At 60.3% G+C, this 56,665-nt stretch carries 56 protein-coding genes, 1 tRNA gene and 2 pseudogenes (1 of these 59 cut by a window edge); 24 read left to right on the top strand and 35 right to left on the bottom strand.

What is annotated here, in order from left to right; translation table 11 throughout:
- From F8N85_RS00295 to F8N85_RS00275, 5 genes are all read left to right on the top strand, one after another.
- Positions 1–366, top strand: partial view of an ABC transporter ATP-binding protein gene (locus tag F8N85_RS00295; RefSeq protein ID WP_150801706.1) — the 3' portion only. Its footprint begins 330 nt before the window's first position; 366 of the gene's 696 nt are visible here — the last part of the coding sequence; the start codon falls outside the window, past its left edge; its stop codon occupies positions 364–366.
- Between the two features lie 16 nt (positions 367–382).
- Positions 383–1,663, top strand: coding sequence for a Zn-dependent hydrolase (locus F8N85_RS00290; protein ID WP_150801705.1), 1,281 nt, complete (start codon positions 383–385; stop codon positions 1,661–1,663).
- The gene (locus tag F8N85_RS00285; RefSeq protein WP_150801704.1) at positions 1,660–3,075 is read left to right on the top strand and encodes an amidase; all 1,416 of its coding nucleotides are present in this window, start codon (positions 1,660–1,662) and stop codon (positions 3,073–3,075) included. The genes F8N85_RS00290 and F8N85_RS00285 overlap by 4 nt, the downstream gene beginning before the upstream one ends.
- A 331-nt stretch (positions 3,076–3,406) precedes the next feature.
- Complete coding sequence (locus tag F8N85_RS00280; RefSeq protein WP_150801703.1) at positions 3,407–4,561, top strand: SRPBCC family protein; 1,155 nt, start codon at positions 3,407–3,409, stop codon at positions 4,559–4,561.
- Complete coding sequence (locus tag F8N85_RS00275; protein WP_150801702.1) at positions 4,561–5,682, top strand: SMP-30/gluconolactonase/LRE family protein; 1,122 nt, start codon at positions 4,561–4,563, stop codon at positions 5,680–5,682. The genes F8N85_RS00280 and F8N85_RS00275 overlap by 1 nt, the downstream gene beginning before the upstream one ends.
- 218 nt (positions 5,683–5,900) lie before the next feature.
- On the opposite strand, the gene F8N85_RS00270 is transcribed toward F8N85_RS00275, so the two are convergent.
- The 5 genes from F8N85_RS00270 to F8N85_RS00250 form a co-directional block, all read right to left on the bottom strand.
- Positions 5,901–6,143: a hypothetical protein gene (locus F8N85_RS00270; protein ID WP_150801701.1), complete on the bottom strand. Its 243-nt coding sequence runs from the start codon at positions 6,141–6,143 to the stop codon at positions 5,901–5,903.
- A gap of 216 nt (positions 6,144–6,359) precedes the next feature.
- Positions 6,360–6,590 carry a hypothetical protein gene (locus F8N85_RS00265; RefSeq protein WP_150801700.1) on the bottom strand — a complete coding sequence of 77 codons (231 nt, stop codon included), beginning with the start codon at positions 6,588–6,590 and terminating at the stop codon, positions 6,360–6,362.
- Positions 6,591–6,803: 213 nt separating this feature from the next.
- Positions 6,804–9,449 (bottom strand): excinuclease ABC subunit UvrA, encoded by a 2,646-nt coding sequence (uvrA, locus tag F8N85_RS00260; RefSeq protein ID WP_150801699.1) that lies wholly within the window; start codon positions 9,447–9,449, stop codon positions 6,804–6,806.
- A 58-nt stretch (positions 9,450–9,507) separates the two neighbouring features.
- Positions 9,508–11,619 (bottom strand): PAS domain-containing hybrid sensor histidine kinase/response regulator, encoded by a 2,112-nt coding sequence (locus tag F8N85_RS00255; protein WP_150801698.1) that lies wholly within the window; start codon positions 11,617–11,619, stop codon positions 9,508–9,510.
- 133 nt (positions 11,620–11,752) lie between these two features.
- Entirely contained in the window at positions 11,753–12,442 is a 690-nt protein-coding gene (locus tag F8N85_RS00250; RefSeq protein WP_150801697.1) for a GntR family transcriptional regulator, read from the bottom strand.
- A 142-nt stretch (positions 12,443–12,584) separates the two neighbouring features.
- Here F8N85_RS00250 and F8N85_RS00245 point away from each other — a divergent pair, with 142 nt between their 5' ends.
- From F8N85_RS00245 to F8N85_RS00215, 7 genes are all read left to right on the top strand, one after another.
- Positions 12,585–13,673 carry an ABC transporter ATP-binding protein gene (locus F8N85_RS00245; protein WP_150801696.1) on the top strand — a complete coding sequence of 363 codons (1,089 nt, stop codon included), beginning with the start codon at positions 12,585–12,587 and terminating at the stop codon, positions 13,671–13,673.
- A 1-nt stretch (position 13,674) separates the two neighbouring features.
- Entirely contained in the window at positions 13,675–14,592 is a 918-nt protein-coding gene (locus F8N85_RS00240; protein ID WP_150801695.1) for an ABC transporter permease, read from the top strand.
- The gene (locus tag F8N85_RS00235) at positions 14,589–15,383 is read left to right on the top strand and encodes an ABC transporter permease (protein ID WP_150801694.1); all 795 of its coding nucleotides are present in this window, start codon (positions 14,589–14,591) and stop codon (positions 15,381–15,383) included. Before F8N85_RS00240 ends, F8N85_RS00235 begins: the two co-directional genes overlap by 4 nt.
- A gap of 56 nt (positions 15,384–15,439) precedes the next feature.
- Entirely contained in the window at positions 15,440–16,492 is a 1,053-nt protein-coding gene (locus F8N85_RS00230; RefSeq protein ID WP_150801693.1) for an extracellular solute-binding protein, read from the top strand.
- A 163-nt stretch (positions 16,493–16,655) separates the two neighbouring features.
- Entirely contained in the window at positions 16,656–17,852 is a 1,197-nt protein-coding gene (locus F8N85_RS00225) for an amidohydrolase family protein (RefSeq protein WP_150801692.1), read from the top strand.
- The gene (locus F8N85_RS00220) at positions 17,849–19,345 is read left to right on the top strand and encodes an amidohydrolase family protein (RefSeq protein WP_150801691.1); all 1,497 of its coding nucleotides are present in this window, start codon (positions 17,849–17,851) and stop codon (positions 19,343–19,345) included. The genes F8N85_RS00225 and F8N85_RS00220 overlap by 4 nt, the downstream gene beginning before the upstream one ends.
- Positions 19,346–19,356: 11 nt before the next feature.
- Entirely contained in the window at positions 19,357–20,019 is a 663-nt protein-coding gene (locus F8N85_RS00215) for a flavin reductase family protein (protein WP_150801690.1), read from the top strand.
- Positions 20,020–20,227: 208 nt separating this feature from the next.
- Here F8N85_RS00215 and F8N85_RS00210 read toward each other — a convergent pair whose 3' ends face one another.
- The 6 genes from F8N85_RS00210 to F8N85_RS00185 all read right to left on the bottom strand — a co-directional run bounded on the left by F8N85_RS00210 (position 20,228) and on the right by F8N85_RS00185 (position 28,071).
- Positions 20,228–23,326 carry an error-prone DNA polymerase gene (locus tag F8N85_RS00210; RefSeq protein WP_224795602.1) on the bottom strand — a complete coding sequence of 1,033 codons (3,099 nt, stop codon included), beginning with the start codon at positions 23,324–23,326 and terminating at the stop codon, positions 20,228–20,230.
- Positions 23,302–24,717: a Y-family DNA polymerase gene (locus F8N85_RS00205; RefSeq protein WP_150801688.1), complete on the bottom strand. Its 1,416-nt coding sequence runs from the start codon at positions 24,715–24,717 to the stop codon at positions 23,302–23,304. The genes F8N85_RS00210 and F8N85_RS00205 overlap by 25 nt, the downstream gene beginning before the upstream one ends.
- A gap of 7 nt (positions 24,718–24,724) precedes the next feature.
- Complete coding sequence (gene imuA, locus F8N85_RS00200) at positions 24,725–25,342, bottom strand: translesion DNA synthesis-associated protein ImuA (protein ID WP_150801917.1); 618 nt, start codon at positions 25,340–25,342, stop codon at positions 24,725–24,727.
- Complete coding sequence (gene lexA, locus F8N85_RS00195; protein WP_150801687.1) at positions 25,342–25,959, bottom strand: transcriptional repressor LexA; 618 nt, start codon at positions 25,957–25,959, stop codon at positions 25,342–25,344. The genes imuA and lexA overlap by 1 nt, the downstream gene beginning before the upstream one ends.
- 217 nt (positions 25,960–26,176) lie before the next feature.
- A complete protein-coding gene (locus F8N85_RS00190; RefSeq protein WP_150801686.1) occupies positions 26,177–27,145 on the bottom strand; it encodes a Gfo/Idh/MocA family protein in 969 nt (322 codons plus the stop codon).
- A gap of 38 nt (positions 27,146–27,183) precedes the next feature.
- Positions 27,184–28,071 (bottom strand): Dyp-type peroxidase, encoded by an 888-nt coding sequence (locus F8N85_RS00185; protein WP_150801685.1) that lies wholly within the window; start codon positions 28,069–28,071, stop codon positions 27,184–27,186.
- Positions 28,072–28,385: 314 nt separating this feature from the next.
- Here F8N85_RS00185 and F8N85_RS00180 point away from each other — a divergent pair, with 314 nt between their 5' ends.
- Both F8N85_RS00180 and F8N85_RS00175 read left to right on the top strand, forming a co-directional pair.
- On the top strand, positions 28,386–30,011 hold the full coding sequence (locus F8N85_RS00180) for an NADP-dependent glyceraldehyde-3-phosphate dehydrogenase (RefSeq protein ID WP_150801684.1): 1,626 nt from the start codon (positions 28,386–28,388) through the stop codon (positions 30,009–30,011).
- Between the two features lie 67 nt (positions 30,012–30,078).
- Positions 30,079–31,122 carry an FUSC family protein gene (locus F8N85_RS00175; protein WP_191636082.1) on the top strand — a complete coding sequence of 348 codons (1,044 nt, stop codon included), beginning with the start codon at positions 30,079–30,081 and terminating at the stop codon, positions 31,120–31,122.
- A gap of 7 nt (positions 31,123–31,129) precedes the next feature.
- Here F8N85_RS00175 and F8N85_RS00170 read toward each other — a convergent pair whose 3' ends face one another.
- Entirely contained in the window at positions 31,130–32,023 is an 894-nt protein-coding gene (locus F8N85_RS00170; RefSeq protein ID WP_150801682.1) for a DMT family transporter, read from the bottom strand.
- Positions 32,024–32,155: 132 nt separating this feature from the next.
- Here F8N85_RS00170 and F8N85_RS00165 point away from each other — a divergent pair, with 132 nt between their 5' ends.
- Positions 32,156–32,593: an Lrp/AsnC family transcriptional regulator gene (locus F8N85_RS00165; protein ID WP_150801681.1), complete on the top strand. Its 438-nt coding sequence runs from the start codon at positions 32,156–32,158 to the stop codon at positions 32,591–32,593.
- A gap of 57 nt (positions 32,594–32,650) precedes the next feature.
- A complete protein-coding gene (locus F8N85_RS00160) occupies positions 32,651–32,980 on the top strand; it encodes a YceK/YidQ family lipoprotein (protein ID WP_150801680.1) in 330 nt (109 codons plus the stop codon).
- Between the two features lie 93 nt (positions 32,981–33,073).
- Here F8N85_RS00160 and F8N85_RS00155 read toward each other — a convergent pair whose 3' ends face one another.
- A complete protein-coding gene (locus F8N85_RS00155) occupies positions 33,074–33,745 on the bottom strand; it encodes a Bax inhibitor-1/YccA family protein (RefSeq protein ID WP_150801679.1) in 672 nt (223 codons plus the stop codon).
- Positions 33,746–33,869: 124 nt separating this feature from the next.
- Here F8N85_RS00155 and F8N85_RS00150 point away from each other — a divergent pair.
- The 3 genes from F8N85_RS00150 (at position 33,870) to F8N85_RS00140 (ending at position 35,261) form a co-directional block, all read left to right on the top strand.
- Positions 33,870–33,957, top strand: a tRNA-Ser gene (locus F8N85_RS00150).
- 244 nt (positions 33,958–34,201) lie between these two features.
- Entirely contained in the window at positions 34,202–34,552 is a 351-nt protein-coding gene (locus F8N85_RS00145) for a hypothetical protein (RefSeq protein ID WP_150801678.1), read from the top strand.
- Positions 34,553–34,580: 28 nt separating this feature from the next.
- The gene (locus F8N85_RS00140; RefSeq protein WP_150801677.1) at positions 34,581–35,261 is read left to right on the top strand and encodes an SOS response-associated peptidase family protein; all 681 of its coding nucleotides are present in this window, start codon (positions 34,581–34,583) and stop codon (positions 35,259–35,261) included.
- On the opposite strand, the gene F8N85_RS00135 is transcribed toward F8N85_RS00140, so the two are convergent.
- Positions 35,255–35,458, bottom strand: a complete 204-nt coding sequence (locus F8N85_RS00135; RefSeq protein ID WP_150801676.1) for a hypothetical protein — start codon at positions 35,456–35,458, stop codon at positions 35,255–35,257. The two genes, F8N85_RS00140 and F8N85_RS00135, sit on opposite strands and share 7 nt — an antisense overlap.
- Positions 35,459–35,889: 431 nt before the next feature.
- Here F8N85_RS00135 and F8N85_RS00130 point away from each other — a divergent pair, with 431 nt between their 5' ends.
- The 4 genes from F8N85_RS00130 (at position 35,890) to F8N85_RS00115 (ending at position 37,449) form a co-directional block, all read left to right on the top strand.
- Positions 35,890–36,156, top strand: a complete 267-nt coding sequence (locus F8N85_RS00130; RefSeq protein WP_150801675.1) for a hypothetical protein — start codon at positions 35,890–35,892, stop codon at positions 36,154–36,156.
- A 347-nt stretch (positions 36,157–36,503) separates the two neighbouring features.
- Positions 36,504–36,866, top strand: a complete 363-nt coding sequence (locus F8N85_RS00125) for a hypothetical protein (protein WP_150801674.1) — start codon at positions 36,504–36,506, stop codon at positions 36,864–36,866.
- On the top strand, positions 36,863–37,054 hold the full coding sequence (locus F8N85_RS00120; RefSeq protein ID WP_150801673.1) for a hypothetical protein: 192 nt from the start codon (positions 36,863–36,865) through the stop codon (positions 37,052–37,054). The genes F8N85_RS00125 and F8N85_RS00120 overlap by 4 nt, the downstream gene beginning before the upstream one ends.
- 176 nt (positions 37,055–37,230) lie before the next feature.
- Positions 37,231–37,449, top strand: coding sequence for a hypothetical protein (locus tag F8N85_RS00115; RefSeq protein WP_150801672.1), 219 nt, complete (start codon positions 37,231–37,233; stop codon positions 37,447–37,449).
- Between the two features lie 154 nt (positions 37,450–37,603).
- On the opposite strand, the gene F8N85_RS00110 is transcribed toward F8N85_RS00115, so the two are convergent.
- From F8N85_RS00110 to F8N85_RS00090, 4 genes and pseudogenes are all read right to left on the bottom strand, one after another.
- Positions 37,604–37,765 (bottom strand): hypothetical protein, encoded by a 162-nt coding sequence (locus F8N85_RS00110; protein ID WP_318183200.1) that lies wholly within the window; start codon positions 37,763–37,765, stop codon positions 37,604–37,606.
- A 165-nt stretch (positions 37,766–37,930) separates the two neighbouring features.
- On the bottom strand, positions 37,931–38,794 hold the full coding sequence (locus F8N85_RS00105; protein ID WP_150801670.1) for a sensor domain-containing diguanylate cyclase: 864 nt from the start codon (positions 38,792–38,794) through the stop codon (positions 37,931–37,933).
- 549 nt (positions 38,795–39,343) lie between these two features.
- Positions 39,344–39,547, bottom strand: a complete 204-nt coding sequence (locus tag F8N85_RS00095; RefSeq protein WP_150801668.1) for a hypothetical protein — start codon at positions 39,545–39,547, stop codon at positions 39,344–39,346.
- A gap of 16 nt (positions 39,548–39,563) precedes the next feature.
- Positions 39,564–39,707, bottom strand: a pseudogene (locus F8N85_RS00090) (DUF2514 family protein); the annotation flags it as partial.
- A gap of 46 nt (positions 39,708–39,753) precedes the next feature.
- Here F8N85_RS00090 and F8N85_RS00085 point away from each other — a divergent pair.
- Complete coding sequence (locus F8N85_RS00085) at positions 39,754–39,987, top strand: hypothetical protein (protein WP_150801667.1); 234 nt, start codon at positions 39,754–39,756, stop codon at positions 39,985–39,987.
- On the opposite strand, the pseudogene F8N85_RS34760 reads toward F8N85_RS00085, so the two are convergent.
- From F8N85_RS34760 to F8N85_RS00005, 17 genes and pseudogenes are all read right to left on the bottom strand, one after another.
- Positions 39,973–40,065, bottom strand: a pseudogene (locus F8N85_RS34760) (hypothetical protein); the annotation flags it as partial. The gene F8N85_RS00085 and the pseudogene F8N85_RS34760 sit on opposite strands and share 15 nt — an antisense overlap.
- A gap of 166 nt (positions 40,066–40,231) precedes the next feature.
- Positions 40,232–40,435, bottom strand: a complete 204-nt coding sequence (locus F8N85_RS00080) for a hypothetical protein (RefSeq protein ID WP_150801666.1) — start codon at positions 40,433–40,435, stop codon at positions 40,232–40,234.
- A 197-nt stretch (positions 40,436–40,632) separates the two neighbouring features.
- Positions 40,633–42,207, bottom strand: coding sequence for a methyl-accepting chemotaxis protein (locus F8N85_RS00075; RefSeq protein ID WP_150801665.1), 1,575 nt, complete (start codon positions 42,205–42,207; stop codon positions 40,633–40,635).
- Between the two features lie 172 nt (positions 42,208–42,379).
- On the bottom strand, positions 42,380–42,895 hold the full coding sequence (locus F8N85_RS00070; protein WP_150801664.1) for a lysis system i-spanin subunit Rz: 516 nt from the start codon (positions 42,893–42,895) through the stop codon (positions 42,380–42,382).
- The gene (locus F8N85_RS00065) at positions 42,892–43,317 is read right to left on the bottom strand and encodes a cell wall hydrolase (RefSeq protein ID WP_150801663.1); all 426 of its coding nucleotides are present in this window, start codon (positions 43,315–43,317) and stop codon (positions 42,892–42,894) included. Before F8N85_RS00065 ends, F8N85_RS00070 begins: the two co-directional genes overlap by 4 nt.
- Positions 43,318–43,603: 286 nt before the next feature.
- Complete coding sequence (locus F8N85_RS00060) at positions 43,604–44,008, bottom strand: DUF1353 domain-containing protein (protein ID WP_150801662.1); 405 nt, start codon at positions 44,006–44,008, stop codon at positions 43,604–43,606.
- Between the two features lie 77 nt (positions 44,009–44,085).
- On the bottom strand, positions 44,086–44,544 hold the full coding sequence (locus F8N85_RS00055; protein ID WP_150801661.1) for a hypothetical protein: 459 nt from the start codon (positions 44,542–44,544) through the stop codon (positions 44,086–44,088).
- Between the two features lie 90 nt (positions 44,545–44,634).
- Entirely contained in the window at positions 44,635–45,252 is a 618-nt protein-coding gene (locus F8N85_RS00050; RefSeq protein WP_150801660.1) for a DUF4376 domain-containing protein, read from the bottom strand.
- A gap of 835 nt (positions 45,253–46,087) precedes the next feature.
- Positions 46,088–46,519: a hypothetical protein gene (locus tag F8N85_RS00045; protein ID WP_150801659.1), complete on the bottom strand. Its 432-nt coding sequence runs from the start codon at positions 46,517–46,519 to the stop codon at positions 46,088–46,090.
- Positions 46,520–46,530: 11 nt separating this feature from the next.
- Complete coding sequence (locus tag F8N85_RS00040) at positions 46,531–46,854, bottom strand: hypothetical protein (RefSeq protein WP_150801658.1); 324 nt, start codon at positions 46,852–46,854, stop codon at positions 46,531–46,533.
- A complete protein-coding gene (locus tag F8N85_RS00035; RefSeq protein ID WP_150801657.1) occupies positions 46,854–47,774 on the bottom strand; it encodes a hypothetical protein in 921 nt (306 codons plus the stop codon). Before F8N85_RS00035 ends, F8N85_RS00040 begins: the two co-directional genes overlap by 1 nt.
- Positions 47,775–47,776: 2 nt before the next feature.
- Positions 47,777–54,484 (bottom strand): tape measure protein, encoded by a 6,708-nt coding sequence (locus F8N85_RS00030; protein ID WP_150801656.1) that lies wholly within the window; start codon positions 54,482–54,484, stop codon positions 47,777–47,779.
- 78 nt (positions 54,485–54,562) lie between these two features.
- Positions 54,563–55,027 carry a hypothetical protein gene (locus F8N85_RS00025; RefSeq protein ID WP_150801655.1) on the bottom strand — a complete coding sequence of 155 codons (465 nt, stop codon included), beginning with the start codon at positions 55,025–55,027 and terminating at the stop codon, positions 54,563–54,565.
- A 49-nt stretch (positions 55,028–55,076) separates the two neighbouring features.
- A complete protein-coding gene (locus F8N85_RS00020) occupies positions 55,077–55,307 on the bottom strand; it encodes a hypothetical protein (protein ID WP_150801654.1) in 231 nt (76 codons plus the stop codon).
- Between the two features lie 23 nt (positions 55,308–55,330).
- Positions 55,331–55,690, bottom strand: a complete 360-nt coding sequence (locus F8N85_RS00015; protein WP_150801653.1) for a hypothetical protein — start codon at positions 55,688–55,690, stop codon at positions 55,331–55,333.
- A gap of 72 nt (positions 55,691–55,762) precedes the next feature.
- Entirely contained in the window at positions 55,763–56,245 is a 483-nt protein-coding gene (locus F8N85_RS00010; protein ID WP_150801652.1) for a phage tail tube protein, read from the bottom strand.
- 79 nt (positions 56,246–56,324) lie between these two features.
- Positions 56,325–56,665 (bottom strand): DUF3168 domain-containing protein (locus tag F8N85_RS00005; RefSeq protein WP_150801651.1); only part of this gene is annotated, 341 nt, incomplete at its 5' end.

The raw sequence follows: 56,665 nt of genomic DNA, 5'->3' as shown, positions 1-56,665 counted from the left end.
GACGTCTACGGCATGTTCCCCCGGCTCAAGGAGCGGCGCAAAAATGCCGGCCACGCTTTGTCCGGCGGCGAGCAACAGATGCTGGCCATCGCGCGTGCGCTGCTCAATGACCCGAAGCTGCTGATCCTCGATGAGCCCACCGAAGGCCTGGCGCCGGTGATCGTCGACGAACTGGTGAAGATCCTGCGCAAGATCAAGGAGGACGGTCTGCCGGTGTTGTTGGTGGAGCAGAACCTGATGGTCTGCGACAAGCTCGCCGACCGTCATTACGTCCTCGAACAGGGTCGCGTGGTCTACGAAGGCAGTGCCGCTGCCTTCCGTGCCGACCCGATGATCAAAAACCGTTACCTGGCCCTGAGCGCCTGACCGGAGCACTTCTTTTATGAACAGCCGTCTCGATCCATCGCAACACCTCGACAGCAACGCACCGCTGATCAACCGCGACCGGCTCTGGCAATCACTGATGGACCTCGCGCAATTGGGCGCCACCGTCAAGGGTGGGGTCTGTCGCCTGGCCCTGACCGACCTCGATCGCCAGGCCCGCGACCTGTTCGTGCGCTGGTGTGAAGAGGCCGGATGCAGCGTCAGCGTCGACGCCATCGGCAACATCTTTGCCCGCCGTGCCGGGCGCGATCCCAAGCGTGCGCCGGTGATGACCGGCAGCCATATCGACACCCAACCCACCGGCGGCAAGTTCGACGGCTGTTACGGGGTCATGGCCGGACTGGAAGTGATCCGCACCCTGAATGACCTCGGGCTGGAAACCGATGCGCCCATCGAAGTGGTGGTCTGGACCAACGAGGAAGGCTCACGCTTTCCACCGTGCATGATGGGTTCGGGGGTGTTCGCCGGCAAATTCGACCTCGGCGAAACCCTGCTCACGCAGGATGAACAAGGGTTGTCGGTGGGGGCTGAATTGCAGCGCATCGGTTATGCCGGTTCGCGGGCGGTACTCGGGCATCCGGTGGGCGCCTATTTTGAAGCGCATATCGAACAGGGCCCGGTGCTCGAAGACCGCCAGACCACCATCGGCGTAGTCATGGGTTGCCTTGGGCAGAAGTGGTTCGACCTGACCCTGACCGGCGTCGAAGCCCATGCCGGGCCGACGCCCATGCACCTGCGCAAGGATGCCCTGGTCGGCGCCGCGCAAGTGGTCAGCGCGGTCAATCGCATCGCCCATGCCCATCAACCCCATGCCTGCGGCACTGTCGGCTGCCTGAGCCTGCATCCGGGTTCGCGCAACGTCATTCCTGGCCAGGTGCACATGACCATCGACCTGCGCCACCTGCATGCAGATAAGCTGCAAACCATGGTCGACGAAGTCCGCGCGGTCATCGAAACCTCCTGCGAGCAGCATGGGCTGAGTTTTGAGCTGACTCCGACCGCCGACTTCCCGCCGCTGGACTTCGCTGCTGTTTGCGTCGATGCGGTGCGCCAAGGCGCGCAACAACTGGGCCTGAGTCATATGGACATCGTCAGCGGCGCCGGGCATGACGCGATCTTTGTCGCCGAACTCGGTCCGGCCGGGATGATTTTCGTGCCGTGCGAAGGCGGCATCAGCCACAACGAAATCGAGAACGCCGCCCCGGATGATCTGGCAGCCGGTTGTGCGGTATTGCTGCGGGCGATGGTCAATGCCGCCCAGGGAGGGAAATCCGTATGATCGAGCACAGCGCTATCGCCGAGATGAGCGGCGTCGAACTGCTCGCCCGCTACCGCGACAAGAGCCTGTCGCCGGTCGAAGTGACCGAAGACGCACTGGGGCGAATCGAGCGCTTCAATCCGCAGGTCAACGCCTACTGCCACGTCGACCCGCAAGGCGCACTGGCGGCGGCGCGCGCCTCCGAACAACGCTGGCTCAAAGGCCAGCCTTGCGGCGCGCTGGATGGCCTGCCGGCGTCGATCAAGGACCTGACCCTGACCCGGGGCATGCCGACGCGCAAAGGTTCGCGCAGCACTTCAGCGCAAGGGCCGTGGGAGGTGGACGCGCCCTTCACTGCGTTCATGCGCGAGGCCGGCGCGGTGTTGCTGGGCAAGACCACCACCCCGGAATTCGGCTGGAAAGGCGTGACCGATAACCCGCTGTATGGCATCACCCGCAATCCATGGGACACGCGGATGACCGCCGGCGGCTCGTCCGGCGGTGCCGCAGCCGCGGCCGCGCTGAATCTCGGGGTGCTGCACCAGGGCAGCGATGCCGGCGGTTCGATCCGGATTCCCTGTGCCTTCACCGGCACCTTCGGGATCAAGCCGACCTTTGGCTATGTACCGCAATGGCCGGCCAGCGCCATGACCATCCTCTCACATCTCGGCCCCATGACCCGCACCGTGGAAGACGCTGTGCTGATGCTGCAAACCGTCGCCCGCCCCGATGCCCGCGACGGGTTGATCGGCGCACCGCGCAGCACGCCTTGGCTGCGGGAAGGCGCTGACCTCAAAGGCTTGCGCATCGCCTACAGCCCGGACTTCGGCCATGTGCAGGTGGACCCGCAGGTCGCCCTTCTGGTCGCCCAGGCAGTGCAAGGCCTGGCGCAACTGGGCGCGGAGGTCGAGCAGATCGACCCGGGTTTCAGCGACCCGCTGGAGATGTTCAATACCCTGTGGTTCGCCGGGGCCGCGCGCCTGGCCGGGCAACTGAGCAACGCCCAGCGCGAACTGCTCGACCCGGGGCTATTGCGGATCGCCGAGCTCGGCGAACGGATCAGCCTGAGCGACTACACCAGCGCCCTCGAAGCCCGCGCCGCGCTGGTGGCCAGGATGAGCGCCTTCCACCTGCGTTATGACGTTCTGGTCTCGCCGATGCTGCCGATCACCGCGTTCGAGGCGGGCCACAACGTGCCGCCAGGTTCACCCTTTGGCGAATGGATGGAATGGACGCCCTTCAGCTACCCCTTCAACCTGACCCAGCAACCCGCCGCGTCGGTGCCCTGCGGAGTGGCGCCTAACGGCTTGCCGGTGGGTCTGCAGGTGGTCGCCGCGCGTTATGCCGATGATCAGGTGCTGCGGGTGTGCCAGGCCTACGCCCGGCACTTCCCGACCCGGCATTTGCGCGAGCCGGTGAGTTTGGGACGTTGATCGAAACAGCCAACCCAAGGCTTGACGATGAACCCCTATGGTGAGGGGGCTTACTGTGGCGAGGGGGCTTGTCGGAACGCCGCACCGCCCCGTTCGGCTGCGTAGCAGTCGTAAAACCTGCGGGTGCGTTCTACCTGAAAAACCGCGATTGCCGGTTTTAGGGCCGCTTCGCGCCCCAGCGGGGGCAAGCCCCCTCGCCACAGGTACTTCGTTCGACTGATGCAATCGATGTACCCAGCTACAACTCAAACCATCACCGCGAATAACCATTAGCCGGCAAACCCGGCCAGGGCTAATCTTCTGTCAATAACAATGACAACAGGAGACCGCAGTGAAGCAGTCCACCCAGGCGTTTCGCAGCCGCTACCGTGCCGGCATCCATCCGCTGTACAACCCGTGGCTGCATGGCGGCTTCGTGCTGGGCTTCGGGTTGCTGTGCATCGGGTTGTTCTGGCGCACCCTGGACCAGGTGCAACCGCTGGAATGGCTGGCGGTACCGCTGACCTTGCTGTTCTTCAACTTTTGCATCTACACCGTGCACCGCCATCTTGGGCATCATAAAAAGAGTTTTGCGCGGATGTTTTATGCGCGGCATGCCGGTGATCACCACAGTTTTTTCGCGCCGGGTCAGATGACCTACGACAGCGCCCGCGACTGGCGGGTGATTCTGTTCCCGGCCTGGTTGATCGTGTTGCACAGCCTGCTGATCACCCTTCCCGCCTGGTGGCTGCTCAAGCAGCTCAATGCCAATGTCGCCGGGCTGTTTGCCGGCTGCATGATTCTTGGCTATCTGGCCTACGAGGTGTTCCATGCCTGCGAGCATCTGCCGCCAGGCAACCCGATCACCCGGCTGCCGTGGATTCGCCAGATGCGCCGCCTGCATGAACTGCATCACCGTCACGAACTGATGCAGGAACGCAATTTCAATATCGTCCTGCCGCTGATGGACTATTTTTTTGGCACGCTGTATTGGGAGCCCGAAGCCAAACCCTACTCTCTGACCACGAGACCGCCCATGACCCGCATGCAGCATCACGTCGATATCGCCCGTAGCCCGGAAGCCGTTCTCGCCTATGCCAGCAGCTCCAGCCGTTGGCCGGAATGGCATCCGTCGTCGCTCAAGGTCGAAGGCCAGAGCGGCCCGCTGCATGCCGGGGCGCGCTTTGAAGAAGACATTCACGCGGGCGGCCGTTCCGGCCATTTGAGCTGGGAAGTCAACGAATACCTACCGGGTCGCCGCTGGAGCGCGCGGGCCCAGGGTGACCATGGCCTTGAGTTGCTGGTGACCTATGAATGCCAGCCTGCCGCGGGCAATGGCACCCGGTTCAGCCGCACCCTGGAATATCGCTTCAGTGGGCTGCTGATGCGTCTGGGCAACCAGTTGCTGTTCAAGCAACGGATAGAACGCGAATCGGCAGCGTCCCTGCTGGCATTGTCCGAGATGGCGCTGCGAACCCTCCCGGCCCAGACAGGAGTGAGCGCTTGATGAAGAATGCCCCCGCCCCCCGTCGAGTCAAGATTCGCCACCTGGTTCTAGTGCTGGTGATCGCCATCGCGGCTTTTCTGCTGCTGATGCCGACCAAGGTCCAGCCGGTCAGCTGGACCCCGGCTACCGCGCCGTCGCTAAGTGACGGCGCCTACAGCGAAAACCAAAAGCCCAAGGCAGCGGAAAAAGTCGGTGCCGCGGATATTGCCGGGCCCGAAGCGCTGCTGTTGGAGGAGGGTTTTCTCATCAGTGGCCTGCACGACGGTCGGGTGATCCGCACCAGCCTTGATGGCAAGATCCTCGACGTGCTGACCGATACTGGCGGCCGGCCGTTGGGCCTGGCCCGGCATCCGGACGGCCGGTTGATCATTGCTGACGGGATCAAGGGTTTGCTGGCACTGGACGCTCAGGGTCAACTGGCAGTTCTGACCGTCGAAGCCGATGGTCTGCCCTTTGGTTTCACCGATGATGTCGCGGTCGATACAACCGGTCGTTATGCCTATTTCAGCGATGCCTCGAGCCGCTGGGGTTATGGCAAGGATGGTGAGGCCATTATCGAACACGGCGGTGACGGGCGACTGCTGCGCTACGACTTCCAGACCGGCAAGACCGAGCTGCTGCTGGACCGGCTGGAGTTCGCCAATGGCGTGGCACTGGGGCCGAACGAAGCCTTTGTGCTGGTCAATGAAACCGGCGCCTATCGCATCAGCCGTTACTGGCTGACCGGCGCCAGGGCCGGTACCCATGACGTGTTTATCGACAATCTGCCGGGCCTGCCCGACAACCTGAGTTTCAATGGCAGCGACCGTTTCTGGGTCGCGCTCTATGCCCCGCGCAGTCCACTGCTCGACGGCACCGCCGGTTACCCTTATCTGCGCAAAATGCTGGTCCGGGCGCTGATGGTCCTGCCCAAACCCATCGAGAAACGCGCGTTCGCCCTGGGACTGGACACTGAAGGCAAGGTGGTTGCCAACCTGCAGGACAACAGCAGCGGCAATTACTCGCCGATTACCACGGTACGCGAGTACGGTGACTGGCTGTATCTGGGATCGCTCAAGGCGAGCAATATGGCAAGACTGCCGTTGAGTCAGGCAATGCAGGGCGTATCAGCTGTCGAGTAGAACGAGGCGCGTCCGGCTGCGAAGCAGCCGTAAGACCCTGCACTTCAGTGTTTCAGATAAACCGCGAGCACAGCTTTTACGAGGACTCCGTCCTCGGACGCTGCCTCGTTCTACTCGACAGCTGCTACAGGAGTTCTAGCCGTGAGATGTGTAGATACCCATGCCCCTTGGGGAGAAAGTTGGGTATATGAACATAGCAACTGGACAACTCGCAGGGCTCAACGCGGATCCATCGGCTTGTCCTGCACCGCATTATCGGTCTCTTCCTGTATCCGCTCCGGGTCCATACCGGTTTCATCGTCCTCATCCAATGGCCGCACGACTTCGTTGTCCGGCAGCTCATCAATACCCCGCTCTTTCTCCGGCTTGACCGCGGTGCGTCCTGGGCCCAATGGGTCAGGGGACGTCGGCATGGGGTCATAACCGCCCTGTTCTTCGCTGGGAAATCTTGGATCGCTCATAAACACCTCGCTTCAAGCCTGGAAATTCAGACTCTGATATTTCGAGGAGTGGACATTTATCGCCGTTCCATTTATTTGCCCACCGGCCGTCGACGCAAATACCCTGCCCAGAGGATGGCGGAAGAACTGACAGCGTGAGCATTCAAATAATGACAGGGGGACAATCTGGCGGGGTGCACAGACAATCTGCGCAACCCCGCTCAGGATTTCACAGATTCAGGATTGCTTCGTCAAATTTAATATATCTCTTTTGAGAATCGCACGTTTCCCCTTGAGCTTCATCAGCTCATCATCAGCGGCTGCCGCAGCCTCGGCCTTCAGCACTTCGGCATCGATGCTTGAGTATTGATCGAGCAAGGAGTGGAGATGGGGGTCGTTGGCGCGCTTTTGTTGGATGACTTCCTTCGTGCAGCCCAAATCCTGATAAAGATCATGGTTCACCGGCATGGAACACCTCCGTTTGTTGATCGGAGGCAACTGCGTTTTATCGCAATCACCAAGTACCAGCATGGCCTTGCCTATGCCCTTCTGTCGACCGCCAATCAGACCAGCGGTAACCGTTCGTCGCCCAATCTGCAGATGGCGAAAAGACTCCAGCGTGTCCACAAGAGAAGGATGATTGGGTACCCGGACCGCGGCCAACCTCCGCGGTCCTTCCCTTCAAGCGGTTGCTTGAGCCAGGACCCTGGCCAGAAAGGGCGCGGTACGACTTTTCTGGTTTTTCGCGACTGTGTGCGGTGCACCACAGGCAACCACTGTTCCGCCCTGATCCCCGGCGCCGGGACCGATGTCGATCAGCCAGTCACTTTGCGCGACAACACGCATTTCATGCTCGACAACGATCACCGAGTGCCCGGCGTCTACCAGATTGTTCAGTTGCTCAAGCAAGCGGTCGACGTCACGCGGGTGCAGGCCGGTGGTTGGCTCATCCAGCACATAGAGGGTCGCGCCGCGCTGACTGCGTTGCAGTTCAGTGGCCAGTTTGATCCGTTGTGCTTCGCCACCCGAGAGTTCGGTGGCAGGCTGGCCGAGACGCAGATAACCCAGACCGATATCACGCAACACCTCCAGGGAGCGGCGCACCCCGGGTTGCTCGGCGAACACTTCGACCGCCTGCTCCACAGTGAGCTGCAGCACCTCGGCGATGTTCAGACCCTGCCAGGTGATGGCCAGGGTTTGCGGGTTGTAGCGCGCTCCGTGACAGGTCGGGCACGGCGCATAAACGCTGGGCATGAACAGCAATTCAACGCTGACAAAGCCTTCGCCCTCGCAGGTCGCGCAGCGGCCCTTGGCGACGTTGAAGGAAAACTGGCCGGCGTCATACTGTTGCTTGCGCGCCTCGGGTGTTGCGGCGAACAGCTTGCGCACGTGGTCGAACAGACCGGTGTACGTCGCCAGGTTTGAACGAGGCGTACGGCCAATGGGTTTCTGGTCGACCTGCACCAGGCGCTTTATCGATTCGAGACCGGCAGTCACCTGTCCGCCACTGGCTTGCGGCGTCTCATCCTCCAGGCTCAGTTCCTGCGGCTCGGCATTGTTCTGCGCCCGCCCAAGATGGGTGCCGACCAATTCCAGCAAGGCCTGGCTGACCAGGCTCGACTTGCCGGACCCGGAGACGCCGGTCACCGCGGTAAAACAGCCCAGAGGAAACTCGACGCTGAGATTGTTCAGGTTGTTGCGGCTGACGCCTTCGAGGCGCAGCCAATCGCTGGCCTGACGAACGCTGCGTTTCGCGGTCCGTTGCTCAGCGAACAGGTAAGCGCGGGTCTGCGACGCTGCAACCTGCGCCAGACCGGCCGGCGGTCCGCTGTACAGCACGTGGCCACCATGCTCGCCAGCGGCCGGGCCGACATCGATCAGCCAGTCGGCGCGGCGCATGGTTTCCAGGTCGTGCTCGACCACGAACAACGAATTCCCCGCCGCCTTGAGGCGCTGCAAGGCTTCGAACAGCGCTTCACCATCTGCCGGATGCAATCCGGCCGAGGGTTCGTCCAGTACGTAGATCACCCCAAACAATTGCGAGCCCAGTTGAGTGGCCAGGCGCAGGCGCTGCAACTCGCCGGATGACAGGGTCGGCGTGCTGCGCTCCAGTGCCAGGTAGCCCAACCCAAGATCGGTCAGGGTGCTGACCCGCTCCAGCAGGTCCTGGGCGATGCGTTGCGCGGCCAGACGCTTTTCCAGTGACAGATTGGGCGTGTGCCGGACATCCGGTGCAGCCGCATGGGCCATGCCGCCATGGGCTACCCGCGCCTCGCGCGCTTCGCGGGTCTGGCTGTGGCTCAGCACTTCGCCGCCAGCATCGGCGTGTTCAAGGAAGCTCTGGGCGGCGACCGGTTTCAATACCTCGACCACTTGCAGCAAGGGCATTTGCGACAGTTCGCCGATATCCAGACCGGCGAAGGTCACTGACAGCGCTTCGCGCTTGAGACGCTTGCCGTCACACAACGGGCATGGGCTGCCAAGCATGAATTGCGCCACGCGCTTTTTCATCAGGGCGCTTTGCGAGTGGGTGAAGGTGTGCAAGACATAGCGCCGCGCACCCGTGAAAGTGCCCTGATAGCTGGGTTCGAGTTTGCGCTTGAGGGCTTGCCGGGTTTGCGCCGGGGTGAACCCGGCGTACACCGGAACCGTCGGTTGCTCATCAGTGAAGAGGATCCAGTCGCGCTGCTTTTTTGGCAGGTCGCGCCAGGGCACGTCGACGTCATAACCGAGGGTCACCAGAATGTCCCGCAGGTTTTGCCCCTGCCACGCCGTCGGCCAGGACGCCACCGCACGCTCGCGGATGGTCAGCGAAGGATCCGGGACCATCGTCGTCTCGCTGACTTCGTAGACCCGGCCCAGGCCATGACACTCAGGGCAAGCACCTTGGGGCGTATTCGGTGAGAAGTCCTCGGCATAGAGCATCGGCTGCCCCGGCGGATAGCTGCCGGCCCGGGAATAGAGCATGCGAATCAAGCTCGACAAGGTAGTGACGCTGCCTACCGAAGAACGCGTGCTGGGCGTGCCGCGTTGCTGTTGCAGGGCCACCGCAGGCGGCAGGCCTTCGATGGAGTCCACATCCGGCACGCCCACCTGGTCGATCAGGCGCCGCGCATAAGGCGCCACGGATTCGAAGTAGCGTCGTTGCGCTTCGGCATACAAGGTCGAGAACGCCAGCGAGGATTTGCCCGAGCCGGAGACCCCGGTAAAAACCACCAGCGCGTCCCGGGGAATGTCCACATCGACATTCTGCAGGTTGTGCTCTCGGGCACCGCGCACCCTGACGAAACCTGGACGGTCTGGAGGGTTGTTTCGCTGTGATGTCATGGGCCAGCCTTGTGTAGGTGAGTGCCGAGTCGTCGCTCAAGTCATATCGGGGCAAGGTTCACGCGCCGAGCAGGGTCCTGACCATAGTGCTGAGTGCATCCGGCCCGTAGGGCTTGCTCAACAGGTGGGTATCGGGACTGAGTTGGTGGTTGCGCGAGATGATGTCGCGGGTGTGCCCCGAAGTGAACAGCACCGCAATGGGTGGCGATTGCACCTTGGCCCAGGCGGCCAGGTCGGCGCTTTTGATCAGCCCGGGCATCACCACATCGGTGAAAATCAGATCCACCCTGGCATTCTCCAACAAGATCTCCATCGCCCTATCGCCGTTGGCTGCAGTCAGCACGTTGTAGCCGGACTGCTGCAACAGTTCGACGGCCGCGGCGCGCACATCCTCGTTGTCTTCCACCACCAGGATGGTCTCCTGCCCACCTGGCTGTTGAGCGCCATTGATCGGCGACTCCGGGGTTTGCGGCAACGTACTGCGGGGGAAATACATCTGCACCGTGGTGCCCTGCCCGGCATGGCTGGCGATCTCCACATGACCGCCACTTTGCTTGACGAAACCGAACACCATGCTCAAGCCCAGGCCAGTGCCGTGCCCATCGGCCTTGGTGGTGAAGAAGGGTTCGAAAGCCTGTTTGAGCACCTCGGGAGGCATGCCCTCTCCCGTATCGGTCACCGACAAACGCACATAATCACCCTCGGTTATGCCCTTGCCCGCGCAAAACCTGCGGTCCAGTGCGATGTTCTCTGCGCTGATGCAAATAGTCCCCTCGCCCCTCATCGCGTCGCGGGCGTTGATCGCCAGGTTCAGTACGGCATTTTCCAGCTGGTTGCGGTCGACATGAATGCACCAGGGGTCATTCGGTAGCTGCACGTCAATCCGAATGGTTTCACCCAGGGCCCGCTGCAACAGTTCACCCAGGCCTTCGTAGATTCGCCGAGGACTGTAGACCGCCGGTGACAACGGCTGGCGACGGGCGAACGCGAGCAGCTGCGATGACAGCTTGGCACCGCGCTCGACCGCGGCGATCGCCGCACTGACCCGGCGTTGCACGTTCGGGTTGTCTGGCTCATGGCGAGCCAGCAGGTGCAGGTTCCCGGCAATCACCTGCAAGAGGTTGTTGAAGTCATGGGCGACGCCACCGGTCAATCCGCCAATGGCTTCCAGCTTCTGTGACTGACGCAATTGCTCTTCGGCCGCTATGCGTGCCTGCACTTCATCAGCGACCCGCTGCTCGAGGTTGCGGGTAAGTTTGAGTAGCGAAGCCTCGGCGATTTTTCGTTCGTGGATGTCGATCAGTACGCCGGGAAAGCGAAAGGCCTCGCCCTGCTCGTCGTACTCGCAACAACCGCTGGCCAGCACCCAGCGGTAGCTGTCGTCAGGGCACCGAACGCGGTACTCGGCGTTAAAGGCACCGCCATGTTGCACCGAATGCGCAAACAGTTGATTGACCTCCTCCACGTCATCGGGGTGAATCCTGCCCCTGGCGAAATCAGGCGCCAGCTGGTCCAGCGGCTGCTCGAGCGGATAGGAAAAAGTCCGCGCAAAACGCTCGTCCCCGGACAGCAGATTGGCCTTGATGTCCATGACAAAGGAACCGAGCAAGGCACCGGCATTAAGCGCCAGCTGTACCCGTTCGTTGGCGGCGCGCCAGGCCCGCTCGGCGTCCTGTCGACGGCGCTCCGAGATGATATGGGCGGTGGTTTCGACAACGATCGCCATGACCCCCGCCGGAAGCTGGTCGTCACCGGCCACCGGGCTGTAATACAAATCCATCCAGACACTTTCCGGCTGGCCATTACGCAACAACACCAACTCTTTGTTATGAAACGACAAGGTACCGCCGGCCAGGCAGGTGTCCACCACCGTGCGGTTGAACTCGGCAATTTCCGGCCAGCCCAGTTCAACCGGCGAGCCCAGCAGATACGGATGGCGCCCACCGGCGAACAGCGAATAGGCGTCGTTATAAATCATGTAGCCAGGTTTGCCCCAGAGCACCACCAGTGGCACCGGCGAGGCGAGCAGCAACTGCACGGTACTGCGCAGGCTGGTCGACCAGGTTTCGATGGGGCCCAGCTCTGTCAGGGACCAGTCGAACGCACGAATGCGCCCGGCCATTTCACCGCTCCAGCCCTGGCACCCGTGGCTTTCAGATAAAAACTGCATCGGCTGACTCTATCCTGGAAAGGGTCGCACGCCGGTTGAACCCCCTTCGTGCCACTTCGTTGGAGCATGCCCAATGAAGATCGTTTCATTGTCTATAGCGCATCGACGGGGGTAATAACAGCAGAGACGAGTATCACACCTCAATCAGATGCTTGAGCGGGTGGTACTCGGACTTCAGGGTCGCCGCTACATCGAGAATCGCCTTCTCGATGCCGTTCAGGTGCATGCAGGTCAACTCGATGGCCGCGCTCTGGTTGCCGGCTTCGATGTACTCGATCAACCGCAGGTGTTCGTCGTCGCGACAGGCTTCGTGACTGTCATCATCCAGGGCCGCGGCATACAGCGAGGCCCGCGAGATCAGCTTGCGGAACCAGTCGAGCAACACCGGATTGTTCAGGGTTTGCGCGAGCTTGATATGGAACTCGCCGAGCAGATGAATCAGCCGCTCGTGATCACCGCTTTTCGCCGCTTCATCCTCCAGCAGCAGGTGATCGCGCAAGTCCTGCGTGGCGGCCGTGTCCCGGCGCCGGCAGAGTTCGCTGACGATGCCGATCTCGATCAAGCGACGGGTTTCGAACAACGAACGGATCTCCTCATCACTGGGCAATGACACCGAGGCGCCTTTATTCGGCTCGGTCGACACCAGTCCATCGGCCTCGAGCTGCTTGAGCGCGGCCCGAACCGACGTCCGGCTGACATTAAAAAGCTCGGCCAGCGACGCCTCCCCAAGCTTCATGCCTGGACGCAGCGTGCGTTTGCTGATCGCCTCGTAAACCCCTTGGTAGACACGATCCACCGTGGTTTCCAGCTTTTTCTCAGCCATGCAAACACTCCTTTATCAATAAACAACCGGCCCATGGCGGTGAGTAGCCAAACAAAAAATGGGGGTTGCACAGGCAGATTAAACGGGGTATTTCTAGATTGCATCCAATTTTTGCATACAATAATAAGAGGAATGCACCATTATGGAACACAAGGCCTCAATTGAAGTGCTGAGCGTTTCCAAGCACTACACCGACGACCCCGGCGTGGCGCCAGCACTGGATAACGTCTCGGTAAACATCGCTCACAACGAATTCTTCACGCTCCTCGGCCCCTCCGGCTGCGGCAAGACCACCTTGCTGCGCACCATCGCCGGCTTTGAACAGGTCAGCAGCGGCGAGATCCACATCGGCGGGCAGCGGGTCAATGACCTGCCGCCGTTCAAGCGCCGGGTCAATACGGTGTTTCAGAGCTACGCGCTGTTTCCGCACATGAGTGTCGCGCAGAATATCGCCTTCGGCCTCGATATGCTGAATCTTGAACGAAGTGCCATCGCGGCCAGGGTCAAGGAAATGCTCGCGCTGGTGCAAATGGAGCACCTGGCGCAGCGCAAGCCGGCCGAACTGTCCGGCGGTCAACAGCAACGCGTGGCCCTGGCCCGCGCCCTGGCCCCCAAACCCAAGGTGTTGTTGCTGGACGAGCCGTTGTCGGCGCTGGACCTCAAGCTGCGCAAGGAAATGCAGGTCGAGCTCAAGCGCGTGCAAAAGGAAGCCGGCATCACCTTCATCTTCGTCACCCACGATCAGGAAGAAGCCCTGACCCTGTCCGACCGCATCGCCGTGATGTCGGCCGGGAAGATTTTGCAGATCGGTACCCCGAACGATATCTACGAGCGCCCGCAACATCAGTTTGTCGCGCAGTTCATCGGCGACATCAACTTCCTTCCCGGCCGTCTCAAGCGTGGCCAGCAGAACGAAGGGCTGTTCCTGCCGACCGGCATGCCGGTAGAGATCCCCTGCAACTCGGCCAGTCGTTTCGCCAGCGATAACGTGCAACTGGCCTTCCGCCCGGAGCGTTCGCAACTGGTCGACCCATCGCAACCCCATCACTTGCGCGGGATCATCGAGACGGTGCTGTATGTCGGCACCGCGACGCTGTACCAGTGTCGGCTGAACAATGACGTGAAGGTCATGCTGCGCGAAAGCAACGAAGGCCTCAACGACGCTCGCGCCGTGGGTGACGGCGTTGCCGTGCATCTGCCGCCCCACGCCTGCCTGCTGATGGAGGCCTGATATGAGCGTCAGCAGCACTTCTCCCGCCTTGAACCGCCTGCTGTTGCTGAGCCCGGTCGTGCTCACACTGCTGGCATTGATCGCCATTCCACTGGGCATCATGGGTTACATCAGCCTGTTGCCGCGCAACCTCTATGGCGGCGTCGACTGGCAGGCCGACTGGCAATTGCACAGCTACGTGCAGTTGTTCTTCCAGGAGGGTTTCGACGGCGAACTCGAACTCAACTGGGTCTACGCTCAGGCCTTGTTGCGTTCGATCGGACAGGCCGGTGGCACCACCCTGTTGTGTTTTGTGTTCGGCTTTCCGGTGGCGTTGTGGATGACCAGCCTGGCGCCACGGCAGCGCAATCTGATGGTGTTGCTGATCACCATCCCGTTCTGGACCAACCTGCTGATCCGCAATTACGCCTGGCTGATCATCCTCCGTGAACACGGCTGGGTCGCGCAAGGCCTCAACGCGCTGTTCCCGCAAGCGGGCGGCATCACCCTGCTCTACAACGACTTCGCGGTCAGCGTCGGGCTGGTCTACAGCTTCCTGCCCTTCATGATCCTGCCGATCTATTCGACCCTGGAAAAACTCGACTGGCGCCTGGTGGAAGCCGCCTACGACCTCGGCGCCAACCGCTGGCACGCGCTGCGTCGGGTGATCCTGCCGTTGTCGATGCCGGGGGTGATCGCCGGTGCGCTGCTGGTGTTCGTTCCCAGTCTGGGAGCCTTTATCACCCCGGCGATTCTCGGCGGTGGCAAGACCCTGATGATCGGCAACCTGATCCAGCAGCAGTTCGGCACCGCGCGCAACTGGCCGCTGGGCAGTTCGCTGTCGTTCCTGTTGCTGGGAATTTTGCTGGTGTCACTGGTGTTCTACGCCCTCTACAGCCGCAAGACCGCCAACACCCTTCGCCGGGGAGCCCGCGCATGATCGCCTTACACCTGAAGAAACTGCCGCTGACCCGCGAAATCAGCCTGTTGATCCTGGCCTATCTGTACCTGCCGATCCTGGTGCTGATCGCCTACAGCTTCAACGCCAACCGTTCGGCCACGGTCTGGACCGAGTTCTCCTTCGCCTGGTACGGACGGATCCTCGCCAACCCGTCGATCCAGACTGCCGCGCTGAACTCGATCATTGTCGCCAGCATCGCCACGGTCTGCGCCACGCTGATTGCGCTGCTGGCCGCGCTGGCGACCTACCGGCCGTTCTACGGGCAGAAGATGGTCGAAGGCGGGATCAACCTGCCATTGATCCTCCCGGAAATCGTCACAGCCGTGGCCACCCTACTGCTGTTCATGGCACTGGGGATCAAGCTCGGACTGCTGACGGTGATCGTCGCCCACATCGGCTTCTGCATCCCCTTTGCCTACCTGCCGATTCGCGCGCGCCTGAACGATCTGGACAAAAGCCTGCTGGAAGCGGCCAACGATCTGTACGCCAACCCGTGGCAGTGCTTTCGCCGGGTGACGCTGCCGCTTTTGTGGCCGGCAGTGCTGTCCGGCGCAGTGCTGGCGTTCGTGGTCAGCCTCGATGATTTCATCATGACCTTCTTCGTCGCCGGCCCCGGCTCCACCACCCTGCCGGTGTACATCTTCTCGGCGATCAAGTCCGGCGTGACCCCGGAAATCAATGCGATCTCGACCCTGATGCTGGTGATTTCCATCGTGCTGGTGGTACTGGCCTTCTGGCTGGGGCAGCGCGGCAAGACCCACAACCAATGAGCCGTTCCCCACGTGTTCTTCCATTCGCAGGCAGTCCCTGCCAGGAGCGTAAAACGATGATGTTCAAAGCCCTGTGTTACGGCGTCGCCGGTCTGGCCCTGAGTGGCGTCGCTGCCCTGAGTGCCCAGGCCGAGGAACCCAAGCAACTGTTCTTCTACAACTGGACCGACTACTACCCGGTGGACCTGCTGGCCAAGTTCGAGAAGGAGACTGGCATCAAGGTCACCATGGACGGCTACGACAGCAACGAAACCCTGCTGGCCAAATTGCAGGCCGGCGGTGCCGCGTACGACGTGATCGTGCCGTCGCAGTCGATCATGCGCACGTTGATCGGACAGGACCTGCTGCTGGAAATCGACGCCGCGAAGATGTCGAATTTCCAGCACGTCAAATTGGCGTTTCGCGATCCGGTTTTCGACCCCGGTCGCAAATTTTCCGCGCCTTATCTCTGGGGTTCCACCGGGTTCTCCTATGACAGCGCGCGAGTCCCCGGCGGCAAGCTGGATGACTCCTGGAAAGAGTTCTTTGAACCGCGCAAGGAGCTTGAAGGTCAGCTCGCCGCGCTGGACACCTCGAGCAGCGTGATCAATGCCGCCAGCCATTACCTGGGGGTCGACGAGTGCAGCGAAAACCCGCAGGACGCCAAGCGCATCCTCGAATTGCTGAAAAAACAGAAGCCGCACCTGAAGATGTACAGCTCGGACAACACCGTGGACCGCATGGCCTCCGGTGAAGTGATCATGATGCAGAACTGGAACGGCTCCACCGCCCGCGCCACGCTGCAAAAGAGCAGCATCAAGTACGTCTACCCGCGCGAAGGCCTGGCGATGTTCCAGGACAACTTCGCCGTGCCCAAAAGCGCGCCGCATCCGGGCAATGCAAAAATCTTCATCAACTGGATGATGAAGCCGGAAAACGCCGCTGCGGTCTCCAACGCCATCGCCTATGCCAATGGCATCGAGAGCGACAACCTGCTCGAAGCCAAATGGAAGGTCATGGACGCCATCAACATGCCCGAAGAGTTCGCCTCACGCCTGCGCCCGGAAAAAGAATGCAGCAACAAGGCGCGCGAACTGCAGGACCGCATCTGGTCGAAGCTCAAGGGTTGATTTGAGACCGAGTCGCGGCTATCGCGGGCAAGCCCGGCTCCCACAGGGTTCTGGGTTGGCCCCCGGTTTGTGGCCAACACTAAACGAATGTGGGAGCCGGGCTTGCCCGCGAAGAGGCCTGCATCGACACCACAGAATTCAAAGAATCCGACAGAGGTTTGCCATGATTCAATCCCGCTGGCTGCGCAATGTGCGGCCGTACGGTTCAACCGCCGAAGACCTGCTGATCGAAAACGGTCTGTTCACACAGCGCCGTCCTGCATCAAGCGCTGCGCTGTCCGCCACCGATATAGACGGCCAGAACCAACTGCTCACCCCGGCGTTGGTGGAAAGCCATGTCCACCTGGACAAGACCCTCTGGGGCCAACCCTGGCGCCCAAACAGCGCCGGGCCGACCCTCAAGGATTACATCGCCAACGAGCGCCGGGTGCTGCGTGAAGTCCAGGCGCCGATCGCCGAGCGTGCCGGGGCGCTGCTGGAAAACTGCATCGCCCGCGGCTCGCTGAGCATGCGTTGCCACGTCGACATCGACCCGGAGTTCGGCTTGCGTCACGTCGAAGCCATGCAACAGTTGCGTGAGCGTTACCGCGACCTGATCGATCTGCAGCTGGTGGTGTTTCCACAGACCGGCCTGATCAGTCGCCCCGGGACTGCCGAGCTAATGCGCGAAGCCATGGCTCTGGGTGTGGAGAACGTCGGCGGCCTCGACCCTTGCGGCATCGACAACGATCCGATCGCCCAGCTGGATTTCGTCTTCAACCTGGCGCAAGAGTTTGATCGTGGCATCGATATTCACCTGCATGACAAAGGCGAACTCGGCCTCTGGCAGATCGCCCGCATCGCCGATTACACCGAGCGCTTCCAGCGCCAGGGCCGGGTGATGATCAGCCATGCCTACTGCCTGGGCATGTTGCCCTGGGCTCAGGTGCGACCGGTGGCCGAGCGTCTGGCGGCGCTGGGGATTTCGTTGATGAGTTCGGCGCCAGCCGACTGTGCGGTGCCGCCGTTCCTCGCCCTGCGCGAAGTCGGGGTCAATGTCTGCCTGGGCTCCGACGGCATTCGCGATGCCTGGTCGCCGATGGGCAATGGCGACATGCTCGAACGGGCGATGCTGCTGGCGTTGCGTTTTGACCTGAACAAGGATGACCAACTGGCGGCGGCCTTCGCGGCCGCGACCATCAATGGCGCTCAGGCGTTGGGACTTGACGCCTATGGCCTGGAGATCGGCAAACCCGCCGATTTCCTGTTGCTGGCGGTGCAAACCCTCGGCGAAGCAGTGGTCGCCCGGCCACCGAGGCAGGTCTATCGCGGCGGCAAGCTGATCGCCAGCAACGGTCAATTGCTGGAAAGCCGTCTGTGAACAGCGCCGCACGGATTGGCCTCAAGGCCAGCTGCGTGGTCGGCTTCGACGGCCAGCGGCATGTGCTCTGGCGCAACGGCGAAGTGGTATTCGAAGGCTCGCGCATTGTCTTTGTCGGCCGCGATTACCCGGGTGCCGTGGAGCAGTGGATCGATTACGGCAATGCGCTGATCGGTCCCGGCTTCATCGACCTCGACGCGCTTGGCGATCTCGACTCCACGGTGCTCACCCTGGATAACGGCGATGAGCGCCACATGGGCCGGATGTGGTCGGAGCAGTACCTGGCGACCGGCCCGCGGGAGAGCTACCGCTTCGATGAAGAGCTGTTCAAGTACCGCTACGCCTTCACTCAGTTGATCCGCAACGGCATCACTACCGCGATGCCGATCACCTCAATGTATTACCGCGAGTGGGCCGAAACCTACGACGAATTCGCCGCGGTGGCCGGGGTCGCCGCCGAACTGGGGCTGCGAACTTATCTGGGTCCCTGCTACATGAGCGGCATGAGCTACTGGCGCGCCGACGGAGCGTTGGGGCAGCACTGGGATGAAGCACGAGGAATGGCCGGGCTCGACGCGGCCGAGCGCTTTTTCCATGACTTTGATGGGGCCCATCGAGGCCTGATACGCGGCGCGCTGCTGCCGGATCGAATCCAGACCTGCACTCCGGCGCTGTTGCAACGCACCAGCGCCCTCAGCCGCGAACTGAACGCTCCGATGCGCCTGCATTGCTGCCAATCGCCGAGTGAATACGCGATGGTCCGGCAACTGCGCGGCCACTCGCCGCTGGGCTGGCTCCAACAGCTCGAACTGCTCGGTCCACGCAGCCTGTTGCCCCATGGCCTCTACACCAGCGGCGCTGACGATCTGCAACGCGTGGTCGATGGCGGTGCCAGCCTGGTGCATTGCCCGGTGGTATTCGCCCGCGACGGTGAGGCGCTGAATTCCTTCGGCCGCTATCGCGACCTGGGCATCAATCTGGCGCTGGGCACCGACACCTGGCCGGCGGACCTGCTGGAAAACATGCGCCAGGGCCTGAACATCGCGCGGCTGATGGAGCATGGTGGCGAGCAGACCAGCGCGCTGGACCTGTACAACGCCGCCACCCTTGGCGGCGCCAAGGCGCTGGGGCGCGATGACCTCGGACGCCTGGCACCCGGGGCCAAGGCCGACATCACTGTTTTCAGTCTGCGTGGAATGCACCTCGGCCCGCTGTTCGATCCCTTGAAGAACCTGGTGCTGGCCGGACGCGGTGACGACTGCATCGCCAGTTACATCGACGGCCGTTGCGTGATGCATAACGGTCAGGTGCAGGGCGTGGACTATCCCGCCCTGCAGCGTCAGGGCCAACGACAATTCGAAAAACTGATGCGCAGCCACAGCGACCGGGCCTTTGGCCAACCGGACTGGAAAGGCCTGTTCAAACCGGCCATTCCATTCGCCGATGACTACAGCGCACAAGCGCCGCTGAGCGCGATTGATCCACTTCTTTAGAGATTTCTGCCATGCAAAGTTTCGACTTCACAAAGCTCAGCCCGCGGGAAAAATACAAGATTCTGATCGGCAGCGTAGTCCCCCGACCTATTGCGCTGGTCACCACCATTGATGGTGAAGGCCGGATCAATGCGGCGCCCTTCAGCTTCTTCAACGCGCTGTCGGCCGACCCGCCGATCCTTGCCTTGGGCGTGGAAAACTACGGCGACCAAAGCCCGAAGGACACCACGCGCAATATCCAGCTCAACCAGGAGTTCACCGTGAACATCGTGTCCGATGCGCTGGTGGAAGCGATGAACGTCTGCGCCGTGCCCTTCGCTCCCGGCTTCGACGAACTGACCGCCGCCGGCCTGACCGCGATCCCTGGGACCCTGGTCAAATGTCCGCGCATCGGCGAAGCGCCGGTGGCACTGGAGTGCCGGCGGATGATGGCGCTGTCGATTGGCCAATCCCGGGAAATCATCTTCGGCGAAGTGCTGATGGCCCATGTCCGCGACGAGCTGATCGACCCGAAAACCCTGTACATCGACCAGCTTGGCCTGGACGCCATCGGCCGCATGGGTGGCCATGGTTATGCGCGGACCCGCGATTATTTTGATCTGCCGACCAGGTCGCTGCAGGCCTGGAATGATCAGCCGGGGGGTGGGGAACGGTTTTGGCCGGGGGTGAAGTAGGTCGAGTCAGTTAAGAAAAAAGCGCGTCGAACGCAAACCTGTGGCGAGGGGGCTTGCCCCCGTTCGGCCGCGTAGCGGTCGTAAAGCCTGCTTGCTAATTGTACCTGAAGAAACCCGGTGGCTGATTTTAGGGCCGCTTCGCGCCCCAGCGGGGGCAAGCCCCCTCGCCACAATTACTCGTCGGAGCAGGGACTTTCATTAATCGACCTCAACGAAAATCCCGGCTGCGCACACTGATCCCGGTCAGCAGAGAACTCAGATCACTCAAACGCCCGGCAATCAAATGCCGCACTTCACCCTCGGTCTCCAGGGTGCCGTCGACCTTCAGCAACTGCGAACCCACCAGCACCTGCCGTTGACGCTCGGCCAGGTCACGCCAGACCACTACGTTGACGTTGCCAAACTCGTCTTCCAGGGTGACGAAGGTCACGCCGCTGGCGGTCCCGGGTCTTTGTCGGCCGGTGACCAGCCCGGCGACGCTGACGTTGCGCCCATGCTCGACCTCGAGCAACTCCCGCGAACTGCGGCAGCGTCGGGCTTTCAGCTCACCCCGCAGCAAGGCCAGCGGATGCGGGCCCAGGGTGGTGCCGACACTGGCGTAGTCGGCTTGCAGGTCTTCGCTCACGGTGGGCTTGGGCAAGACCACCACCGGCTCGTCCTGGCTCGGTAAACCGGCAAACAACCCCAACTGTTTCTGCACCCCGGCCACCTCCCAGCGCGCCCGATGACGATCCCCGGCCAGCCCGCGCAAAGCTCCGGCGTCGGCCAGTTGCTCCTGGGCCCGGGCGTCTAGCCGCGCCCGCTCGCCGAGGTCGGCGATATCGACAAACGCACCGATCAAACGCGCCGCTTCAATGCGCCGGGCATCGTCCTCGCGAAAACCGCGGATCATCCGCAAGCCCATGCGAATCGCCGGTTGTTCACCCTGGGTCGGCTCCAGGCTGCAATCCCAGTCACTGGCGCGCACGTCCACCGGGCGGATCTGCAGATGATGCCGCCGGGCGTCCTGCAGAATCTGGTCCGGGCTGTAGAAACCCATCGGCCAGCTGTTGATCAGCGCACAGGCAAAGGCCGCCGGTTCGTGGCATTTCAACCAGCAACTGGCGTAGGTCAACAAGGCGAAGCTGGCGGCGTGGGACTCGGGAAAACCATAACTGCCGAAGCCCTTGATCTGCTCGAAGATCTGCGCGGCGAAGGCTTCTGTGTAGCCATTTTTCAGCATGCCTTCCTTGAGCCGTACCTGATGCGGTTCCAGCCCGCCGTGGCGTTTCCAGGCGGCCATGGAACGCCGCAGTTGATCGGCTTCGCCGGGGCTGTAATCGGCGGCAACGATGGCAATCTGCATGACCTGCTCCTGAAACAGCGGCACTCCCAATGTGCGCTCCAGGACGGCTTTCAATTTTTCGGACGGATAGCTTTCAGGCTCCTCCTTGTTACGCCGTCGCAAGTAGGGATGGACCATACCGCCCTGGATCGGACCGGGGCGGACGATCGCCACCTCGATCACCAGGTCATAAAACTTCACCGGCTTGAGTCGCGGCAGCATCGACATCTGCGCCCGGGACTCGATCTGGAACACGCCGATGGTGTCCGCCCGGCCGATCATCTCGTAGGTTTTCGGGTCCTCTTTCGGCACCTTCGCCAGGCTCAGGTCGAGGCCGCGATGACGGCGCAGCAGATCGAAACAACGGCGGATGGCGCTGAGCATGCCGAGGGCAAGGATATCGACCTTGAGCAGCCCGACCATGTCCAGGTCATCCTTGTCCCACTGGATGATGGTGCGCTCGGCCATGGCGGCATTTTCCACCGGCACCAGGCTGTCCAGCGGCTGCTCGGAAATCACGAAACCGCCGGGGTGCTGGGACAGGTGCCGGGGGAAGCCGATCAGTTGTCCGGTCAGGCTCAGCACCCGGCGCAACACCGGGCTGTCCGGGTCGAAACCGCCTTCGCGCAGACGCTCGACCGAGGGCGGTTCGTTGCTCCAGTGGCCGCAACAATCGGCCAGGGCATTGACCTGATCCGGCGGCAAGCCCAGGGCCTTGGCCACATCCCGCACCGCGCCGGCGCCGTGGTAGGTGCTGACCACCGCCGTGAGCGCCGCGCGGGTCCGGCCGTAGCGCTGAAACACGTACTGCAACACCTCTTCACGCCGCTCATGCTCGAAGTCGACATCGATGTCCGGGGGCTCGTTGCGCTCTTTGGAGAGGAAACGCTCGAACAGCATGTTCATCAGGCCGGGATTGATTTCGGTGATGCCCAAGGCATAACACACCGCCGAGTTGGCCGCCGAACCGCGACCCTGGCAGAGAATTTTCTGCTCGCGGGCGAAGCGCACAATGTCGTGGACGGTAAGAAAGTAACTCTCGTAGCCCATCTCGCTGATCAGCTTCAGTTCCTTCTCGATCAGCGCCAGCACCTTGTCTTCCACCCCTTCAGGCCAGCGCCAGCGCATGCCTTGCTCGGTCAGCTCGCGCAGCCAGGAGGCTGCGCTGTGACCTTCAGGCACCAGTTCACGCGGGTACTGGTAACGCAATTGGCCGAGGTCGAAGGTGCAGCGTCGGGCAATGCGCGCTGACTCTTCAAGCAGCTGCGGCGGATAGAATGCCCGCAAGGCCTCGAGGCTGCGCAAGTGCCGTTCGCCGTTGGGGTGCAGGCGTTGCCCGGCCTCGGCGACTCGCACGTGATGACGGATCGCAGTCATGGTGTCCTGCAAGGCGCGGCGCCCACGGGCGTGCATATGCACATCGCCGCTGGCCAGCGGCGCAATATCCAGAGCGGCGGCCAGGGCCAGCAAATCCGCCAGCCGTCGGGCATCGTTCTGCCCACAGTGCAGTTCGACGGCCAGCCACAACCGCTTGCCGAACACCTGCCGCAACCAGCGCCCTTCCCCCTCGACCTCGAGGGTGTCGGGCAGCCACAGCGCCAGCAACCCCGGCAACGGTTCGCTGAAGTCCTCGCGCAATACCTGGTACTGACCCTTTTCCACCCGCCGCCGCGCCCGGGTGATGAGCCGGCAAAGCGCCTGGTAGCCCTCGAGGTTCTCCACCAGCAGCACCAGTTTCGGGCCGTTTTCGATGCGCATTTCGCTGCCGATGATCAGCGGCAACTCAACCTCTCTGGCGGCCTGCCAGGCGCGGACGATGCCGGCCAGGGTGCACTCGTCGGTGATCGCCAGGGCTTGATAGCCCTGACGTTTTGCCCGCTCGAACAGCTCGCGGGCACTGGAGGCACCGCGCTGGAAACTGAAATTCGACAGGCAGTGCAGTTCGGCATACTCGACGCTCATGCGAACCAGCCTTGCAGCCACAAGGGCCCGGCCTCGCCCATCGTGCGCCAGGCCCAGGCCTGCTGGCCGGAACGGGTTTCGATCAGGTAATAATCACGCCGCACATCACCGCCATCCCACCAGCCGGACTCGATGCGCTCCGGCCCCATGAGGATCCGCGCCGCGCCTTCGTGCACCAACAGCGGTTCGCTGAGCAGCCAACCGGGGCGCTGCAGGCCGAAGGTCGGCGGGCAGCCCTGGCTATCGGCGTTCGGCTGCCAACTGTGTTCGGGCCGATGATCGGCCTGGAAGCGCAGGCCATGCACCGCGTCATCCCCCAGCCGCGCCCGCAGGCGTTCGCGCAGTTGTTCCCAGGGCACGGATTGCTGCGGGCGCTCGTCGAACAGTTCCCGGTGCTGCGGGACGAACCTGGGCAAGTCCTGGGCCACCAAACGAAAGCCCCGCACCGGCGCGCCGACCTGCACCTGCTCCAGTCGACCGCGGGCCAGTTCGAAGAGCATCGCCGGATCGCGCTCGGCGCTGAGCAGGCCGACCTTGATCCGGGTGTCAGGCAACCCGGCATGTTCCAGATGCAGATCAAAACGCTGCACGCCGCTGTCGCGGCCACAGAGAAACGCCGACAGGTCCGCGGTGAGCCGGCGCAACGGGAACAGCAGCGCCTGATGGGACAAGACATCGAAGTTCAGCTCGATGCGCACGTCAAAGCGGTCCGGCGGCAGGTAAAACGCCAGGGCCAGCGGGCGGTCTCCTCGTAGCGTGTCGAGGTGCTTGAGCACCTGGGCTTCAAAGCGTCGCGCCAGGCTATGGCGCGGCAGCGCCTGAACCTGACTCAAGGTTCGCAGGCCCATGCGAGACAAGGCCGTGGCCACCTCCGGTTCCAGCCCGACCCGGTCGATGGGCATCTGCCCGAGGATTCGCTGCAAGCTCTCGTTGTCCGCCACTGCCAGGCCGTCGTAAGCATTAGCCAGGATTCGCGCGGCCGCCGGATTGGGCGCGGCGACAATCCGATGACGAAAGCCCAGCTCCGTGAGTTCCGCCCGCAGCCGGGCCTCGAATGGCGGCCAGGGCCCGAACAGCCCCAGACTCGATTCGATTTCAAACAGCAAGGCGCGGGGATAAAAAACGCTGACCTGGGAGCTGAAACGGTAGGCCCAGGCCGCGAGAAATTGCTGCCAGCGCTCGATCTCGGCAAGGTCGTATTCAGCGCTGGCAAAGGCTTTGCTCAAGGCCTGGGCGGCGGTCAACGATTGCCCCGGCCGCAGGCCGAGCGCCCGAGCGGAGGCATTCACCGCCTGCAATACCCGACGCTGCGCAGAGCCCGTCAGCAGCGCCAGCGGTTCTTCGGGATCGGGCCGCTGACGCAGCGCCGCATCCAGCGCCAATTGCGGAAAGAGAATACAGACCCAGCGCATGCCAACCTCAATGCCCTGTGGTAAAGGCGATCGGCGCCGAGCGGGCCAGGCCGCCACGGCACTTGAGCACCCGCAGTTGCGCGGGCCGGGCATCGATGGCGATCCGCAAGGCGGCCGGCGAAGGGTTGATGGCTTCCTTGATCGAGCGATAGGCGAACGCCAGGGTCTGGCCGGTTTCGGCAGCCACCTGCAGCCGGCGCAAGGCCCGGTCATCGGCCTTCTGCGGCCAACACAGCACCGCGCCGCAACTGCCCGAACGCAGGCATTGTTCAGCGGCCCACAGGGCATCGCGATCACTGGCCTGGATCACCGACAGCTGGCGCAGATCCACCCCGGCGTTCTGCCAGGCCTGCGGATACGGCACATGAGGCGGCGCCACCAGAACAATCCGCTCGCCCTTGGCGGACAACCGCGCCAGGGTTGGCCAGACCAGTTGCAACTCGCCGACGCCCTGCCCGGCGATGAGAATTTCGGTCAAGGCCGACTCCGGCCAGCCGCCAGTGGGCAAGGCCGCATCCAGTGCCGCATGGCCAGTCGGTTGAGGACTGGCTGGCGGCGCGGCGGGCCGGCCCTTCCAGACCTGGCCGCCATTGAACAGCGTGTCCAGAGCAACGACGGCGCCCATCATCCTTGCCTCACCAGACCGCAGAACACCCCTTCGATGGCCAGGTCCTGATCGGCGCGCACAACGATGGGGGCATAGGCCGGGTTGCGCGGCAGCAAGCGCACGCTCCCCGCGACCCGTTCAAAACGCTTGATGGTGACTTCACCGTCGAGCCGCGCCACCACGATCTGACCGTTTTGCGCCTCGAGACTGCGCCGTACGCCCACCAGGTCGCCGTCAAGAATGCCGTCCCCGATCATCGAATCGCCCTGTACCCGCAACAGGTAATCGGGGATTCGCGAGAACATCGCCGGGTCCAGCATCAGCCGGCTGTGCACCTCGGCATCGGCACCGATCGGCGCACCGGCGGCCACCCGGCCCAGCACCGGAATGTCCAGCAGCTCGGGCCGGGGCGGCTGGTTCAACAACCGGATACCCCGCGCCTGATGGGCGTTGACCTCAATGAAACCAGCCTCGGTGAGGGCCACCACATGCTTGCGCGCCACGCTGCGCGAGGCAAAACCAAAGGCCTCGGCGATCTCGGCGAGGCTCGGTGGCTGGCCTTGTTGCGCGATCCGGTCGCGGATAAAGGTCAGGATGGCAGTACGGCGGGGGCTTAAAGTCGTCATGGAGTACATTTGTACTCCTGTCGGGTTTTTCTGACAAGAGCCGCCAGTCGTCAATGGCATTGGCGTGGGCGAGATCGCCAGGCGAAGATCAAAAGATCGCAGCCTGCGGCAGCTCCTACAGAGGAATCGCGTGCGCAGAAAACTGGCCGGTGTCAGGCGGCGACTAAATCATCCAGAGCACACCACAGGTTCGGACTGTCGACTTCGAAGAGGAGCGTTCGGCGATTCAACCGCGCCCGAGAATCCGGTCCATCACCCAATCGGTTTTCAACGCCTCGACCGCCAGCGCAGGGTGCTGTGCCTCACCCCGAATATGCGCGTTCATGCCCAGTACGTGATGCCACTGAATATGCGGATGATTGTCGATCTGCAGGCTGAGGGTCTCTTCGGCTTGCAGTTGCACCGGCTGCTCGTCGAATACCGAGAAGATGATCCGGCCTTTGCTGCCGATCACTTCAATCCGGTCCTCCCGACGATCCGCGACGAAGTTCCAGCAGCCCATGCCCAGCGCCCCCGAGGCGAATCGCCAACTGGCGCTCACCGCATCTTCGGCGGCATACAGGCCGGCCTGGCGCGCGGTGAAACCGGCGACCTCGACGATGTCGCCCAGCAGGTACTGGAACAGATCGAAACCATGACTGGCCAGGTCGGCGAAATAACCGCCACCGGCGATCTGCGGGTCGGTGCGCCAATTGGCGCTACCGTTCTGGTCGGCCTCGGAAGGCGGCTTGGTCAGGCTCCAGGTCAAATGACGAACCTCACCAATGCGCCCTTCCAGCAGCCATTGCCGCACCTGTTGAAAGCGCGGCAGAGAGCGCCGGTAGTAGGACACGAACAACTGCACACCGGCTTTTTCGAAAGCCTGCTGCATCTCCAGGCTTTGCCCGGCGTTCAGCGACATGGGCTTTTCGACGCAACAATGCTTGCCCGCCGCCGCGACCATCAGGCTGTAAGCCCGATGACTGTCGGGAGGCGTGGCGATGTACACCGCGTCCACCTGCGGATCGGCAATCAGCGACTCGACGTCGGTGTAGACCCGGGCAATGCCATGGCGCGCCGCATAATCCTGCACCGCCTCCAGACGTCGACCCATCACCGCCACCAGCGCCGAACCCGGCGCCTTATAGAAGGCCGGCCCACTCTTGCGTTCGGTGACGCTGCCGCAGCCAATCATTCCCCATCGCACGGTGTTCATTCAAAGTTCCCTGAGCATGTTCGGTCCTGCTGCGCCAATCAGCCGATACGCAGCGCCCGTAGATCCAGATGACCGTCCTTGAGGGGCGGGCACCAGTAGTAGCCACCGGTAATCGGCCGGCTCATCCGATAGAGGCCATCGACGATGCCGTCTTCCAGGCCGCTCATGCGCCGCAGCTGGACTTCAAAGGCATCGAGGGAAAAACCAAAGGCGAGGAACACCAGCCCTGCGCGATCACCTTCGACCCACGGCATGGAACGGCGCACGACGAAGGCTTCAGGGGCGAAGCTTTCCTGGGCGGTACGTTTGACGTGAGCGGACTGCGGCGCATCCTCGAGCTCTTCGTTGTCGCTCTTGCGCCGACCGATGATGTGATCCTGCTCCTCGGAAGGCAGAGCGGCGAAGCCGTCCAGATCGTGCTGCCATTGCTGAAGCGCGGCAAAGCTGCCGCCGTGCAAACCTTCAACGCCCTCGCCCACCAACGCTGCCGTCACGGCCGCTTCATCGTGGGGGTTTTCGGTGCCGTCTTCGTAACCGGTCAGGTCGTGCCCGGTCTTGTGGCGGAAGGCCTCGGTCATCTGCACCAGGCGCAAGGCCGGGGCCAATGCCGCTGCAACGGCGCGGCTGCGATGCAGCAACTCACCACGGTCTTCGCCGTGCAGCCAGCACCAGAGTGCATGCTGGGTCGAGGGGTTATCCACGCCGACTCCGGTCATTGCCGGAAACGCCCGCAGACCATCGATCCGCCCGCCGAGGGCCTGTACCAGCGACTCGCCGAAACCGACTACCGCGGTTTTCCCGTCCACCAGCTGCAGCAGTTTGTCGATCGCCGCCGGCAATGCTTCGACGGATTCGAGGGCAAAAAACAAATGGCGTGCCTGCGGCGGGACTGGAGTGGCGAGGATGCCCGGCTGGTAGTAACTCATGTGAACTCCTATTGAAAACGCGAAGTTTAACCGGCACGCGGGGGCATGCGCTTGCCGTTTCAAGAGAAATGAACCCTGCGCGACAAAAAACCGCGACGAGGATTACGCGGGCACGCCTTGCACAGCGTTCGAGATCGATAGCGTTTTCGGGCGCCTGCGCCCTCCTCGCTCGACTCGATCAAGGCAGTATTGGGCTAGAGTCAAACAGGCCCGGATAAATGGTGCATGACAACCCTTGGCGCAATCAGGTAAAACGATTCAGCACCGCTATAACAAATAATGTCTGAATCACCCAATCCATACGGGGTAGCACCATGACCACAGATAACCTGCTCAGCCAGCTGTTCCCTTCTGCTGCCGACATCCCGGAAAAGTACCGCCTTGACGGCCGGATCGAACAACGCGAATACCTGGTCGATGGCACCTTGCAGATCTGGCCCGGCCCCCTCGCGCAGGTGCGTAGCCCGGTCTATCTGGCCGGTGACAACGCGGATGAACAGGTTATCCTCGGCAGCACTCCGCTGCTGGACGCCGCCACCGCCTTGACCGCCCTGGATGCCGCCGTCCGGGCCTACGACAGAGGTCAGGGCGAATGGCCGACGATGCGCGTCGCCGAACGCATCCGGCATGTCGAAACCTTCCTCGGGCGCATGCGCGAACAACGCGAAGCGGTGGTCAAACTGCTGATGTGGGAGATCGGCAAAAATCTCAAGGATTCGGAAAAGGAATTCGACCGCACCTGCGACTACATCGTCGACACCATCAACGCCCTCAAGGAACTGGACCGTCGCTCAAGCCGCTTCGAGCTGGAACAGGACACCCTCGGCCAGATTCGCCGCGTACCGATGGGCGTGGCGCTGTGCATGGGGCCTTACAACTACCCGCTGAACGAGACCTTCACCACGCTGATTCCGGCCTTGATCATGGGCAACACCGTGGTGTTCAAACCGGCCAAGCTCGGCGTGCTGTTGATTCGTCCGCTACTGGAAGCCTTTCGCGACAGCTTCCCGGCCGGGGTGATCAACGTGATCTACGGCAGCGGCCGGGAAACCGTCAGCGCGCTGATGGCCAGCGGCAAGGTCGATATCTTTGCCTTCATCGGCACCAACAAAGCCGCCAGCGACCTGAAAAAACTCCACCCAAGACCTCACCGTTTGCGTGCCGCCCTGGGCCTGGATGCGAAAAACCCCGGGATTGTCTTGCCCGAGGTCGACCTCGACAACGCAGTCAACGAAGCGCTGACCGGCTCGCTGTCGTTCAACGGTCAACGTTGCACCGCCTTGAAGATTCTTTTCGTCCATGAAGACGTGGTCGACAGCTTCATCGAGAAATTCAATCAGAAGCTGCAGTCCCTCAAACCGGGCATGCCCTGGGACAGCGGCGTGGCGCTGACACCGCTCCCGGAGTCGAGCAAGGTCGATTACCTGCACTCGCTGGTGGCGGATGCCGTGAGCAAAGGCGCCAAGGTGGTAAACGCCAACGGCGGCGAATCCCGGGCTTCATTCTTCTATCCTGCGGTGCTCTACCCGGTCACCACACAAATGCGCGTGTATCAGGAAGAGCAGTTCGGCCCAGTGGTGCCAATCGTCCCCTACCGTGACCTGGAAACCGTGATCGACTACGTACTGGAATCCGACTTCGGCCAACAACTGAGCATCTTCGGCACCAACTCCACCGAGGTCGGACGCCTGGTCGATACCTTCGCCAATCAGGTCGGCCGCATCAACATCAACGCCCAGTGCCAACGCGGCCCGGATACCTTCCCGTTCAATGGCCGAAAAAACTCGGCCGAAGGCACCCTCTCGGTCCATGATGCACTCCGGACATTCTCGATCCGCACCCTGGTCGCGAGCAAATTCCTGGAGAGCAACAAGGAACTCATCAGCGATATCATCCGTAATCGCGAGTCGAGCTTTTTGACCACCGATTACATATTCTGAGAGCACCTTTGGAGGACAGCACCTGAGCCCGATAAGCTACCTGCGATCGATCCGACTGCCCGCGCTGTTGCGCCGATTCCTGCGTCCGCTGCTGGACCCTTATCGACGCTATCGCCACGCCCGACTGATCCACGCGGTGCGGGTCTCCCTGGGGCTGCTGGCGACGATCCTGCTGACCAGCGGGATCAACCTGCCCCATGGCGAGTGGGCTTCGGTGACCATGCTAGTGGTGATTGGCGGGCTGCAACATCACGGCAATATCGGCAAGAAAGCCAAGGAGCGAGCCTACGGCACCTTGATCGGTGCCGGGGTCGGCCTGTTGCTGGTGGCCCAGCATGCCTGGCTGGGGATGCCATGGCTGACCTATCTGGGCATGTCGGCGGTCTGCGGTTTCTTCTCTTACCACGCGATCGGCAAGGGCGGTTATACCGCGCTACTGTCGGCGATCACCGTGTTCATCGTCGCCGGGCATGGCGACAACCCGGTGACCGATGGCCTCTGGCGCACGGTCGATATCCTCATCGGTATCGCGCTGGCCCTGGCGTTCTCCTTTGCCTTGCCGCTGTATGCGGTCTATTCCTGGCGCTATAACCTGGCCAGTGCACTACGCGACTGCGCTTCGATCTACAGCCGAATCGTCAATGGCCAGTCGGTCACCGACGACGAATATCACAAACTGATGAACCGGTTGAACGGCGTAATGTTGCAACTGCGTTCGTTGATGCCATCGGTGTCCAAGGAAGTGCGGATCTCGATGACCGAACTGGATGCCCTGCAACGCAATCTGCGCATGTGTGTCAGCACCCTGGAAATCCTCGCCAACACCCGACCGGACGCCAGCGACGAACAGGCCATGGCCCAGATGCAGTCGGGGCTGAAAACCGAACATCGGCAAATCCGCGTGCAACTGATCGGCATGGCCCGCGCCCTGAAGTCCGGCGCCACCCAGCGGCTTGAACGTCCGCTCGATGGGGCACAGGACGATCCGTCAATCAATACCCCGGTCTATTCCGCACTGGATGGCTACCGGCTGTTGACCCGCCAACTGGCGGCCAACATCGCCGAGATGCGCCAACGGCTGGCGAAGACCGCGGCGCACTGGAAGATCTGAAAGCCGGTCACTGCACCGCGGTGCGGCGCAAACGAAAGCCCCAACCCTGCTGCATGCCTGCCGCCGCCAGCAGGATCGCGAGCACGCCGACCCACTGCAGCAGTTCAAGGCGATGGCCGAAGGCAAACCAGTCGACAAAGATCGCTGCGATCGGGTAGATAAACGACAGCGCACCGGTCAAGGCAGTCGGCAACTTCTGGATAGCCCCGTAAAGCAGCACGTACATCACCCCGGTATGCACCACACCCAATGTCAGCAGGCTGGCCCAGGCTGATGACTCCTGTGGCAGCGCGGCGATATTTGCCCACGGCGCCAGCAACAGCACGCCGGTGCAGACCTGAATCAGCGCGATCAAATGCGGTGGAGTCCCAGTCAGGCGCTTGATGATCAACGCGGCGAAGGCATAGAGCAGTGCCGCCCCCAGCGCCAGGCCGATACCCAGCAGGTATTCATTGCCACCAGCGCCCTGCTCGCCATGGGCGCTGACGATCGCCAGCATCCCGGCAAACGAAATACTCAGCCAGAACAGCTTTTGCGCAGTGATCTTCTCTCCGAGAAACAACGCGGCCAGCCCCACCAACATAAAGGGCTGGACGTTATAAACCGCCGTACCGATGGCGATAGAGGCTCGGGAATAGGAGGCAAACAGCAGCACCCAGTTACCAACGATCGCCACACCGCTGAGCACCGCCAGCAAAAAGGTGGTGCGACTCAAAATGCCCGGACGCAGGAAACCCAGCACCGCGCAGATCACCAGCAAAGTCAGCGCGCCGAACACGCAACGCCAGAACACCACATCCAGCACCGGCTGCCCGGACACCAGCACAAACCAGCCAATGGTCCCTGAAATCAGCATGGCGGCGGTCATTTCAAATGACCCACGACGTATCGACTTATCCATCATCAACCTCCTCAGCAAGTGGTTGAATTATGCCAATCCTCAGCAGCGCACCTCCAGCGTCAAAAGCAGGCTAAAATCTATTTCTACCTTTCTTATCAAGGCATATCGATCCATTTGCCTAACGAGGTTTGCATGACCGATGACATCGACCAAGTGTTGATCGCCGCGCTGATGACAGACTCGCGACGCTCGCTTAAAGCGTTGGCCCAGATCAGCGGCCTGTCATCACCGAGCGTCGCCGAACGGCTGCGCCGCCTCGAAGAGCGCGGCGTGCTCAAGGGCTACACGGTCGAGGTAGACCCGAAATGTTTCGGCTATCAACTGCAGGCCATCGTCCGCATCCGCCCGCTTCCGGGCCAGTTGCAGGAAGTCGAACGGCAGATCCAGGCCATCCCCGAATTCACCGAATGCGACAAGGTCACCGGCGATGACTGCTTCATCGCGCGCCTGCACGTGCGCTCGATGGAACAACTGGACACCCTGCTCGACCGGCTCAATACCCACGCCGAAACCAATACCGCGATCGTCAAGAAAACCCCGGTCAAGCGTCGGTTGCCACCGATGACTTGAGTGCTCTTTTGTTCCGAACACCGTAGATTGATCTTTTTTCGGCTAAGGATTGGCAGTATGAAAATTCAGGCAATGTTACTGGCGGCGTTGATGCTCGCAGGGTGCGGTACCATCAACACGGTTTTGCGCCCCGACGAAGTGGCTGTACAACATCTCAAGCAGCAGAAGAGTTACTGCGGCGCGATCCCACGAATCTACAGCGGAGTAACCTATGATTTCTGCTCCCTGCATGCGCCCCTGCGTGAGGGAATCGATGAGCAGCAATACGACAACGCCACGCCCATTGTGCTGATCGACGTGGTCATTTCCGGCGCGCTCGATACCTTGTTGTTGCCCTACACTATCTACCGCCAGCAGGCCGATGGCAGCATTGTCATCACCGAATGATGGGCCCCCGCCGAGCCCCTTTGATGAGCGGCGAGCCTATTTACAGACAATAAAAAACCCGCCGAAGCGGGTTTTTTTACTCAAGGCTGACGATCAATCATCGCGGCTCATGATGCCGAACAGCTGCAACAGGCTGACGAACAGGTTGTAGATCGATACATACAGGCTGATGGTCGCCATGATGTAGTTACGCTCGCCGCCATGGATGATGGCGCTGGTCTGGAACAGGATGCAGACCGAGGAGAACAGCACGAAGCCGGCGCTGATCGCCAGTTGCAGGCCGCTGATCTGGAAGAACAAGCTGGCCAGCACCGCGCCCATCAGGACAAAGAAACCAGCAGTGATGAAACCGCCGAGGAAGCTCATGTCCTTGCGGGTGATCAGCACATAGGCCGACAGGCCGCCAAACACCAGCGCAGTCATCGCAAAGGCCGAACTGACGACTTCAGCGCCGCCCTGCATGCCCAGGTAACGGTTGAGGATCGGGCCCAGCAGAAACCCCATGAACCCGGTCAGGGCGAACGCCGAAACCAGGCCCCATGCGGAATCGCGGAGCTTGTTGGTGAGGAAGAACAGCCCGTAGAAGCCGATCAACACCACGAAAATGTTCGGATAGCCTACGCGCATCTGCTGCGCCACGAACGCCATCACACCGCTGAATGCGAGCGTGAGGGCGAGTAAGCCGTAAGTGTTGCGCAGGACGCGGCTAACCTCTAGCTGCTCAGCCTGCACGCTGTTATTAACTGCGTAATCCTGTTCGCGCATGGCGACACTCCTGTTGGTTTGAAACGTTCAGTCGCAAAGATCATAACAGACACCCTGCAACAAGCTACGCAGAGAGTTTGACAGTGTGTTTCATTCAGGTATTATGGCGCCCGCAACGCAATACGGAGGTGTGGCCGAGTGGTTTAAGGCAACGGTCTTGAAAACCGTCGACTGTAACAGGTCCATGAGTTCGAATCCCATCGCCTCCGCCATATTTGTACGTTAGAGCCCTGATTATTCAGGGCTTTTTCGTTTCTGGGGTTTGGGTTTCGGGCGCTGCAAACCGATGTGTTCCATAACTATTATGGAAGTGTTCCATAACTCAGCCGCTTTTCCCCCTCCCCGGCGTCCTGCCGACCGCACACAAGCCCACGACTTTACAGCTCGTCGCTCCACCCTCGCCTGATCGGCTCGCCTCGATTGCTGTATATCCAAACAGTATCAGGAAAGCATGACGTGAACCCTGATGAAGACACCTGCGAGTGGCTCGGCATCCCCACGCCACTCGAAACCTGCATCCAACACACGCACCTGCTCGAAAACGAGATCGACAATCTCAACCAGCAGCTGCGTGCGGCCCGGGAAAACATCTTCAAGCTGGTCGAGATGCAGGCACAGACCACAAAAGACCGAGACCAGGCCAGGGAATTCCTCAAAGAGAAAGCAGCGACGCTTGCGGAGTTACGCGAGCAGCTGCGCAACCTCAAGAGCGCGTCCAATGTCCAGGTGCGGGAAATAGATGAGTTGCGCGATCAAGTGGTCAGACTCCGCGGAGTGGATCCGCGTCCGGGCAAACGGCTCAGCTAAGCTGAGATTTCCACCGGAGGACCTATCCATGTGCGGAAGACTTTCCCAGTACCGAGGCATACACGACTTTGTTGCAGCGCTGAGCATGCCCAATGCTCTGGTCAACACCATCGGCGACCAGCCGCTCGAGCAGTACAACGTCGCACCTACAACAAGGGTCGCCCTCTTTCGCCAGGAAGGCGACACGCTGCGCGCCGACCTGGTCAGGTGGTGTTGGCGACCGCATTGGGCAACCGACCAGCCAGCGAAACCGAACGGCAGAGTCGAAAAGGTAGCGCATAGCCCATTCTACCGGGCGATCTGGCCACACCGTGCTATCACCCCAATCGACAACTGGTTTGAGTGGGTGGATGAAGGCGGGCCGAAGAAGCAGCCCTACCTTATCCGGCGCCGAGATGGTGCCCCTGCCTTCTGCGCCTCAATCGGCCAGTTTACGGCCGGCGACCACACGCCCAGTGAATATGATGGTTTCGTGATCATCACTGCTGATTCGGCCGGCGGCATGGTGGACATCCACGATCGACGCCCGGTAATACTAGCGCCGGAGCTGGCCCGGGAATGGCTTGATCCGGCAACGCCCAAGGAGCGCGCCGAGCATATGATGATTCAACAGGGAGAGCCGTCCGAGGTCTTCGAATGGTTCAAGGTCGATATGGCCGTGGGGAATGTGCGGAATCAGGGGCAGGGCCTGATAGTTCCAACTCAATGAAACGTCCGCTCGGGACCATCCAGCGACCGAGATACATACTCCGACACCGCCGTCATGAGCGCTTCCGCTTCGATGCGCAGACGTTCGATTTCCTCGGCCGGCTTAACGCCTCTTGCGTCGTTATACCGCCGCAATGCCTGCAGAGCCTGCTGCATCAGCGGGTCCCCTGCAGCTATCTTCTCGTCTAGATCTCCCATACCGGCCTCCTTTGCCGATCATTCGATCAGGGCAGTATAGGCAGCATCATCGAGGCCATCCTAATGGCACAAGTTGTTACATATGCCACCGCGCTAACGGCATTCTGCGGCTACGCTCAGAGCTCTAAATTGGTGAGGCTTCGTCATGTCGAACAGTATTTTTCAAGTTGATTTTCGCGCAAGCACCGGTGATTACGGCGACGGGTTTGGTGGTTGTAGAAGACGGCGCGGTAAATGAGGGGCCCCTTCACTATCTGTATCAAGGATGCAGCGCAGGCCTAACTGAAACTGTATGACTTCCTTTTTGGGAATGCTTCAGCTCCCATCAAGCGCGCATCTATTTGTCCGTGCTGACTCCCCTACTAATAGCCAGCCGACCAGGAAGCCCAACCGACGGCACATCATTTTTTGGGTACAAGGATAGAAACCCCATGAACACCCCGCTCCGCATCAACGAAGCACTTTTGATTGCCAGCGATGCATTTGAACCTTTTCAATGCGTCGCCTGGGCTCCGCAAGACGGTAATGGCGAACTGAGCCTGACCGTCATCGACCGGACCAACACTCGTATTGGCCGCAAACAGATTCCAAGCAGTGCCTATTCCGATCCGGCGCAGCTGGAAAGCCTGCTGGAAGAGGCGCGCGCCGAGTTGAGCCAGGAGGGCTACAAGCTGCAATCCTGGACAATGCCAGAGTAAGGCTCGCGGATCGATACCGGGAGAGCGCGTAATCAAGGATCCGATGGATTGAAATTTCGCCTTTATCCTCCATCGAATCTGGCCTCGGAGGCGTTGTAAGCAATTGCGTACAATGGCTTAGGCAATTGCCCGCTGCCTAATGGCTGCCTGGCCAGTTAATATCCCGTTGTGTTGATGGATCGACCAGGCTGACAAGGCCGAGAGCTAGGGACATCGCAGTAGAGCGATGCATCAGGGAGGATGCCCAATGAATACGGAATCAGTAGAAAAAGAAAACGGTGGCGTTCATCCCGCCGTTTTTTTTCGTCTGTGTAAAACCCATTCAAAAACAAAAAAAGATGTAATTCATGTCGAATTCCAATGTTTTGGCTGACAGTAATATGTTGAGTTCTCTCGCCGCGTATGACGCAGTTATGGGGCTGAGCAGTGGGCAGACGATACGGTGGGGGAACCTGCTGTTCAAAATCATCGAAGGCCGCCTCCTGCCCCTGGTGATGGAAGCTGCCGGTCGTGCCGAAGGCTATGCCTTGGGCTTACGCGATGCGGGGGTCATCACTGAAATTCAGTGCGGTCGGATGGCGTGTGTGGCCATGGCCGTGACCGCTGACAAAATTCACAGCTTGCCCCCGATGCGTGAGGGCATCCATGACCTGGCTCCCGATCCAATCGCGTCGTGTTGCGCCCCACGTGTACCGGAGGAACCAAAATGAATTCAGCGGTATCGTTCAGACACAACGACAAATTTTATACCGAGGTGGAGGCCGTCACCCTGTATGAAGCTGACGGCTACCTGATCTTGACGCATGCAAACGACGACAGCAGCAGTATTTCCGAGGGGGGTGAGGCGCTGTTCGAAGCGCTGTCCGGACTTGGAATCCGGGCCAACAAGCATCCCTGAGCCGCTGCGCATAACGGCGTTTTCATTAAATGTCTCCTCAAAAAAAAGCCCGCTTCGGTGGGCTTTTTTTGCGCCGGCTGGAGATCAGCCCCCCGGAGGCTGGTCTACCATTGCCATAGGGCGTGGTTTTACGCGCACTCAGCCCCTGTCGCTCAATGCCAAAGGACTGCTTTTGAATGTCCGTGACCTACCTGCCGCTGGAAGCCTGGAACAAACACTGGAAACTCGACGGCTTACGGGTGCGCTGTCGGTTGTGTGGGAGTGCCCAGTGCTTCACGGACGCCGTTGCTTTTAGTCATGCGCTCGGCTGTAAAGCGCGGAGCCTAAAAGCCCAATACCCCGGTCGGGAACTGACTTCCATCCTGCACCAGAAAATTCAATCGGGATTGTCCTGATGTGCGCCGGGATTCAAGACGGGCGTGATAGGCCGTTGCGCGCGCCTTCTATCTCGAATGCTTTGACGACAACGGCTCTTTTACCTATGACCGCTAAGGTCGAGGTAGCCGTGGGGAGTGTGCGGAACCAGGGGCGGGGTCTGATAGCTCCAACTCAGCGAAGTAATTTCACAGGCCTACCCAGCGCCCAAAGCTGATACTCCGACACTGCGGTCATGAGTGCCTCTACCTTGAGGCGCAGACGTTCGACCTCCTCGGCAGACTTCACGCCTTTCGCTTCGTTGTACCGCCGCAATGCCTGCAGAGCCTGCTGCATTAGCGGATCCCCTACAGCTATCTTCTCGTCAAGGCCTCTCATGCCAGCCTCCAATGCCGATCATTTGATCAGGGCAGTATAGGCAGCCTCGCATGCCAGGCCAGCTATTCGGGATCGAGTCATACAGCGCTAGCGGCTGCTTGCCGAAGGTACCCTGCAGGCTCGTCACCCAGCTGCAGAACGGTGCCTTTTTCTCCGGTACATATCCCCATCCGCATGGCTGAGCAGAGTATCGGCATCCTCCCCGTCCGCGGGATAACAGGCCACGCCGATACTGCAGGACGGCATTTTGATCCCGCCAAATTCAGCGCCCAGCGGCTCGGCCATGACCGCGAGAATCTGCTCCACCTTCCCGGAAACGGCATCCTCCGACTGGATATCCGTCAACAGAACAGTGAATTCATCACCGCCCATCCGGGCCACCGTGTCCGTCTCACGTACGCAGCCTTCCAGACGTCGTGCAATCATACAGAGCACACGATCGCCTGCTGCATGTCCATGGACATCATTGATACCCTTGAAGTCATTGATATCCAGAAACAGCAAAGCCAGAGTGCTCTTGTGGCGGTGTGCCGCTCGCAGGGCCGAGTCCAGTCGATCATTGAAAAGCGACCGGTTGGTCAGTTCTGTCAGCGGATCATGATGGGCGAGGAAACGTAATTCCTCCTCGGCCTGGCTGAGGGCCGTCACGTCCCGCGCGACACCGATCCGCGCACCCACCTCCTCGGACCAGAAGGCAGCCCACAGGATGTGTACGATACCTCCGTCCTTGCGGATATATCGGTTGCGGAAATCGAAGTGAGGTTGACCATTCATGACCCGGATAATGGAGGCTCGTGTGACCGCCAGGTCCTCAGGATGCATATAGTCGGTGATCGGGGTGCCGGTCAGCTCGTCGGCACGGTAACCGAGTAGGGCCTCACAGGCTTCACTCACAAATACAATCTGGTTGTCCCTATCGACCACGAAGACCGTGTCCAGCATCAGATGGATCAGTCTGGGGTAGAGCGCTTGCAGGTCGATGGGCATAGGCCAGGGAGTCCGGTACAAATATCTTGATCATAGCCCGATCGCGAAGGGCGGCGGCGAGGAATCCTGCAGACTTCTAGTAGGTAGTAGGCATGGGCAAAGTCAGGTAACAGTTCGCTTCGCCAATACAGCGCGCACAGATTCTTGCCGGCGTAACTACTTAACTTAAAAGAAAAAAATTACAAGATAATGACCAAATAACCGCTTGGGCAGTCCATTTTGGCATCAAAGTTCGTGCGTTAGGGAAGGGATGCCACGTGTTAAAACAATCGGTGAACCACGATATTGATGCTGCTGGACGTCAGCTATGGGGGTCGATTGCAGTCCTCGCAAGGCAGCACACCCGCCTCTGAGCATCCATTGCCTAATCGTCGACCCTGCCCTCGCCCGCTATTGCTTTGACGTAGGCTTGGCAAGCCGCCAGCGCGATCAGCCCTTCGTCGCCGTCGCCGGTGATTCCGATAATTCGTTGAGCATGCGCTGGGTCAAGTCGGGCGCGCGCCTCGCTCTTCCATGCCGCCCTTGACGCCGGCGGCTGACCCAACCAACTCAGTGAAGTGACCGCGCCGGACCACCCAGCACCCGAAACTGATATTCCTGAACCGCAGACATGAGCGATTCCGCATCGCGGCGCAGGCGTTCGACCTCCTCGTCCGGCTTCACGCCTTTCGCTTCCTCATGCCGGCGCACTGCCTGCAGAGCCTTCTTCTTTAGCGGCTCCCCTGCTGCTATTTTCTCGTAGATATCCACCATGCTGGCCTCCTGCCGATCATTTGGTCAGCGCAGTATAGGCCGCCTCGCAGGTCAAGCCAGCTATCCGGGCCCGGTCATACGCTGCCGCCAGTTCTCCCGCTCTTTTGTCAGCCCGCTGAAACAGGTCGGATAGCACCATGGCGGCGCGGGTGGCAGATTGCGCCGAGAATAGCTACGCTCCAGACACTTATCAGGAGGGATTTCGTATGGAACCTAACAGCTATGGGGATGAACAGCTTGGCTACGCTATTCAGGACCTTGTTGACGAAGGTCTGCTGAAGGAGGGACCGACATCGTATGGGATTGCCTTGCACGATAATGACCACGATTCTCTAAGTGACGCAGAAAAACGTGTCTTCGATCACCATGTGGAACCTTTGCCGTCGAGAAGGGCGAGGCAACTCGAGCGCCAGCGCATAATAGATTCAAACCCTGACTGATCCGCGACAAGCCTCAGCTGCCGTCGATAGTTCTAGCTCGTACCCGAGCCGCTGCCGGCGCTCAGCTAGCAGCGCCCTCCTCCCGGCGTTCTGCCGACTGAACACCATCCCTTCATCGGCACACATTCATCACATACACCTGCAACACCCTCAAGGCGGCTTGGTCTGCAATGATCCCGGCGCGGATATCGAAAACAGTCCGTCCAGCACCTCCAGGACGGCGCCGGCGGCTGACCCAACCAACTCAGTGAAGCGTCCCCGCCGGACCACTCAGCGCCAGAAGTTGATACTCCGACACCGCCTTCATGAGTGCTATCGCTTCGAGGCGCAGGCGCTCGACCTCCTCGGCTGGCTTCACGCCGCTCGCTTCGTCATACCGGCGCACTGCCTGCAGGGCCTGCTGCATTAACGGCTCCTCCGCGGCTATCTTCTCGCCGGGATCTTCCATGCTCGTCTCCATTGTCGATCATTCTGATGTGGGCAGTATAAGCAGATTCGCACGCCTTCCCTGGCGTCCTGCCGACCTTCAGCGTCAGTGCGAAAGGACAGTAAACGACCCTTTGCACTCATAACGAATGACAGGCGCAGCCATAAGCCGGCGCCTGGAAGGAATGGTTAGGTTTCTGGCGCACGATCAGGGGCGCTTTACATTCGAAAGCGGCTGACCATGACTTGAAGCTCGTTGCCCAGGCGAGCCAGTTCTACGCTAGAGGCGGCCGTTTCATCACTGGCGCCGGCCGTTTGCTCAGAAATATCGCGTACGTTTAGCACGCTGCGATTGATTTCTTCGGCAACTGCGCTCTGCTGTTCGGCGGCGGTCGCGATCTGCTGGTTCATCAATTGGATGGTCGACACTGTGCGGGTAATACTTGTCAGTGATGCCCCGGCGCGACGTGTCAACTCAACGCTGCTGTCCGTCAGGATGCGGCTATTTTCCATGGCCTCGGACACTTGTTGAGTACCGTTTTGCAGGCCGACAATCAACTCTTCGATTTCTTCAGTAGATTTCTGAGTACGCAGGGACAAGTTGCGGACTTCATCGGCGACCACGGCGAAACCACGACCTGCCTCGCCGGCGCGAGCAGCTTCGATAGCCGCGTTGAGGGCCAATAGATTAGTCTGTTGCGCGACCGATTTGATCACATCGAGCACGCCCCCGATTTTGTCACTTTCATCTTTCAGGTGGTTCATGGCTTCAGTGGAGTTTCCGATTTCGGCAGCCAAACGATCGATCTGAGCAATCGCCTCACAGACCACCTGGTCTCCTTCGCGGGCTTGCTGATCCGCAGCACCAGCAGCTTCTGAGGCTTCCTCGGAATTGCGCGCGACCTCTTGCACGGTTGCGGCCATCTCGTTCATGGCGGTAGCCACCTGATCGGTCTCGACCTTCTGACTGTGGACGCCCACGCTGGTTTGCTCGGTCACCGCCGACAATTCTTCAGCGGCGCTGGCTATCTGAGTGATACTAGCGCCAAGACCGCCAATCAGCTCACGCAAGCTAATGGTCATTTGCTGCATGCTCGCCTGCAGTTTACCCAGCTCATCGCTGCCCCCCACGTCAACATCCTGACTAAGGTCACCGGCGGCAATACGATCAATATCCTTAAGGGCCTGCTGCAACGGTATTACGATTTGCCGGGTGATGGACCAGGCAGCAATAGTGCCTAACAGCAGAGTCAGCGCCGCAACGATTCCGAGCATGGATTTTGCTCGAGACGAGTCTGCATCGCGCTTGGCGATTTGCGAAGACATCAGCTGATCACTTGCCTCAAGCAGGACATCACCCTGCTTTTGCAAGCGCGCAAGTACCTGAGCCGAAATAGCTCTGTCCTTACTCATGCTCTTTTCACTAGCCATATCGCTAAAAGCTTCGCGATAGTCGCGCACGGCAGATCGCTGTTGTTCGACCAGCGCGATATCACCAAGTTCTACCAGCTGATTTCGAGCGATTTCCAAGACTTTATCGAGTTCGTTGAGAACAACGATTACCGATTTCCCACCTGCCCCATCTGGGTGTAGCTCAATAGTCAGCCGATTAATTCGTAGGTCTCTTGTCAGATCACCGACACTAGAAATACTCGCTAATTTATCGCTACGGTCGGTGAGAGCGTTGATCGCTATCCAGCCCGTGATAGCAATCAAAGACGTTAAGCCCAACACTAGGCCAAAGCCCAAGGCAAGTTTTGCGCTGACGCGAACGTTGCGAATCCAGTCAAACATAAATACTCCATGTCTTGAATTATGTCATCGAAGCAGTGCTCATCAGCTTGTCGGCAGAAGTTCATCTAGCCTCAACAATAAATTACCGCCAAATGTTTCGATAAGTGGGCGAGAACCTTCACGGCGTTGCTTTCCAGCACCTCGAGCTTCCTTTGCTTCTAACCGGCAGCCGCTATCGAGAAAACTCCCGAACGTACGCTTGGCACGCCGCCAGCGCGATTAGTCCCTGGTCACCGGCGTCGGTGATTCCGATAATTCGTTGAGCATGCGCTGGGTCAAGTCGGGCGCGCGCTCCTCCATAAACCATGCCGCCGGCTTGGGTATCGGCTGGCACTGAACAGCCACCGGTTGAATCCGCGGCGTCGACAAGGACTGACAGCCGCAGATCAGAAGTGGCAAGGCGATCACGCAGGCGAGCCTGATTGGTTTGAGCATCGCTCAGTTCCTTGTAGTGGGTTTGTTCGCTGGCCGATAGGCGTTGCTCGAGTGCGAGGCGCTTGTCCTGATCGATGCGCGCCCGGGTGGCGGCCGCATTGCTGATGGCGGTCAGATCCTCCTTGTGCAGTCCAGACTGTTCCGCGAGCTGCTTGCCGTAGCGCCAATCCTGCACCTTCCACGTCCCGCCAGCTGTCAGCAGCAACAACGCCAGCACGCCGACCAACGCCAACTTGAGCGCCGCGGCACTCACGGCACATCCCTGAAAAAGATGTGGTGCCCGAGCTTCAGCGTCAGCTTCGCTCCCACAGTCCAGACCGGAGCCTTCGGCATGGTGGTCGCGTAGTAGTGGGTCGCACCACCAGTGGGATCGGACGCTGTACCGGCGATCACCTGGTCGGCAGCTCGCTGCGCCTGGGCGAACTGCCCGGCCGGGATCAGCTTGCTCCCACTGAGATAGGCATAGTTCGGATCGTTCTTGTTCCAGCAGCTGAACTGCCAGGCCTTCAGGCACACGCCGGCATAGCCCTCGCCCCACCAGGACTTGGCCTTGCCGTCGTTCACGCGGTTGCGGATCGTCCAGGCGACGGCGATCTGTCCCGCCAGCCCTTCCCCGCGAGCTTCGCCCCACAGCGTGCGCGCAAGGATGTCCCGGTCTTTTTCTGTGGTAGTCATTACTTATCTCCAGGCGAAAAAAAGCCCGCACTGGGCGGGCTGGATAGCTGAAATTTGTAGTCGATAGAGACCCGATCGGCGGTTGGCGAGCCGGATTGGCGCTGGTAGGATCATTCCCACGTTCTCTCGTATTAAAGGGTGCAGGAGAAAATAGAAACCCCGACGATCGTGAGGCGTCGGGGTTTTGCTTTTTTGTTTCTCGCTGCTAGGCTCTTCCGCAAGCTCTCTGCTCCCCTGTAGAAGCTAGAAGCCCTTGCAATGGCCAACATGCAGGGGCTTCATCTTTTCAGCGCCCAGACGAAGAAAACCCCGAACGTGTCGGGGTCGTGGTGTATTGCTTGGAGCCGCCTACCCTGACGCCGGCCCAGAACAGCCAGGCCCGCCATCGCGCCACACCCTCCGCACGCAACGCTCGGTACAGAACCGCATCAGCCTCCTTGCGATTCACCTGTCCGCCGAAGTACAGCCAGTCATGCACCGTCGCGGCGTAGTTGCCGTATCCGGACACCAGGGCGAACAGTACGAACAGAAACGCGTTGTGTAGCACCTTGATGCTGGCAAAGTCGGTGATGAATCCAGTTGGCACGATGATCGTGCGCTCGTCCTCGTCAGCCAGTACCAGGTCAGCGAGCAGCGTGTAAGAGCGGCGGTCGGTCTGGTCAGTCTTCAGCGTGGTGACAAACCGGCTCATGTGTTTTCTCCAGATGCAAAAAAGCCGCTCTGAGGCGGCTGATATAGGGGTTACTGTAATGTCTAGTGCCGCGGCATTTATGGGCAGCGCATGCCTCTGACTTTGGTGACCAGGGCGCCTGTCATGTCGCGAGCAAGACGCTCCCTTCCACCCATAAAATTCACGACCCGTGTTTCCTGCCATACCTTCTTTGTCTCTTTGTCACGACAAACCGCCGCAACCGTCTCATAGGCCTGATCAAGATTTAGGACCACTTCAACTAACCCAGAGACATTAGGGTTATACATGACCTGCTGACGAGCCTCGAATAATGTCAGGTCGTATGCCTTAGCGTTTGACCCGAGCACACTGGCTACATCTTTGGCGGCCCAGGGAAACTCAGCATTTGAAATGACGATAACGGTCCCTGGCTCATAGATGTTCTGCTCTGATCGTTGGAGATGAACGTTAGAGTCCCTAACCTCTGGCTGAAATGGCTCAGAGCCGCATCCAGCAAGTAAACTGATTAGTCCGAGAAATAAAAATGCACGACGCATAGATCAATCCTTGAGCGCATTAAAGGCCCCCCGATACCTGCGTAGGGGGCGGTCGCGGCAGAATATAGTAAATCGCCACGACAAGCGCGGTCAGGCGGGCCACCCCTCTTCCAGCATCTCGGCCGTGATCGATCCCTCGGCTACCGAACCCAACAACGCATCCTCGCGATCAAAACAGAGCTGGACGTGCTCGCTCACGGCATCGGCCACGGCCAGCACCTGCTCTGCCGTCAAATCCACGAATCCCTGCGATGTCTTCCAACGCAGCACGTAGTCGGCACTTCGATCAGCGCGGAGTGCGGCACCGTTAATCAGCAACTTGCTGCGGTCGTCTGTATCGATGGCCATCCCGCCGAAGGTAGTGCCAGATGTCTCGGCGATCCAGCGGCGGGTAGCAATGCGTTCAGCCCACTCTGCGGCGATAGCAGAATCCCGCGCCGCCTTCTCTGCCGTGGTCATGGCGACCTGCTTGCGGGCAACCTGTACGACCTGGCGCTCAGGCACGACGGTCAACACCTCGGCGCCCCACTTCTTGTTGACGCCCAGATCGCCCTCGATGTTTTCCGCCGGCCACCAGGCGCAGTCTTGCACGCCGTAAGACGGGTCACTCCACGACAGATCGGCGAGGGATTCAGGTAGGAGATAGGGGCTGACGAGGAAGGCGGGGATTGGCGCGCGAGTGGCGATGTTGTTTTGTACTTTGATCATATTGGTAGCCCTACGTCAGTTGCTGGGAACGCACGCCCGGCACCCCAAAGAATACGAACTGCACCAGACCCGGCAGGCCAGTAGCCAGCTCCCCCGCCCCAAAACAGATTGAAGTTAAGGTTCGGTCTTGTCGGGGGGCTGCCGTCTGCATTACCACCAGTGCTACCGCTAGTGACGGGTGGCGGTGCTGGGCTGTTGCGTATAATTGAGCCATATAGCCACGACCCACCGCCTGCCCCACCACCGTTGTAGTTGTTATAAGATCCACCGCTGCCGCCATCCAGCGAGGTAAGTCCGACCCACGTGGACGTATCACCTCCTTTCCCGCCTTGACTGGTATAGCCACCGGCACCCCCACCCCCACCCCCTTGGGTTGAGGCATTAGCCCCTCCGACATTACCGTTTGGAGTAGGGGCGATGTTCGCATTGTTGAGGATATTACCGCCCGGAGCGTTTACATACGCGGTGACCCCGCCATCTGGAGATATGAAACTATCCCCTCCCTTGGTCACTACGCCGGGAGCACCATTCACGCCAGCCACGCCGACTACTACTCTAATTACCTGACCCGGGCTGACAGGGAGGTTGTTTGCCCAGCCTAAGCTACCACCGCCACCAGTGTAGTAAGGGTTCGTATTGTACATTCCCCCTCCCCCGCCTATACAGACCGCACAGATCGAGGTTACCCCGATAGGCACCGTAAAGTCATAGATGCCGGGCACTGTCCACGAGGCTTCCCCTCGAATGATTGCGGCGGCGACTGGTGTTCTTTCCGGCAGGCCGGGCAATGCAAGCTCGCCGGTCGGCAGGTCATGCAAATCGTACATACTGGCCATTAAAAATCTGCCCCCTCGCCCACAAATACGACGCCCGACGGCAGCGCAACTTGAGTGCCTACCCAGAGCTTGTCGCCTGCCGCTAGCCGGATCGGGTTCGTCGGGGTGATTTTCGAGAAAGCGGTTTGAACAATCTCCGTCGCTGCGCTCAGCGTGTAGGCCGCCATCAGCGCCGAATCTTTCAGCGCGAACTTGCTGTGCGGCGTCGGCGCTTCGTCTGCCTTGGTGATGAAAAGCACCAACGAGTTCGCCGCGACATTAGCTCGCGGCATTGCTGTCAACTTGGTGAGCAGACTGCCTTTAGTGCCCGCCAACATCAGCTCGACAACGTTGGTCGGCGTATCGGTCGCGATATTGCCAATGGCCGCTGTGGCCACTGCTTTAACAAGGCGCGGAGTTTGCGCAAACGCTGGAACGGCTGTCATGACCATGGTTCAAATCCTTAACTGAATGCGAGCACGGCTGCATAAACCGTGGCGAGATTGCCGGATACACCGCCAGCGCCTTCAGCAGCAGCGGCGGAAGCTGCTGCGTTCACTGCGGATGCCTGGGCGTCATTCTTTGCTGCCACAGCCGTGGCCGAAGCCTCAATGGCTTCGCTGGCATCGACGGCGGTGTCGTTGATGAAGGCAATCGCCGCATTAATCTGCGGAACCATCGCCGCCTGAGCAGTGAGCGATGCCCCTGCCTTGGCGTCGAATACGTCTTCGGCATCGGTCGGCAATGCCGGTGGTGGTAAAAGATCAATCGGTGGTGGCAGTGCCATTACATGAGGCTCCTTACTTTGAGTGTGTATTGCCCACGGTTGTACGTCGGAAGACCTGTTTCGAAGTCGTCGAATATCCCAACGATGATTGTGTAATCAAGCTCACTTGCGCCGACATACAGAGAGGGAACATCTTCAACGAAGTCTAAGGTCCGCTGTGTGCTGGATATCTGATCGCCGCTAAGCTCAACTTTGAAGTCTATTGACCTGCGCCTGCCACGCTTGGTGATAGTCATGCTTCCATCAAAGTCTTCCTTGCTGGTCGTATACTTCTTTCGACCCAGGGACGTGTCATATACAGCAGTGCCGATTGTTTTGGCCCATCCAATAACCATCATGCCCACTTTGGCTGTGCCGCCCGGAGCGCTGACAATCACACGTACGTCGGCGTTATTGAACGGAGGCAGGTCGAACTCGGCCAAGTTGTCCCTGGTTACGAACTGACCAAAATAGTATTGATACCAACTGCCCCCGGACTTGCGCGACATTGTGAACGTCTTGTCGTATACCGGGTCAGTTATCCCCGGCACCGTCATGATGATCCGCACCGACGAGGCATAAACGCCGACCAACCCGATAGCGTTGATGCGCTGGCCTGGCCGAATCGTCAAATCGATACTTCCCGGATTTGACGTGAACGTGCCAATTTTCCAGGTATTGCCGATGTTCTTATTGAACATCCGGTATTTGTTGACCCAGCCGAGGTTCTGCCAGGCAGCGGGCGTCACCGCGTCAGTTACGGGATGGCGATTGGTATTCGCTACAAGTGCCTGATAGTTGATGCGATCAATGGTGACGAGCGCTCCAATCGCATAAGGAGCCCCCGAGTTGTATGCCGCATAGTCCATATCCGGCAACGCATTAACAATCATCTTCGCCGGGGTTATTTCTATCCCCGGCACCACTTTCATCTCACTCATGCTTAGGCCGCCGTAGTTTGAACTGTGCCAACGATCTGAACCCCCGATTCCGTCATCTGACCGGTGCTATCTGCGGTCGCCTTGATGTACCTGCCGATGTAGGTAAAGTTGCTCTGCATCTCTTCACGCAACTGACGCAGCTCAGCCACGGTTGCGCCTTGGTCGCCGCTCCCGTTGCGCATCGTCCCTGCCTGGTTCGCGTTGAAGATCCGGCTCGGGCCGGTGACTTCCAGTTGCGGGCCGGTTTCCCCGACACCACCGCCGCTGGCAAATGCCGGCAACTGCAGAGAGTTCATCTGATCAAGCAGCCCGGTCCCGTAAGTGCTCACCGCAGCAGCGCGCATCACGTACTCACCCGCCGAAAGCCGGGCAAGAATGCTGTCGCTAGTTCCTGTTCCCGGGCCCGAAATCAGCCCGCCAGTGGCGTAGGCAGGAAGCTGGCCATTTCCGATAGCTGCATCCCTGATCGCCGCAGCAATCTGGTCGTACGGGATGGCCCCGCTGTCCAGCGCCGCTTGCCAGAACGCCTTACCGCCGGCGTCCGCCTCACGCCCGAGCACCGACTGATAGATCGAGTCGATGACCGAACCGTTGTTCTGTGAGGTGTTCGCGGCGGCGCTGCCGGGGCCGCTGCGCGGTAGCGAGGCCAACGCGGCCACCACGGCCGCATTCATCGCCGCGACCGCGGCGGCCACGGTCATGATCGAGGTGTCGACGCCATTCAACGCGTCAAGCTGGGCCTGAGCGAAGGTCAGTTCCGATTCAAACTGGTTGGTGAGGAGTTGGTAGTTGTCCTCCGCCAGCTTGATCTGCTGCTCCAGCCCTTCCAGAGCCTTCTCCGCCGTGGTGAGCTGACGGCCGTTAAGGACATTCAGCTCGGCCACGACGTTGGCCGTGCGACCCTGGTCCCGGCTGAAGTCTTCCAGCGACCCGTACAGATCGCTGTTGTTGCTGCCGACCGTGTCGAGCGCATCCTCAAGCCCGCTGAAGCCGGCCAGCGAACCGCCCGCCTTCGCTGTTGCCAGCGCACTTTGCAGTGTCGCCACAGCCTGAGCCCGCAGCGTCTTGACTGCCTCGTCTGAGTCGCCACGCAACGCCTTGAGCGCCGCGCTCAGGTCACCCCCGACGGAAGTCAGATCGCTGACGTTCTTCGAGGCCGTGCTGGTCATCTCGGTCAGCGCGGTGTTCGTCGCTGCGTAAGCGATCGATGCCGATTTCTGCTGAGCCGTGATCGAGCGCTGCAGAGTTCCCATCGCCGCCGTGGCGCCGGCGATTGCATTTGTTTTCAGCGTCTCGGCCCGCTGCGCGACGATCGAGAAAGCATCGCTTGCATCGCCGGCCGAGCCTTTCAGGAAGTCGAAAAGTTTCTTGCCCGACTCGCCTGCCTGGCCAGCGGCGTAGACCATCGCCTTGTACTGTTCTTTGGTCGCCGGCAGCACGACGCCCATCGCGGCAAACTGCGCAGTAATGGCGATCAACTTGTCGTTGGCCTTCTCGGCATCCGTGGTGAACAGGCTGTAATAATTGGCGTTTATTTCTGCCTGCTTCTCAGCAACCAATGCCTGAGCTTCGGCTGCCGCCTTTGCACGCTGTTCAAGGATGCCGTATGCGACGGCGGCGTTCTGCGCGTACATGGTCATTGCGTTGAATACTGACTGGCCGTATGCGTCGGTCATGTCGAGTTGCTCGAGCATGTCCTTGTAGGCTTCGCGGGTGCCAGGCAGGACCAGATCCAGATCGGAAAACTGTTTGGTAACCGACGCCAGGGTGTCGTCGGCTTTCTTTGTGTCATCCGTGAAGTTGTCGTAGTAGCTTGAGATGTTTGCCTGCAGCGATCCCATGCCGCCCGACAGCGCTACAAGGCTCTCAACGGCACGACCACCAGCCACGGTGAAGCCGACCATCTTCACGCCGATCGCGTCGAAGCTTGCGTTCACCGTGTACAGGTTGTTAGCGAAGGTGGCTAGACCATCGAAGGTGAAACCGTCGAGACCGGCGCCCGTGGCCTTGTTTAGCGCAGCCACCGCGGAATCGCCGAGCGCGGCGAACCAATCGTTCATCGCGGTCTGGATGTACTCGTCCGACTTGCCCTTTGTGTTGATTTTCTTCTTTGCGATATCGAGGCCGTCGAGCGAATTCTTATTCACTACTACGCCCAGCCGCGAAACGAGACCGATGGAGTCAAGGATCGTTTTGTTGTACGCGCCGCCAAGACTGTCTGCGGCAGCTCCCACCAGGGGGTCATAATCAGTGCGCTTCTTGCTGCTGGAGAACAGGCCTCCTTTTTTCTTTTGGTCGGCGTACCGCTGAGCCTTGAATACCCCGTCTTCTACCTCGAGCGCGACGCCAGTGTTTTTGGTTTCCCATGCGCCGCCGAACAGTTTCTCGCCAACGTACTTGGTTACGGCTTGATGCAGAGTCGATCCGCTGAGGATGGCGGCCCATTTACCACCGACAATTTTTCCCAGTGCATCGTCTTGCACTTCGAAGAGCTTGGACATACCCGCGCCCGGCGCCATCGCGACTTTTCCGAGCGCCGTCTTGCCCCCGCTGTCCATGATCTCTCCGGCATCCGGACGCACCCCGTTGTCGTACAATTTTCCGGATTGATACATTCCCGCGACGACTGCGAGTGGCCACATGGCGGCCATCGAAGACATTGCAGCAGCGAACTGCCCGCCGAGCGAGGCCGCAGTAGCAGCAGCGCTCGCCTCTGCTGCGGCATAGGTGGCGGCGGTAGTTGTGGCTACACCAGTGGAGAACTGAGCGCCAAGAGCAGCGGCGCCCTCGGTTACAGCGCCGGAAAGAACCGACGTGGTAATCCCCTCAGCGCCGAGCGTTGCCACCGTCTGCGCGACGGTAGTCCCGGTGATGGTCTGCACCAAGGAGTTGAAGCCGCCTTTCACTACTCCAGTCAGATTCGTCAGCTGGCCGCCATAGTAATTGACGCCAGCCGAAGCCGCGCCGCCTGCGCCACCGCTAGCCCAGCCAGCAGCCATCTCCGCACCCACACCAGTGACCGCGTTCCAAGCTGAAACCAGATCTTTGCCGACGGCGGCCAGGCCAGAAAACAGCGAACCGCTACCCGATGAGCCCGAAGATCCGCCGGCGCCACCCAGCAACTTGCCCCACACCGCGGACAAACCCTGGCCGTTATCGGTACCGGTCAGCCAGTTGCTGATCGAGGCGAGCAACGGCTTTGTGGTGAGCATGTGAGCGATCTCGCCAAAGGCCTGTTTCGCACCCTTGACCAGCCGGTCCCATAAGCTGTCGCCGCCCGCTCCGATATTTGCCCAGGCATCAGCGAATACACCATCAACACGGTCTACTGCACCTTCGGTCATTTGCCCCCACAGGGTGGCCTTGGAGCGATTGACCTCGTATTCGTTGCCGAGCTTCGAGAGTGCATCTTGATACAGGCTGGCGCTCTCAGGATAGCGACCCATGGCGGCGTTAAGGGCGTCCTGCTCGGCGGTGTAATCCTTCAGTAGCTTGATCTGAGGGTTCAGGCGATCAACGATGCCTTCGACCTGGCCCGCCTGCTCCAGCGCCTTATTGGCCGCCAGTTGAGCCTTTGTAGTGGCCAGCAGCTGGTCATACTCCTTGCTGCCGTACTCGATGTTCTTCCCGGCAAGCGCGACCGTCATCGACTTCTGGATGTTGAAGGCTTCGAGGGCAGCAGTGCCCTGAAGTGTGGCAGTGGCCTGTGCCAAGGTCTGCGTGATCTCAACTTTCAGCTCGGAGATGCTCTTCGAAACATCGCGGCGATCCTCTGCGTCTTGCAGTTTGTTTACAGCTTCCTTCACCTTGTCATAGGAGTCAGCGCCGGTTTTTAGTAGTTCCTCCTGGATCTTTTGCTGGATCGTGATCGCGCGAATGTTGTCCGCGCCAGACAGATAGGCATCGGCCATTTCGTTGGCCGATTTGGTCGAGATTCCAGACTTGGCCAGCAGGTCGTCCAGGGCCTTCGCCTGGTTCTTCAGTGCGGTTGCAGCAGCGTTCGCCGACTTGTCCACACGCTTGTTCGCTTCAGTTGTCGCGTCAAGCTGAGCGATTGCAGCATCCGCGCGCTGATTGGGGGTAGCCGTCGGTACAGCCGGAACAATAGGTGCGGTACCGCCGTTAGTGAGCAAGCCGTAGCCAGACAGCGATGACTGCGGTGCAGAAGCGCCCATGGCAACGCGGGTTGCCGACACAACAGCGAAATTGGCGGCCTGTTCAATTGCGGTGATCTGGCGACGAGCGCTGTTTTCTGCAGCGGTGGCGGTGTCTGCGTACGCCTTGCTTTGCGTTGCGGCCGCTTGAGTTACTGCGTCCTCGGCAGTGTAGAGCGCCACCAACTGCAATTTGAGACTGGCCTGCTGGACCTTGTCGCCTTCCTTGATCGCTTCCTGATACTTTTTCAGGGCGTCAGTTTGATCGGCGATGAGCTTTGCTTGCGCTGCCTGGGCCGGTGTTGCACCCATTTTAGCAGCCGTATAGGCAGCCTCGGCAGCAGCATTCGCACCAAGCAGGTCGCGGGTTTTAGTCAGCTGCTCGATGTACTTGTCCCACGAGGCTTTTACGGCGTCCGTCTGGCCTGAGTCTTTTTGAGCAACTTTCAGTTTTTCGGTGCTGGAAGTCACAGCAACGGTTACGCCGCTTACTTGCCCGAGCAGCTTCCCGAATTTGTCGGCTTTGACACCATTGATTTCGTACGCCGCAGCCGTCTGCTCCAGCATGGAAGTGTAAGCAGGCAGAATCGCTTTGTTCTCTTTGACCCACTCGGTGACGCTATTAAGAGATCTGGAGCCGGTGCGAACCTCCTCCATAAGCTTGTCGAATGCTTCCCCACTTTCGATACCGGCCATGCCTAGCTGCTGAAAAGCTTGCTTGCCGCGCATCGAGTACTCGTTGAGCGCCGCGCCGACCTCGTCTAAGGCATCCGTTTGTTTTTCAGTCCAAGTCGAGATCTGAAGGGTTCGCTGTGCCTCGCCGAGTTCTTGGAATTTGGCAATCGAATCATCAACGGTCAGGTTCTGATCGATCAGCGCGGACGTGGCGGTTTTGGCGCTACTGCCTAAGTCGATGAAAGAAGCGGCAACAAGCCCGGTCATGGCGATAAGGCCGACTGGACCACTTAACAGAGCGAGCAAGCCCCCACTAGCGGCTGAAAGGACGGTTGTCGCTCTTGCGCCAACCGTAGCAGCGGCGGCTGCTCGGTCAGACGTAACGATGGCAGCATTGGTAGTTGCGGTTGTTTCAGCCAGAACTCCTCTGGCGGCGGTCTGGGCTCCAAGGGCGGCAGTTATCTCGGCGGAAGTCGCCACGGTCGTAGCGGCCAGCGACACTTCGGCGGCCTGGACCAGCCTGATAGCCCCAGCTTCAGCGGTTCTAAGTTCCGCTATCCGAGCAATGGACAGGGTTCGGCCTTGGTCAGTGATTTGAGCTTTGAGCCGCTGCCCCTCAAGTTCGCGCTCCGCCGTCAGAGTCGCCTGAACGAGCTTAAGATTCCCCAGTTCGGAAGCTTGTCGCACCCGATCAGAAGCAACCTTCCCTTCAGCGGCAGCGAGCTCCAGCCCAGCGCGCTCGACCAATCCCTTAGCTTCTAGTTGACGGGTCTGCGCAGTGAGCAGCGATTGCCTGGCTAGGGCCGCTTCCGCCGCCAGAGCCTCAAGACTTGCCTTGGTCGAAAGCGCTAATGCGCCCGCTTGCTGAACAGATGCGAGGGTGGCCTGCGCAAACGATACAGCCATCCTCCCCGTACCAAGCGCTAGTGCTGCAGCCCCCACGTACGCAACATTCTCTAAGGCGCTGCCCATGCTCTTGATGGTTTCAGCGAAGGCATCGCCATCGGCAGTGATTGCGTCCATTGCCCTGGAGGCGGATGTAAACGCCGCAGAAATCCGGGCGCTCATGCCTCCGACCTTGTCGCCCTCCCCGACCATCTTGGTAATTGATGTTTGAACGCGAGTCAGCCCGACCCCGATCGTGTCCTGCATCCTGCCGAACAACGAATCCACAGCACCTTGTTGCGCCTGCAATGCCTTCACGACCGATTCGGCCGTGAGATTTCCTTCGGCACCGAGAGCGCGAAGCGCGCCCACGGATACGCCCATACCTTTGGCGATGGCCTGGCTAAGCGCCGGAGCTTGCTCCATCACGGAATTGAGCTCTTCGCCGCGAAGGGTGCCAGACGCAAACGCCTGGCCAAGCTGGACCAGTGCGGCCTCAGACGAAGCGGCCGAGGCGCCGCTGATAACCATCGTCTTGCTGATGGTTTCGACGATGCCCGCGACACCTTTACCGCTCAGTTTCAAAGCATCTTGATTCTGCGCAATACGCTGATAAAGCTCCGCCGTGGCGCCAAGAGGCTGACCGGCTTTTTGAGCAATACTGAACACCGAGTTTTGGGCAGCGGTGAACTCGGCGCTGTTTGAAGTCACCAGCTTTAGCCGGTTGGCAATTTGCGTGTATGCCTCGGCCTGGCTGACCAAGGCGCCGATCCCAGCGCCACCAATCCCAAGGGAAAGAGCGTCCTTTAGCAGGCTTCCCGCTCGTTGAGCGCTGAGCCCCACTCGATCAAAAGCTGAATCAACCTGAGCCAACTGGCGGTCGATACGTCCAGAAACCTGAGTAACAGACGAGTCTGCACGCGCCAGTTCTTGGCGCATCTGCGCTGTAGTGGCTTCGAGGCGGATCAGCATCCCCTGGACTTCTTGACCTGCCATGTGATTCTCCAGGCGAAAAAAAACCGGCGCTGTGGCCGGTTTGGGAGCGTAAAAAAACCCGCACGTGGCGGGTTCATTTCAGATTATTGGTTTTCGTATCAGCTTTGGATCTTTTCCACACTTGGGGCACCAAAGCGTGTACTTGGGAATAGATTCCACGCAGTGAGAGCATGTGATCATTCGTGGGGAGTATGGCGCCGGAGCTTTGGCTAGCTCTTTTTCCGAACAGGTTGAAAGTTTTTCTGGCTGATCATTGGCAGAAGCACCGCTCACCTCTCTCGCCAGCCCCTCCTTTTTGGCTTGCTCCACGTACTTCCTGTTGAACTCTTTGTTCGAGACAGCCAAGGCGTCCGCGGGTGTTTTTTTCGGAAAGAACACCGCTCTCACCGCGAGAAATACGATGGACAAAAGCAGAGCGCCAGCCCCAAGACTGGCAACAATCAGGACCCATGCGCCATAAACTGCGGCTGCCGCCACTAACAGCCCAAGCACCCAAGGCACTAGGATCGTAATGATTACGACCAACAAAATAATAATGAGCACCGGAATCCCTCCCAAAACGGCAGCGTATCAAAATGCCATATCATGCGCGTCACGAATCCTTACGCGAGCGCATCTGATCCTTGATCCGCTGTCGTTTCTCTTCTGGGGTTTCATCCGCCGGCGGCCCAGTCGGTTTAGGCGGCTGGCCGTTGGGGTTGGTGGCCCGCAGAAATTCGACACGAGCCTCCCACGCCATGATGATCTGCGGCACCGGCGTCTCCCAGGCATCCCGGGGCGACCAATAGAGGCTGCCGGTGGCTATGCAGAACAGCTCATCCACATAGCTACCGTTGCCGGGACGGCTTACTTTTTTCCTTTTACCGCGCCCGCTTCAGCCGCCTTTTCCAGCTCTTCCTCGGTCTTGGCCGCCGGATTCAGCAGCGCCACGACGTAGGTAATCAGCGGCACGGTCACTTCACCAACGCCCTGCTCGTAGATGGCTTCTTCGAGCGCATCGCCCTCTTTGGGCTTCAAGGTCAGGTTGGCGCCAGCGATGATCACCTTCGCGGCCGCGGTCAGGCTGAACTTCTGCAGTTCGGCCAAGGCCGGGCTGATGCCGCCAAAAAAGCGCTCGATGCTGCGCACCGCCTTCAGGTTGAAATTCAGGGTGTAGATCTCGCTGCCAATTTCAACATCAACGGTGCCGTGGTCAGTCTTGGACATGGTTCTGTATTCCTTGAAGAAAAAGTGTGGGATCAGGCGCAACGAGACGCTGCGCCTGTTGAAGCGAAAGCCTTACGGAGTGACTGGCGCCAGCTCTTCGTAAATGGCGGAGTTGATCGCCAGATTGACCGACGCCTTGCGGATCGATTCAGCGGTGCCGATCTGCTTGCGGAAGCTCAACACCTGGACCAGGTAGAAGTCCGACGAGCCGTCGCCGTAATCCATCTGGACGGCGAAGTTCGAGTCGCTACGCACCGCCGCTTTCACGGCCGCCTGGCCCGCATCGCTCGGGTCTTCACCCAGGGTGACGCTCTGGCTGCCCGCATCGAAGGTGCCTTTGACTTTGCGCTTGCGGCGGTTGGCCAGCGCGGTGAAATCGGCAGTGCTCGCCTCGTCGCCAATCTCGCCAGCGTCTTCAACTTCGCCGACCTCGACGTAGGTGAGCGCCTTCAAGGCCAGGATGGCAGCGGCAATACCAGCCGCATCCTCGCCATAACTGACGTTATGTGCCGGGCCGATCAGAAGCGTGACGCCGGCGGATGTTTTGATAGTCATGGTTGCCCTCCAGGGCGCGGGTGGTTTTCAAGCAATAAAAAACCCGCTCAATGGCGGGTGCTGGTGGTGCGCGGCGGAATCAGTGTTGGGTGATGATTCGAAGCGTGACGCTGCCCATGTAGGTGACACCGTCCGGCTCGCGGTGGGTGCCGGCGCGCAGGACGCGAACCGATACAGCCGTGCCAGTGCTCAGTGGGAGCGGAACCTCGTCCAGGGCGGCAGCGATCTCGCCGTTGATGCGCTTCACTTCGGCCTGGCCTTTGTAACTGGACCAGACGCTCAGATAGAACAGGCGGTTTTCGCGCTTCTTGCCGGACACCGGAGTGGTGTTATCAACCGCTTCATAATCCAGCGTGACGTACGGATACATGGTGCCTGCGGGCACCGCATCGAACACCGGGACCGTCAGGCTCGCTGACA

Origin of the sequence: Pseudomonas fluorescens (assembly GCF_902497875.1) — a bacterium.
Lineage (GTDB): Bacteria > Pseudomonadota > Gammaproteobacteria > Pseudomonadales > Pseudomonadaceae > Aquipseudomonas > Aquipseudomonas fluorescens_BR.
Note: the sequence above shows the minus strand (reverse complement) of the source record. Positions and strands in the feature narration are given on the sequence as shown.

Bases quoted from the DNA above. Each gene is read 5' to 3' on its own strand.
- F8N85_RS00290 (WP_150801705.1), top strand. From the start codon at position 383: ATGAACAGCCGTCTCGATCCATCGCAACACCTCGACAGCAACGCACCG.
- F8N85_RS00285 (WP_150801704.1), top strand. From the start codon at position 1,660: ATGATCGAGCACAGCGCTATCGCCGAGATGAGCGGCGTCGAACTGCTC.
- F8N85_RS00275 (WP_150801702.1), top strand. From the start codon at position 4,561: ATGAAGAATGCCCCCGCCCCCCGTCGAGTCAAGATTCGCCACCTGGTT.
- F8N85_RS00270 (WP_150801701.1), bottom strand. From the start codon at position 6,143: ATGAGCGATCCAAGATTTCCCAGCGAAGAACAGGGCGGTTATGACCCC.
- F8N85_RS00265 (WP_150801700.1), bottom strand. From the start codon at position 6,590: ATGCCGGTGAACCATGATCTTTATCAGGATTTGGGCTGCACGAAGGAA.
- uvrA (WP_150801699.1), bottom strand. From the start codon at position 9,449: ATGACATCACAGCGAAACAACCCTCCAGACCGTCCAGGTTTCGTCAGG.
- F8N85_RS00255 (WP_150801698.1), bottom strand. From the start codon at position 11,619: ATGCAGTTTTTATCTGAAAGCCACGGGTGCCAGGGCTGGAGCGGTGAA.
- F8N85_RS00250 (WP_150801697.1), bottom strand. From the start codon at position 12,442: ATGGCTGAGAAAAAGCTGGAAACCACGGTGGATCGTGTCTACCAAGGG.
- F8N85_RS00245 (WP_150801696.1), top strand. From the start codon at position 12,585: ATGGAACACAAGGCCTCAATTGAAGTGCTGAGCGTTTCCAAGCACTAC.
- F8N85_RS00240 (WP_150801695.1), top strand. From the start codon at position 13,675: ATGAGCGTCAGCAGCACTTCTCCCGCCTTGAACCGCCTGCTGTTGCTG.
- F8N85_RS00235 (WP_150801694.1), top strand. From the start codon at position 14,589: ATGATCGCCTTACACCTGAAGAAACTGCCGCTGACCCGCGAAATCAGC.
- F8N85_RS00230 (WP_150801693.1), top strand. From the start codon at position 15,440: ATGATGTTCAAAGCCCTGTGTTACGGCGTCGCCGGTCTGGCCCTGAGT.
- F8N85_RS00225 (WP_150801692.1), top strand. From the start codon at position 16,656: ATGATTCAATCCCGCTGGCTGCGCAATGTGCGGCCGTACGGTTCAACC.
- F8N85_RS00215 (WP_150801690.1), top strand. From the start codon at position 19,357: ATGCAAAGTTTCGACTTCACAAAGCTCAGCCCGCGGGAAAAATACAAG.
- F8N85_RS00205 (WP_150801688.1), bottom strand. From the start codon at position 24,717: ATGCGCTGGGTCTGTATTCTCTTTCCGCAATTGGCGCTGGATGCGGCG.
- imuA (WP_150801917.1), bottom strand. From the start codon at position 25,342: ATGGGCGCCGTCGTTGCTCTGGACACGCTGTTCAATGGCGGCCAGGTC.
- lexA (WP_150801687.1), bottom strand. From the start codon at position 25,959: ATGTACTCCATGACGACTTTAAGCCCCCGCCGTACTGCCATCCTGACC.
- F8N85_RS00190 (WP_150801686.1), bottom strand. From the start codon at position 27,145: ATGAACACCGTGCGATGGGGAATGATTGGCTGCGGCAGCGTCACCGAA.
- F8N85_RS00185 (WP_150801685.1), bottom strand. From the start codon at position 28,071: ATGAGTTACTACCAGCCGGGCATCCTCGCCACTCCAGTCCCGCCGCAG.
- F8N85_RS00180 (WP_150801684.1), top strand. From the start codon at position 28,386: ATGACCACAGATAACCTGCTCAGCCAGCTGTTCCCTTCTGCTGCCGAC.
- F8N85_RS00170 (WP_150801682.1), bottom strand. From the start codon at position 32,023: ATGGATAAGTCGATACGTCGTGGGTCATTTGAAATGACCGCCGCCATG.
- F8N85_RS00165 (WP_150801681.1), top strand. From the start codon at position 32,156: ATGACCGATGACATCGACCAAGTGTTGATCGCCGCGCTGATGACAGAC.
- F8N85_RS00160 (WP_150801680.1), top strand. From the start codon at position 32,651: ATGAAAATTCAGGCAATGTTACTGGCGGCGTTGATGCTCGCAGGGTGC.
- F8N85_RS00155 (WP_150801679.1), bottom strand. From the start codon at position 33,745: ATGCGCGAACAGGATTACGCAGTTAATAACAGCGTGCAGGCTGAGCAG.
- F8N85_RS00140 (WP_150801677.1), top strand. From the start codon at position 34,581: ATGTGCGGAAGACTTTCCCAGTACCGAGGCATACACGACTTTGTTGCA.
- F8N85_RS00135 (WP_150801676.1), bottom strand. From the start codon at position 35,458: ATGGGAGATCTAGACGAGAAGATAGCTGCAGGGGACCCGCTGATGCAG.
- F8N85_RS00130 (WP_150801675.1), top strand. From the start codon at position 35,890: ATGAACACCCCGCTCCGCATCAACGAAGCACTTTTGATTGCCAGCGAT.
- F8N85_RS00125 (WP_150801674.1), top strand. From the start codon at position 36,504: ATGTCGAATTCCAATGTTTTGGCTGACAGTAATATGTTGAGTTCTCTC.
- F8N85_RS00120 (WP_150801673.1), top strand. From the start codon at position 36,863: ATGAATTCAGCGGTATCGTTCAGACACAACGACAAATTTTATACCGAG.
- F8N85_RS00115 (WP_150801672.1), top strand. From the start codon at position 37,231: ATGTCCGTGACCTACCTGCCGCTGGAAGCCTGGAACAAACACTGGAAA.
- F8N85_RS00110 (WP_318183200.1), bottom strand. From the start codon at position 37,765: ATGCAGCAGGCTCTGCAGGCATTGCGGCGGTACAACGAAGCGAAAGGC.
- F8N85_RS00105 (WP_150801670.1), bottom strand. From the start codon at position 38,794: ATGCCCATCGACCTGCAAGCGCTCTACCCCAGACTGATCCATCTGATG.
- F8N85_RS00095 (WP_150801668.1), bottom strand. From the start codon at position 39,547: ATGGTGGATATCTACGAGAAAATAGCAGCAGGGGAGCCGCTAAAGAAG.
- F8N85_RS00085 (WP_150801667.1), top strand. From the start codon at position 39,754: ATGGAACCTAACAGCTATGGGGATGAACAGCTTGGCTACGCTATTCAG.
- F8N85_RS00080 (WP_150801666.1), bottom strand. From the start codon at position 40,435: ATGGAAGATCCCGGCGAGAAGATAGCCGCGGAGGAGCCGTTAATGCAG.
- F8N85_RS00075 (WP_150801665.1), bottom strand. From the start codon at position 42,207: ATGTTTGACTGGATTCGCAACGTTCGCGTCAGCGCAAAACTTGCCTTG.
- F8N85_RS00065 (WP_150801663.1), bottom strand. From the start codon at position 43,317: ATGACTACCACAGAAAAAGACCGGGACATCCTTGCGCGCACGCTGTGG.
- F8N85_RS00060 (WP_150801662.1), bottom strand. From the start codon at position 44,008: ATGAGCCGGTTTGTCACCACGCTGAAGACTGACCAGACCGACCGCCGC.
- F8N85_RS00055 (WP_150801661.1), bottom strand. From the start codon at position 44,544: ATGCGTCGTGCATTTTTATTTCTCGGACTAATCAGTTTACTTGCTGGA.
- F8N85_RS00050 (WP_150801660.1), bottom strand. From the start codon at position 45,252: ATGATCAAAGTACAAAACAACATCGCCACTCGCGCGCCAATCCCCGCC.
- F8N85_RS00045 (WP_150801659.1), bottom strand. From the start codon at position 46,519: ATGGTCATGACAGCCGTTCCAGCGTTTGCGCAAACTCCGCGCCTTGTT.
- F8N85_RS00040 (WP_150801658.1), bottom strand. From the start codon at position 46,854: ATGGCACTGCCACCACCGATTGATCTTTTACCACCACCGGCATTGCCG.
- F8N85_RS00035 (WP_150801657.1), bottom strand. From the start codon at position 47,774: ATGAGTGAGATGAAAGTGGTGCCGGGGATAGAAATAACCCCGGCGAAG.
- F8N85_RS00030 (WP_150801656.1), bottom strand. From the start codon at position 54,484: ATGGCAGGTCAAGAAGTCCAGGGGATGCTGATCCGCCTCGAAGCCACT.
- F8N85_RS00015 (WP_150801653.1), bottom strand. From the start codon at position 55,690: ATGTCCAAGACTGACCACGGCACCGTTGATGTTGAAATTGGCAGCGAG.
- F8N85_RS00010 (WP_150801652.1), bottom strand. From the start codon at position 56,245: ATGACTATCAAAACATCCGCCGGCGTCACGCTTCTGATCGGCCCGGCA.